This window comes from Siminovitchia terrae (genome assembly GCF_003605405.2).
GTDB classification, from domain to species: domain Bacteria; phylum Bacillota; class Bacilli; order Bacillales; family Bacillaceae_C; genus Siminovitchia; species Siminovitchia terrae.
This window is the reverse complement of record NZ_QYTW02000008.1, coordinates 1-57,671: the sequence shown is the minus strand read 5'-3', so window position 1 is coordinate 57,671 and position 57,671 is coordinate 1. Positions and strand designations below refer to the sequence as shown.

Here is a 57,671-nt window from a genome sequence, read left to right as displayed (position 1 = left end):
TTATTGATGCTGATCGGTATCGTTGTGACGAATGCCATCGTTTTGGTCGACCGGATTGTCCGTATGGAACGAGCTGGATTGACGATGCGTCAGGCGGTATTGGAAGCCGGGGCAACACGTCTCCGTCCAATCCTGATGACCGCAATTGCCACAATTGGTGCGTTAATACCATTGGCACTTGGCAATGGTGGAGGAGGCCTGATTTCAAAAGGTCTTGGAATCACGGTCATAGGCGGTTTGGCAAGCTCTACATTACTCACTTTAATTGTTGTACCAATTGTATATGAAGTATTATCTAAGCTATTCAAGAAAAACCGCAGAAAAATAGAAGAGAATTAATGAAATGGGCCCTGCAAGTGAATGTCACTTGTGGGGCTTATTTTTAAGAGAACATAAATGAGGATATCCTATGCAAAAAGGAGCGTGAAAAATATGACCTCATTTTGCCCAGAAATCTGGCGGAGGATCCAACGCTTGAATCTCAATTGGACTGTAGGAAATGTGGATTGTATCAACAAGGGTCCCGGATGATATGGGAGAGGGGAATCCAAAGGCACCTATACTATACTGGACAATCCTGTATGCGGGGAAGCTGGTATGAGGTGGACGGTGTTATCAAACCACCGTCGCTTACTGTCCGCTGGCAGCCAGGCGCCGCCCCGATTTATACCCATATACCAGTACTTTAATTATTGCTTATTTGTTTCTTGCTTGAGTTATTTTAACACCCTCCACTCGTCTTATTTCTTCGTTCAATAGAGGTATTTCTGTCTCCCTCTCCTATATCCTTAATATTTTTTCCATTCTCTCGTTCAAAACTATTTCCCCGAGGTGGTTTAACTCCATTATAAATTGCAATAAGGCCTGAATACATATATAGTTAAATCGTAATGATTACGATTTGGGTGCGTTCATAATGAAAAGGCAGTTTAGAGCTTGTTTGGCATAAAAATACCTTCGTAGGAAAAAAGGAGAGAGGAATCAATGGGAATGATCCTTTCAGGAAAAACGATAGAAGCCAAAATCATGAAAGGGGATCTGATCATAGATCCGTTTAATAAAATCAGTGTTCAGCCGGCTTCGATTGATTTGAGAATCGGAAACCATTTTCTGACTATCGACGAAAATCAAAATCCTTTTCTATCTTTGGATAAACAAGCAGCATATCGGGATATTCATGTTGAAAAGGAGGGCTCCATCATTATTCAGCCTCAGTCCTTTTTACTTGCGACAACAGTGGAGTACATAGAGCTTCCTCCATCCTTGACAGCTTTTGTAGAGGGGAGAAGCTCTATTGGCAGGCTTGGTTTATTCATTCAGAATGCAGGTTGGGTAGATCCTGGGTTCAAAGGCCATATAACGCTTGAGCTTTTCAATGCAAACCAGGCCCCTATCGAATTACCGGTCGGGAGAAGGGTCTGCCAGCTCGTGATAGCAGAGGTTGATCAGGAGGCAAAACCGTATATAGGAAAGTATAACAGGCAGAGGCAGGCAACGGCGAGCAGAGTATATTTGGATAGTGATATCCTCTCTTGATACGATGTTTTTATAAAATCCGACAGAGGCAGTCAATCATTTTAAGGGTGCATATTTGCGTGGAAAGGGTATAATACATTGACACACGCAGACATTAAAAAAGTGCTATTAGTTTAGCTTTTTGACAATTCGGAGAAAGGAGATACTATGAGCAAAGAAACAGGATGGAACTTTGACAACAGTTATGCACGCTTGCCGAAAGTGTTTTTTTCTAGCATTAATCCGACTCCTGTAAAATCGCCGGAATTAGTAATATTGAACAATCCATTGGCTGAATCACTGGGGCTGAATCCGGAAGCGCTAAAAAGTGAAGACGGCACAGCGGCGTTTTCTGGGAATGAAATTTTGGAAGGAGCGGAGCCGCTGGCTCAAGCTTATGCAGGACATCAATTTGGGCATTTTACCATGTTGGGTGACGGCCGTGCGGTGCTGTTGGGAGAGCAGATCACACCTCAAGGAGAAAGGTTTGATATTCAGTTGAAGGGGTCAGGCCGGACGCCATATTCCCGCGGTGGCGACGGTCGCGCGGCACTCGGGCCGATGCTTCGCGAATATATCATCAGTGAAGCTATGTACGCATTGGGGATCCCCACAACCCGAAGCCTGGCAGTTGTGACAACAGGTGAGCCGGTATTTCGGGAAACCAAGCTTGAAGGGGCTATTTTGACACGCGTGGCTGCCAGTCATCTGCGCGTCGGTACTTTTGAATATGTTGTCAGATGGGGCGGCGTTGAAAATCTTCAAATATTAGCTGATTATGCTATCAATCGCCATTATCCAGAGATTAAAGATGACGAAAGCAGGTATCTTTCTTTTCTTCAAGAAGTGATTAAACGGCAGGCCGCGCTTATCGCCAAATGGCAGCTTGTCGGTTTTATTCACGGAGTCATGAATACCGATAACGTAGCCATTAGCGGAGAAACAATTGATTATGGTCCTTGCGCTTTCATGGATACCTACGACCCAGAAACAGTATTTAGTTCGATTGACCATCAAGGCCGCTATGCCTATGAAAATCAGCCTTTGATTGGCGGTTGGAATCTGGCGCGGTTTGCTGAAACTTTGCTGCCGCTATTGCATGATGACAAGGAAGAGGCAGTCAAATTAGCACAGGAAAAGGTTTCCGGTTTTAATGAGATATTTCAATCTCACTGGCTTGCAGGAATGAGAATGAAGCTGGGTCTATTCAAGGAAAAGGAAAAAGACGAGGAACTGATCAAGGATTTACTCAGCCTGATGAAAAAGCATCGTGCTGACTATACGAATACTTTTATGGCTTTAACCCGTGATCAATTGGATGACACAGCAGACCTTTTTAAATCCGCAGGTTTCATTCAATGGAAACAGCGCTGGAAAGAAAGGTTGGAACATCAAGAGGAATCGAAAGCTGATTCATATGAATTGATGAGAAAAAGCAATCCTGCGCTCATCCCTCGCAACCATCGGGTGGAAGAGGCGTTGGAAGCGGCGGTCGAGGAAGGAGATCTAAGCGTAACGGCTCGTCTGTTAGAGGTGCTGTCCAATCCTTATGAGTATTCACCGGAAAAGGACGAATATACGGGCGTGCCAGAAACAAACGTCCCTTACCAAACCTTTTGTGGAACATAGAGGGGTCTGAACATAGAGGGGTCAGACCCCCAGGGCGTTAACGCGTCACCGCAAGCAAGGGGGTCTGACCCCCTTATTCTTTTCTCATTACGAAGCTCATATGCCTTCCGCTCTTTTTATCTTGCCGATAAGAAAAACCTTCCGGGCTTAAATAGGTGCAGGTGCGGTCCACGGAAATCTGTTTTCCTGGTACTCCTGCCAGCTCACATTGCTTTTTCACCGTTAATTGATTATCGATATGGTATTTTCGGGTTTGCTCATTATAGTAAATAAAGTCATCAGCATAGCCTAGGTTCTTGAATCTCACATATACATCCTCATCGACTTCAAATTTTTCCTGACTCAATGCTGCCCCAATTTGGATATGAAAATCTTCCGGCTTACATTGCTCCGTTTCTACCAAGTGCTGAAATAATGTTAAAGTGATTTCTTTGACGGTGCCTTGCCAACCTGTGTGGATTACACCAATGAGTCCCTTCGCTTCATTATAAAAAATTACTGGCACGCAATCCGCTGTAAAGCTGCACAATACCAAATTCGGTTCATATGTGTACAGTGCATCTGTATTGACGATGGCTGTGTCCAACCGTTTAGCGCCACGTCCTTTTTCAGCAAGCATTACCTTGTAAAAATTTGAGGAATGGGTTTGATTGGCACAAACGAAATCACCCAGTTCGCAATCTAGCAATCTAGCTAGCTTTTTTCGGTTTTCCACCACATTAGCAGTGTTGTCACAGACGTGTAGAGCCATGTTATTTTCTTCAAGTTCCCCGAGATCTTTCATGGTCATCCCCGTTATGAACTTCCCGGTATCCATATATAGTTTGGTTTTCATATCATCACCTAATTTTAATATATGTGAATGGCCAATTTTTGTATAGGGGGCCATAATGATTGGTGTTTATTTTTTCCAAATGTGCTTATCAACATCGTGAAATCCATGTAAAATATAGGTAACGCTACCAGACTTTTGTATGATTGATAGAATTGTTTTTAACTTTATGATTGGAGACTGGAAAAATGGTAAGGGAACAGATGAGTTATTCTCGCCTTGCACATATAACAAAAATCATCAATACCACATCGAATCTGCCGGAAGTGCTAGAGCATGTTATTAAGGCTATATCCGAAGAAATTGTTCAATGCAACGCGGTGGGGATATTTTTGCCTCAGGAAGACGGAACGTTCAAGGGATTTGCAGGAAAGCCTGAAACAATCAATGGAGTAACGATCGATACCCTGGTCATTGATCCCAAAAAGGATTTGCTGGTCAAAGAGTTGATTGAATCGAAAAAAGCGATTTATATTCCTGATACATCAAAGGACGACAGGCCCAATCCAAAAGCGGTCAACGCCTTTAAAATTAAATCTTTGCTAGCGCTGCCCATATCTTTTGAACAGGAGCTATTTGGATTCATATTTTTATTTGATTATGGAGTCCCTATGAGCTTAACAGGTTTGGCTATTAAAAGTGTCGAAGCTTATGTTAACATTGCTGCAATCGCCATTCAAAATGCAAAACATCTCAAACAGAAGGAGGATCTGCTTGCCGAAAATCAACTGATGCTAGGTATGTTAAGTGATTTAACAAAGTGTTCTTCTATGGGAGAATGTCTTGGTATCTGTTATTCATATTTGGAAAAGATTTTAGGCAGCCATACGATTGTTAATGCTTGTCTTTTTGATTCACAGGACAGAAAAATAAATCCTGTGATACTGAGCAATAAGGAAACTGAAGCTGATTGCTGCTGGATGAAACAAAGCTTCAAAGGAATTATTCAAGATGCGGTTCATACGAATAAAACCGTCTATATTCCAGATATTATCAAAGATGAAAGAGTCAATCCTGAAGATTGCCAAGGATTTGGTATCAAGTCATTGTTGGTGATTCCTTTTGTTTCACTGGGTGAAGTGCTGGGGGCTGTTATTGTGGCTGATCAAGAGCAAAAGAATCCAGAGAACATTGACCGGCTTATCCAGTTGGCACAATCTATCGTTGATGCAACTGCCCCAGTCTTTTCGAACCTTCAACACGTAGGACGGCTTGAAGAGATGGTTGAAGAAAGAACGAGGGAATTGGCTAAGGCCAATGAAAAAGTAGTCAGCGTAATCGAAGGGATTACGGGCGGTTTTTTTGCATTGGGGCAGGATTGGAAATTTACCTACATCAATCAACATCAATTTTTACCACGAAATAAAACGGCAAAGGATGTGCTTGGAAAAAACATATGGGAGGTCTTTCCGGAAATAGTCGGGACCGTTATGTATAAGGAGCTCCACCGGGCGATGTCCGAGCGGCTCGCTGTACAATTTGAACTTTGCTCCGTTTTTGAAGACCGTTGGTACGAAATAGTTGCATATCCTTATGAGGATGGAATCTGTTGCCTCTTTAAAAATATTACAGAAAAAAAGAAGTTTGAAAGCGAATTTAAACGCTTATCGAGCTTGGATTTAATCGGACAAATGGCCGCAGGGATCAGTCATGAAATCAGAAATCCGATGGCAACTGTGCGAGGCTTTCTGCAATTGTTAATGTTGGATAATGATCTTGAAAAACAAGAACATTACTTTGAAATCATGATCGAAGAACTTGACCGTGCCAATTCGATCATTACGGAATTTCTGTCAATGGGAAATACAAAGACTTCTGATATGGAAATACGTGATTTAAATACCATCATTTTTGATATGACCCCTCTGATGGAGGTTGATGCAGTTACTCAAAATAAAATGATTGAAGTGCAAACGGAAGATGTTCCGAAGCTGCTTTTAAATCATAATGAGATACGGCAATTAGTGATGAATATTTACCGAAATGGTCTCGAAGCGATGGAAGAGGGGGAAACCCTCTTGATCAGAACATACAAAGAAAACGATTCTGTTGTCCTTGCTGTTCAGGATCAAGGGAAGGGAATTAGTTCTGAAGTCATGGAAAAATTAGGAACTCCATTCTTCACGACCAAAGATAATGGGACGGGTTTGGGACTGGGTGTGTGCTATGCCATCGCTGCCCGCCACAGTGCAAAGATCGAAATTGAGACAGGGGAGAATGGCACGACGTTTTTTGTTAAATTTAATTTGGGACAAATTCTTGATGAAAGCGGCCATGTTTCGGAGTAAAATAGAGAAAAAAAGAGGGATTCGAAAGGAAGTGAAAAAAATGATTAACAAAGTTGGCCAGATTATGTTGTATGTAAATGATCAGGACGCGGCATTGCGATTTTGGACGGAAAAAGTTGGTTTCACTATAGTTTCTGAAGAAGATAATGGCCAGGGGATGAGATGGATCGAAATGGCTCCTGTAAAGAATGCAGAAACAAGTCTTATTCTGCATAATAAGGAATTCATTGCAAAAATGCAGCCGGAGTTAAATCTCGGTACCCCTTCGTTAATGTTTTTCTCTGAGGACCTTGAACAACTATACAAGGACTTTACGGATAAAAATATTACAGTTGGTGAAATGGTTGAAATGCCTTCCGGAAAAGTGTTTAATTTTGCTGATAATGAAGGAAATTACTTTGCGGTAATGGAAAAAAGTGAATAATACAGCGTCATCCCTAGGCATTTCCTGAAAGTCACCAATTGACTTCAGAGAAATGCTTTTTTGATGGATTGGACAATTGTCTCGTCATCACAAGTCTTCCCGTGCTTGCTGAGGCTGAAATAGGCATTTCTATTATTCTTGGCATATAAATTGCATAATAATTTCTTATGAGAAACAAAAAAGGGAGGAATATGTGTGATTTATCTACAAAATTTTATTAATGGAAAATGGATTGACGCTGAAAGCAAGGAGAGCAGAGAGATTTTAAATCCAGCCACTGGTGAAGTGATCGCACATGCCGCAGATGGAGATGTTGCGGACGCCCAAGCAGCCATTGGAGCTGCCAGAAAAGCCTTTGATAGCGGGGATTGGTCTGAACTGGCTGCAACAGACAGAGCGGCCTATCTGTATAAAATTGCCGATAAGCTTGAAGAGAATGCAGAAGAGATCAGCCGTTTGGAAACATTAGATAACGGGAAACCACTTCGTGAAACCCAATTCGATGTTGCCGACGCGGTCGCTTGTTTTCGCTATTACGCGGGAATGGTCAGCAAACCGGATGGTATCACGTATCAAGTGTCTGATCCCATGCAGGCCATGGTTGTACGTGAACCGGTTGGAGTTTGCGGACTCATCGTTCCTTGGAATTACCCTCTTTTGATGGCTGTATGGAAAATAGCTCCTGCTTTGGCGGCGGGCAATACCATTGTTTTTAAGCCTTCAGAGATTACTCCGGTAACCGCCAAGTGGCTGTTTGAAATTATTGAACAGGTTGGAGTTCCAGCAGGGGTAGCAAACATGGTGATGGGACCTGGAAAAACAGTAGGTAATGAAATTGCCGAAAGCCATGACGTAGACAAGGTTTCCTTTACCGGAGGGACAGCTACTGGCAGGAACATTATGAAAGCGGCCGCAGGAAATATAAAGAAGATTTCTTTGGAGCTTGGTGGAAAGTCACCAAATATTATTTTTGCTGATGCCGATTTTGAAGCTGCCGTAGACTATGCTTTGTTCGGAATCTATGCCGGAGCAGGTCAGGTTTGTTCAGCTGGATCAAGGTTATTAGTCGAAGATAGTATTTATGACCGATTTGTTGAGGAGCTGGCGGACCGGGCGCAAAAGATCAGGGTTGGCCCGGGCAATGATCCGGAGACAGAAATGGGGCCGCTTGTCAGCCGTGAGCATATGGAAAAAGTGCTTGGCTATATCGAAATTGGCAAGGAAGAAGGCGCCAAACTGTTATGCGGCGGCCGCCAGCTTAAAGAAAATGGATTGGAAAAAGGGTACTTTGTTGAGCCGACCATCTTTGTCGATACCAAACCTGATATGAGAATTGTCCGTGAAGAAATCTTCGGTCCTGTCCTTGTAATACAGAGGTTCAAGGATGAAGCTGATGCTGTTCGCCTTGCCAATGATACGGACTATGGACTGGCCGCAGGCGTCTTTACGAATGACGGAGCAAAGGCTATGCGTGTGATTAAGAAAATCAGGGCAGGGATTACATGGATTAATTGTTATCATCCGACGTATAACGAAGCGCCTTGGGGTGGATATAAGCAAAGCGGCATCGGTCGGGGGCTTGGTACGTACGGGTATGAAGAATTCACAGAGGTAAAACAGATCAATATCAATCTCGAAGTAGAGCCAACGGGATGGTTTTCCAATTAACGGATAAAAAGGGGACATATTTTGTCTCCTTTTTGCTTTCCAACCATTCAAATGATGATAAAAGCTAAAGTATAATAAGAGAAAAGTAAAGGATGGTTCAAAGCAGAATGTCTCATTTACGATTGATACAAAGCACAGTCCAAGAAATCGCAGAAGCCATTACAGCGGCCATTGGCATCGAAGTCGAAATTATCGATGAACGATTGAGAATTGTGGCAGGAACAGGCAGATACCGAGAAAAAGTAGGACAGATGGAGGAGGATGGCGATTTAGATTCTGGATATATATATAGCCAAATCTTAAAAAAAGGAACAGAGTATATTGTGGAGGATGCACAAAGCAATCCATTTTACCATGCTGTTGAAAATGAGCTGGCCGAAGTATGCTGCCCGATAAAACTAGACACGCAGATTATCGGTTTGATTGGAATGGTCGCTTTTACGAAGGAGCAGCAGATGGTGATGCTGCACAATAAAAATAATCTGCTTATCTTTTTAAGAAGAATGGCCGATTTGCTTTCCAGTAAAATAGCAGAAACAAAAATATCCGATGAGCTTAAAATTATTGTTGAGACAAGCCGTGACGGAATTGTTGTAGTAAATAAGCAGGGATTGATCACCCTCTGCAACCATTCGGCAGAACAGCTCATTAATATGGGAAGAGACAATCTCATTGGACGGCATTTGAGCACCATCTGGCCTGAATCTCCCGTTTTAACTGCGATGGAAACAGGAAAAGGATACGCTGACCGGGAGGAGTTTTACAAAGGAAAGTCGGGCAGAGCCAAGGCCATGCATTTTTTTACAACTGTTAACCTTATTTTTAACAGGACAGAGGATAATGGCAAACAAGTGACTGGAGCTGTTGTGTATTTCCGCGACATCGCTGATGTTCGTAAGATGGTTTATGAAATAACCGAAAACAATGAACATTCGTCCTTCCAGGAAATTTTGGGAACGAGTAGTAAAGTCAAAGAGCTGAAGCGTCAGGCTGAAAAAATTGCCCCTAGTAATTCCACTGTGCTGATTACGGGCGCAAGTGGAACTGGAAAAGGCCTTTTAGCGAAGGCCATTCATTATGCAAGCCCAAGGAAGAATAAATCACTGATCATGGTAAACTGTGCAGCAATCCCAGATACGCTGCTAGAAAGCGAGCTTTTTGGGTATGAGGGCGGTGCATTTACCGGGGCAAGCAAATCCGGGAAAGTTGGAAAGTTTGAGCTGGCTCATGAAGGAACAATATTCTTGGACGAAATTGGGGACATGTCCCTTCATTTGCAGGTCAAACTTCTTCATGTGCTGCAGCATCGGGAGATTGAGAGAGTGGGAGGAACAAGGGTCATCCCCGTTGATGTACGGGTAATTGCAGCGACGAATAGGGATTTAGAGCAGATGATGCAAGATGGGGAGTTTCGGGAAGACCTTTATTTCCGTTTGAATGTCATTCCCATTAAAATCCCGTCTTTGTTTGAGCGCAAGGAGGACATTCCGTTATTACTTCATCATGCTCTCCAAAAGTACAATGATTTGATCGGCAAGCAAATTAGAGGATTCGAACAGGAAGCGATGGAGCTGCTAGTTTCGTATCAGTGGCCGGGGAATATAAGAGAATTGGAGAATGCTGTGGAATATGCGGTGAATATTGAAACGGATCGCTTGATCTCTAAACAAAGCTTGCCTGGAAGGATTTTGCGCTCCTACAGTGGAATGGGGAGCACTTCGTTAAGGGAACAGCTTGATGTTTATGAGAAACAGATCATAACAAAGCATTTGCAAGAGAACGGCTACTCAGTCCAAGACAAAAGAAAGGTCGCTGCTATACTAGGCATCAGTGAGTCTACTTTATATAGGAGAATAAGAGAATTGGGGATCGTTAAATAGTTGTCAAAACTAACAATTAATTTGTCAAAATTGACAAGTTAAGCGTTTACGGGCTTAGCGCCCGTTTTTTTATTTTTTATTTTAGTAAAATTAGAACCTAGCTTGTCAAAATTGACAAATTACAGATGAGATTTCAAGAATAGCTTTCGTGGCTAAGGAAAGTTAAAAAATAATTTTTAACTTCATTCAGCAGAAGTCTCCCACTTCTGTAAGTGGTGGGATAAATGCATATTGGTAATCCATTCAGCGGGGGTTCAAACCCCGGCTGAATAAAGTTAAGGCCTCCGGCGGATGCCACAGATTTGCGAAGCTCGATAAAATCTGGGCGCAAATACGCCAAGGCGCATTTGATAAAAAGAAAGGGATTTATATCTTCATGCTTGATGACTATCCGGCTTTGACGAATGGGAGGTTCTAATGCCGGAGGCGTTATCGGCGCCTCTATAATAAGTCACCAGCCAGGAAGGCCAGTCGGTAGCTTGCAGCGCTGTATTGGCCGACTGTAAGTATCGGCTCGAGGTCATAAGTCAAACATGCTGAAGGCAACGTATTATTCAGCGTTCGCCTAGATTTGCGCCGAAAAGCAGGCACCCCCAACGAAGTCATTCCAGTCTGCCTCCCAATGAGCGGGAGCTTCCGTACTTTTAGTTGGCATGCAAATTGCTTTATAGATAATGACATCAAAAATTCAGGAGGATGAAATACATGGAGATCAACAGAGAGAAACTAGCGCAGCTACTGGAAAAGGAATTGGAATTATTCGAGAAGAAGCATACGAAATCCAAGGAATTATTTGAGCAGGCGAAATCGAACTATATTGATGGTGTGCCGATGAATTGGATGGTGAAGTGGGCCGGAAGTTATCCGATTTTTGTAAAAGAGGCATCTGGGGCGTATTTTACTGATGTGGACGGAAATAAATTTATCGACTTCTGTCTTGGAGACACAGGTTCCATGACTGGTCATGCACCGGAAGGGGCGGTGCCTGCCATTACAGATCGTATCCAAAACGGCGTTACGTTTATGCTTCCGACAGAGGATGCCATTTGGGTTGGGAAAGAGCTGAAAAAGCGATTTGGCCTTCCTTATTGGCAGGTGGCGATTTCTGCGACGGATGCCAACCGCTTCTCGCTTAGATTGGCGCGTCATATCACGAAGCGCAAGTATGTTTTAGTATTCAATTATTGCTATCACGGCACGGTCGATGAGTCATTCATTACTCTGGAAGATGGCAAGCTTTCCAGCCGCACCGGTAATATTGGCCCGCAGGTGGACCCGACAGAAACGACAAAAGTAGTGGAATTCAATGACATTGAAGCTTTGGAAAAAGCGCTTGAACCGGGGGATGTAGCTTGTGTCCTGGCTGAGCCAGTCATGACCAATATTGGAATCATTCACCCTGAACCAGGCTTTTTGGAAGCCTTGAGGGATATTACAAGACGCACTGGAACATTGCTTATTTATGATGAAACTCACACAATGAGTGCTGGACCTGGCGGCTATACAGGGGCACACGCTTTGGAGCCGGACATGCTGACAGTCGGAAAAGCAATTGGTTCAGGAATTCCGACAGCTGTTTATGGATTCAGCGAAGAAGTTGCACAGCGCATGAAAGGCTTGATTAGCCTGGAAGATTCCGATACAGGCGGTATTGGCGGTACACTTGCAGGAAACGCACTATCGATGGCAGCGATGAGAGCCACAATGGAAAATGTGCTTACGGACGAATTTTACGAGCGGAATATTGCACTAGCTGAGCGATTCTCTGATGGAGTCGAATCGGTAATTAAGGAGAAGAATCTGCCTTGGATCGTTAAGCGTCTTGGCTGCCGAACAGAGTACTGGTTCCGTGAAACTGCACCGAAAAATGGCGGAGAAGCCGCTGCGGCAGTGGATTTTGAACTTGATCGGTATATGCATCTTTACGCATTAAACCGTGGAATCCTTATGACTCCATTTCATAATATGGCTCTTATTTCTTCTCAAACGAAGGAAGTGGATGTTGATTACCATACGCAAATCTTCCGTGAAAGTGTAGAATCATTACTCGAAAGTTCTGTCGTGCAGGCTTAGTCGTTTGCGAATCGTTTGTATCAAATGCGCCTTGGCCTATTTGCGCCCAGATTTTATCGAGCTTCGCAAATCTGTGGCATCCGCCGGAGGCCTTAACTTCATTCAGCCGGGGTTTGAACCCCTGCTGAATGGAATACCAATACGCATTCATCTCACCACTTCCAGAAGTGGGAGACTTCTACTGAATAAAGTTAAATAAAGATGAAAAGAGGAGAGATAATGAAAACAAAGGAACCAAGAAAGCCAACCTTGTTAGTTGCGCTGATCCCAATTGTGTTTATGATGTTATCTCTGTTGGTTGGTATCTTTTTTCTTGGGCTTGACCCGCAAATTCCTCTCTTGGCCAGTGCGATTGTAGCTACGGTCCTCGGCTTAAGCTTGGGTCACTCTTGGAAAGATATTGAAAAGGGAATGCTAAAAACAGTCGTACTGCCTATTCAGGCGATTTTAATCTTGATGGTCATCGGAGCCTTGATTGGCTCCTGGACGTCAGGAGGGGTCGTGGCTTCCATGATTTATTATGGTCTAAAATTATTGTCACCGACTTTTTTTCTAGTGGCCGCCTGTCTTATTTGCATGGTTGTTTCGGTTTCATCCGGAAATGCTTGGACATCTGCAGGGACAATTGGAATCGCTATCATGGGTATGGCGGAAGGATTTGGAATCAGTTCGGCAATGGCGGCGGGCGCTGTCATATCGGGTTGTTACTTTGGAGATAAAATTTCTCCGATGTCTGAAATGACCAATCTGGCTGCAGGAATTACCGGATTGAACCTCTTTGAACATATCCGACATCTACTGTATACAACAGTTCCGGCCATTACGATTGCCCTTATTATCTACACCATTATGGGCTTTACATTGACACCAAAAGGGTCGCCGGACCAAGTAGCGGTTTTGCAGTCCCAACTTGATGGAATATTTATCATTTCACCTTGGCTGCTCCTCGTCCCCCTGATTGTCATAGTGCTGCTTACGCTAAAAATACCCGCTATACCGGGCCTGGTAATTGGAAGTCTCATGGGAACGATATGTACAGTATTCGTACAGGGAGCATCATGGACTGACGCTTTGAATACATTATATTATGGACATGCCGCAGAAACTGGTGTAGAAATTTTGGACAGCCTGCTGAACAATGGTGGCATTGAATCCATGTTTTGGACGATCTCCTTGATCATGATCGCTATGGCGTATGGCGGCATCCTTGAAGTGACCGGAACGCTAGAGACAATAGTTGAATCTTTAATCAAGATGGTAAAATCTACAGGTAATCTTATTGCAACCACAGTGGGTACCAGTGTGATGACAAACATACTGGCCTGCGATGCATATCTTGCGATGATTTTCCCGGCACGGATGTACGCATCGGAGTATAAGAGACGGGGGCTGCATATAAAAAATCTATCTCGAACCATTGAAGATGGAGGTGCAGTCACATCACCGTTGGTTCCGTGGAATACGTGCGGTGCCTTTATGTTTGCCACATTGGGTGTGCATTCTTTTTCCTACGCACCGTTTGCCTTTTTCTGTTTTCTTAGCCCAATCATCGCTATTATCTACGGCTTTTTGAATCTGAAAATTGAATATCTTCCAAAGGACGGGGCAGAGGAAGTGGAAATGCCTTACGCAAAATGATAATGGAAGGAGTTGCTTGGAGAGTGAGCTTTGCTGTTTTTTCCCGGCAGCTCCTTTTTTAACCAATCGAAAGGGTGGGCATATATTGAAATCACCAGGATTTACTACTCCACAAATAGGGGAGACCGATTATGTTCCAATTACCATTTTTAAAAGGCATACTGCCAAAATGGCTAGGCGAGAATCATTTTAACAATGATATCCAAAAATATGTTCAGGATATGATGGAGCAATCCATTACTTCTTCCATCAAAGATTTTAATATGATGGGATCCATGCACACAGAGAATGAAGATAGGCCAGAAAGTGAAGTCGGACAGGAGGTACAGGTATCGGCTGCAGAACCATTGCAAGCGATTACTTTTGAGAGCCTTGATCATGTCTATGTGAAAATCTTGATTACAGATGAAAGCCAGCTATCCCAGTTAAAGGTCTACCATAATTCTAATCAGATGTTCATTGAGGGGATTCCTGATTCAGCCCACCGCTCTGTCATCACCCTTCCCACTGCAGTAAAAATGAAAGACTCCGTCTCAGAATACCGCGATTCGTATTTCCAAATAAAAATGAAAAAACGGGATGATCCCCAATACACGGAGATTGCTGTCCCGCCACTGGAGTCATGATGCGTTATGCTTGAAGATCACAAGTATTTCAAGGATGCTATTTTTAACGGAAAATTGGCATCCATATTTTTAATACGGAAAAAGGGGTGGTGCAATTGAAAATTGTAGTGACATCGGATACACATATTCCTGGCAGAGCAAAGAGGCTACCGACACCTCTTTTAAAAGAATGCGAAACTGCGGACTTGATTATCCATGCAGGAGATTGGGTTTCGATGGAGGTTTATAGAGAATTGTCAGGCTATGCCAAGGTTGTGGGTGTGCACGGGAATGTAGATGGTGACGAGGTCCGGGAACATTTTAACGCGAAGGAAATGATCGAAGTGAACGGTTTTAACATTGGAATTGTCCATGGACATGGAGAAAAACAAACCACCGAAAAACGCGCTTTGGAAGCTTTTGAAGAGGCAGATATCATCATTTTCGGACATTCCCATATTCCTATGGTTCGCTATTTTAAAAAGGTTATGCTGATGAACCCCGGATCTCCGACTGATAAGCGGAGGATGCCTTATTACTCATATGGCATTTTACATATTGATGAGGATTTTCGGGCCGAGATTGTGTTGTTTGACTGAATGATGATGATTTCAAAGGAATTTACGATTGAGCATTGGAGGAGACGCAAAACATCGGTTAGGGCGTCAAGTCCATAGATGTATGTGGAAGATGTCGCCAGAAAAACCTTTATCTTGAGCTGAGCAGGAACCGTCCTTTATAAATTGACGGCTCCTGTTTATATAGCGGAAAAATAGACGGCGTTCGCTAAAAGGTTTTGTCAGGATGGTAGGGTTTACATAGTTTGCTCTTTTTAAAATAGCTTAAATTCCTATTTTCAAGATATTTCATGGACAAACTTTCACGTGTCTTGTACACAAGTGATAGGTCGATACTTTCAATAATAACCTTCTCTTGGTTATCTATTTTATTTAAATAATCACCATAAGGTGAAATAATGGCACTTTCACCAAAATAAACGGATTGCTCTTCCAACCCGACTTTATTAACGACAGCTAAAAACACTTGATTTTCCAATGCTCGCGCGCTCATCATAATTTTATGATAGATTTGGTAGGGGACAACATGTGCCGATAGGACAATAATCATTTCGGCACCATTAAGAGCATATATTCTAGACATTTCGGGGAAGCCAGCATCGAATGTCATCATTAAAGAAATTTTTCCGTCCTCTATAGTAAACAGAGGGCCATCATTTCCTGCTGTAAAAATATTTTTTTCCCACTCAAATAAATGAACTTTTCGATAAACGCCTTGTATTGTTCCATCTTTTTGAATAAAGACTGCCGAATTAAAATACTGGTTCTCTTTTCTTTCAGGAAAACCAATAACGACTCCTATTTGGTTTTCCCTTGCTGCTTTACATAATTGTTTCAGACTTGGCCCCTCCAACGGTTCAGCCAACTCATAGACATTTTCCTTAAGTGCGTATCCGGTTAAAAACATCTCCGGGAAAACGATCAAATCCACGGCTTTTTCCTTACATTCTCTCATGGTAGTTATAGCCGTCTTAATATTATCCTGCTTGTTCATGAATGTACTTTTCAATTGTGCCAAGCCGATTGTTAACAATCAAAGTTCTCCTCTCTCCCGTAACTCCTTAACCTTTCTGGCAATTGTAGATTGGTTCACTTGGAGCACCTCTGCTACTTTATAAGTGTTTCGATATACTTTATATGCATTTGATATTAAAGCATTTTCAGCCCTTTGCTTTGCTTCTTTTAAAGACAAGAAAGGCGGCGAGTAAGATTCCTGGTTGTTTTTGTTATTCGACAAATTGGAAATACTCTCGGGCAAATCATTTAATGTAATTACTTCCTCTTCGGAAGTAATGAAGAGACGTTCGATCATATTTTCAAGTTCTCTTACGTTGCCAGGCCAATCATACTGATAAAACGCATTCATTACCTCAGGGGTAAATACTTTTTGCATTTCATATTTATCTCCGAACGTATTTAAAAATTGGGTAATTAAGACCTGTAAGTCTTCTTTTCTTTCTGATAATGGCGGTATCTGAATGGGTACGACATTTAAACGATAGTATAGATCCTCTCGAAATAACTTCTTTTTAACCATATCCTCAAGATCTTGGTTAGTTGCTGCAATAATTCGGACATCTACTGGAATCGACTCCACTGAACCAATAGGCCTTATACTGTTTTCCTGGATTACCTCAAGTAGCTTTGATTGAAGGTGAAAAGGGACTTCTCCTATTTCGTCCAGGAAAATTGTTCCCCCCGAAACTGATTGAAAGATTCCAGGCTTTCCATCTTTATGGCCCCCAGTAAAGCTTCCTGCTGTATATCCAAATAATTCAGCCTCAATCAATGATTCAGGAATCGCACTGCAATTTACTATTGCCAATTGTTTATTTGACCGCTGGCTGTATTGATGGATGAGTTTGGCTATATGACTTTTTCCAACGCCTGTTTTTCCAAGAATGAGCACTGTTGAATCTACTAAAGACACTTTTCTGACAAGCTCCATGACAGCTTTCATTTTTTCAGACTGAAAAGAAAGCTGTTTGCTATTACCCTTTCTTAAGCGCTCGGTCAATACATTAGAGGAATTTATGGCTGAAATGCCCAAAAGTTTAAGGTTATTTTTCTTGATAAGAAGAAAGGGGATCTCTTGAATTCTTATAACTTGAGCTGTACTTTCCTTTAAATGTGAAAAATGTTGAGCTACTTCTTTAAGAAACTCGCCTTTTTTTAGCTTTTGGGATATATATTGATCAATTTTATCTTTGTTTTCTTCTTCAAATTTTAAAATTGACCACGAAGCCCTCTCATGAAATACCACAATGTTCCTCCTCTCTTTAAATGCAAAAAAACATTATAATGTTATGCTGCATTTGAAATTTGGCAGTTTTCACTGAAAAAACATTATTAAAATGCATATTTTCATTATTGTAATTTCAAAAGGTTAATAAATCAATACTTTTTAAATTGGCATACTTTTTGCAATATAATTACCAAAATAAATGAGGAGGAATTGAATTCATGAGAACAGCATTGATTTGGGATGAGAGGTATAAAGAACATGATATTGGCAAACAGAAATACATTTCTATCGATGAATTTGAGATGGATTCTGGCCTAGCTTTTGAAAACCCTTACAGATTAAGTCTTGCTCATGAACTTTTGGAAAAAACAGGGCTGTTAAACGAAATGGTTTCTTACAGGCCTGATTTCGCCACCGATGAAGATCTATTAAAGGTTCATACAACTGAAATGGTTGAAAAAGTTAAAAAGGCCAGCAAAAACAAGATCAATACAGAGGTGGGAGAAGCGGCAGTATCCTCGCCCGGCTCCTACGAAATTGCGCTTTTATCAGCAGGAGGAGCGAAAAAAGCTATCGATGTGGTATTTGAGGAACAAGATGTTAAACAATCGTACGCATTAATTAGGCCTCCAGGACACCATGCGACAAGGACTAGCCCAATGGGTTTTTGCTTATTTAATAATGTTGCTGTAGCAGTTGAATATGCAAAAGAAAAATTTGGTTTGGAGAGGATTTTAGTCCTTGATTGGGATGTGCATCACGGCAATGGGACACAGGATATATTTTATCAAGATCCCAGTGTTTTCTTTATCTCTATCCACCAAGATAAAAATTATCCCTTGGAGGGAGGAGAAATAACTGAAACGGGTGAGCTCTCAGGTAAGGGGTTCAATATGAATATTCCCCTTATTCCAGGCTGTGGAGATCAAGAATATATAGAGGTTATTGATCAAGTTGTCACACCTGCAGTTAATACGTATAAACCGCAGCTGATTATAGTATCCGCAGGGCAGGATGCTAATATATATGATCCATTATCCAGAATGATGGTTACCAGAGAAGGATTTAAAAAGATGACCGCAAAGGTAAAGGAACTGGCCGCAATTCATTGTGACAGTAGGTTGGTGGTTATACAGGAGGGCGGATACAGCTTGCCTTATTTTCCAATCGCTACGCTCGGAGTCGTCGAAGGTTTATTAGAAGAAAGTCTTTCATGGCAGGCTGAAATAGAGAAACTTCTCCCGTATTCCGATTTTAGGCCAGTCATTCATCCTATATTAGATGAAATTAGAAAGGTGTTCCCAACAATTTTTAAGGAGTTGAAAGTTTAGTGAGGAGAGGAACAGTAACACTTCTTTTTTTCTGTTCTATATGGGCCGTTTTAAGTACTATCGTTTTTCCGCCATTTTTTAGATTCTTTAACAGAATCGATCCATGGGTGATAGGTCTTCCTTTCGTTCAATTTTGGATTTTGTTCGTTGTTCTGGCAGTTTGTATCCTACTTACTATATGGTACAAAGTCGAAGAGAAGAGAGGAGAACTTGAATGAATGCATTAATCGCAATTGGAGTCATTATCGGGTTCTTCATTCTTAATGCAGTCATCATCAAGCTTGCTCATAGAAAACAAGACTCTCTTGAAGAATTCGCTGTTGGCGGAAGGTCGTTTCCATGGTATTTGAGTATGTTCGGCTTTATTGGGGCTTGGTACGTTGGGGCCATGTATACTGGATGGTTTGCAGACTCGGCTAATTTAGGTTTATTCGCACAATATTTGGCACTTTACTCTTTGGGTTCAATGGTTATGATGTATACAATTGTTCGTCCAGTTTGGATTTGGGGAAAAGAGTATCAGCTTGAAACAAATGCGGACCTTGCAGAGCTTAGATATGGAAGTAAAAAATTCGGTACTTTTATTGCCATTACAACATTTTTATTTTGGAGCCCATGGTTGATCGTAGAAATCAAGACTATTGGTTATCTCATCTCTGCTGCCACATATGGAACGGTTTCATTTAATCTGGGACTCGTGTTAGTAAGCTTATTTGTTATAGTGTATTGCTGGCTAGGTGGAGCGCGGGCAAGTGCTGTTGGGGCCCTCGTTCAAGGGGTATTCTTCACAATTGTAGGAACAGCCCTCGTTTTATATTTAATGTTTCAGGCTTACGGTGGTATTACACCAATGTTTAAGCAAATAGCCGATGCTGCTCCAGAGTTATTGGTTATTTCAGATAGTGTCGGTTATGGAACATGGAGTTCGGCAATTATAATTGGAGCGTTAGGCGGTATGATGATGCCAGGTGTATTCATCCGTATGTATATGACAAAAAACGTAACGGAGTCTAAAAAAGCAGTTTTAATCGTTCCTTTCATCGGAGCGGTATTTACAATTTTCCTTTTATGGCTAGGTCTTGGTTCAGGGTTGCTTACCGGTTTTCCGGAAGATGCACAAGGCGGTGCATTCTGGATTGCAGATCAGTTTGGAGGGCCTGTAGCATTAGGGCTTATGGGAGTATTTGCATTGGCCGCTAGTATGTCAACGATAAGTGCAGCAACCCTTACAGCGGCAGTAATGATAGGGAAAAATATACTTGCTCCTTTGAACCTTTCTAGGGAACAAACATTAAGAGTTTCAAAAATGGCCACATTAGTTGTAGGGTTAATTGCTATAGGGATAGCCACACTGGAAATAGGCCGTTTAGTTTCTATCATTCTTTATGTTTATGATTGTATTGTTCAAGTTGCGGTACCAATGGTTCTCGGTCTTTTTTGGAGACGAGGAAATGTATATGGTGCATTCATTGGAACAGTTGTAGGTATGTTAGTTGTTTTAACTGCCGGCATATTCCCTTGGCTAACTAGTTGGGCTGGCAGCTGGTCTGCCGGAAGTGTCGGATTATTGTACAATCTAATCTTATATGTTGTCGTTTCTTTATTAACGAAAAAGCAAGAGCATGTAGAAGGCTTATTTGACACCTTGGAAGCCTATTCTCGACAAGAAGTTGAGACAGAGGAGAAATCAAGTCTCAAAGCGCTGTAGGCTTAACTAACGGTAGAAAATACTTTTGGCTTTAGTTATACTTGCTCGAGAAACAGCGAGTATGGACTAGCCTGATGTAATTCCTAAGAAATGGTTACTTCTAGAGGTGTGTCAATTTTCTCAAAGGAAGTTTTTTTAACAGCTTAAATGAATAAAGCCTAGGATTCTTTAGCAAAAATAAAATAGGATTGAATGTCCCTAAGGATAGTGTTAGAAAAGTTAAAAACTAACCTTAAGACAAAGAATGAAATCTGTTGCCTCATTTCGTCGAGAATTGGGCAAAGTATTAGACATTGAGCATCCCTTTCTTTGGTTCTAGTTGTATGACTTAACCAAAAAGGGATGCTCTTTTTGTGCACTTGTGAATTTCCTTTGAGTAAACACGATGATACCCGCGGAAAAGAGAGTCATTAACTTTTACCCCCATATAACCAATGAAGCGCTTCAATAAAGTATCTAGAGAAAAAAAGATCATCATGAGTCCCGTCAGGGTTTAACTTCATTCAGCAGAAGTCTCCCACTTCTGTAAGTGGTGAGATGAATGCCTATTGGTATTCCATTCAGTGGGAGTACAAACCCCGGCTGAATAAAGTTAAAGCCTCCAACGGATGCCTCAGATTTTCAGAGGAAATTTATCGAGCGGAGCTCGATAAAATCTGGGCGCAAATACGCCAAGGCGCATTTGATCTCAAATAATAGATTAGGTTCTAGATAGCCTTCCTTGATAAATTCATGATGCGCCTTCATCGTATAGTCGACCATGTGAACTTGAACCGTATCTTTATAAATTCCTTCTAATTCACCAACGTATAAGCACAGTTGATGATTTTCACGATTCACAGTTGGTTTGACATAGGTACTTTCTTGCCGCTTAACTTGTTCCCCTTGAATAAATCGTAATACATCTTCATACCAAAACGAGGCAGATAGTGAAATATATTGATGAAACACATCTGGATAATAATAAGAAGCGAAAATAGAAACCAGTCCGCCAAATGAGCATCCAGAAATTGCTGTATGTGAAGGTGCTGGATTTGTAGCATAATGAGCGTCTATATATGGTTTTATTCTGGTAACAACGGTATGTAAATAGGCTTCGGCTTGTCCGCCGAACATAGGAGTGTGTGGTGAAAGAGATGGTGCTGCCCAAGGAGTATAGTCATCGTGCCGATCATTGGGTTCAATTCCAATAATAATAAGCGGTTCAATTTGGCCCGAAATGATTAAATGATCAATATAGTTCACACATTGAATGGCAGTGTCCCCTCCGTCATGCATATAAATGGTCCGATATTGCTTGGTACTGTCGTATCCCGAAGGTAATATCACACAAATCTCGTAATGGGCGATCTTCTCAGAATGAAATAGAATCATGTACATTCCTCACATTCAGTGGTTTATTCGTTTTCCCAATGTAGATAAGGATAATATAAAATTGCGAACTTAGTTGAAAATGATTATCAATATCAATATAATCATAATATACGATTCTTTATTTGGGAAGAGGCAATCATATGATCTAGTTGAAAATGGCGTGTTAAATCAAGCCATACACGAATGACCAATCCAATTTATGAAAAGAGGTTTATACAATGGATGAGCAAATGTATGATGTAACCATTATTGGAGGGGGGCCAGCAGGACTTTTTTCTGCTTTCTATAGTGGCTTGAGGGAAATGAGAACCAAAATTATCGAATTTCAACCGTATTTGGGCGGCAAGGTACACGTCTATCCCGAGAAAATGATTTGGGATGTAGGAGGACTTACCCCTATATCGGGCGAGCAGTTGATTAATCAAACAGTTCAACAGGGGCTAACGTTTGATCCGGAGGTTGTTTTGGGTGAAAAAGTAGTATCTATTGATAAAGATAGCAGTGGTCATTTTGTTATCCAAACAGCCTCAAATCAAAAACATTATTCTAAGACGGTTATTGTAGCTGTAGGCGGCGGGATATTAAAGCCTATAAAGTTAGAAATCGAGGGTGCAGAACGTTTTGAAGTGAGTAATTTGCACTATACTGTAAAATCTCTGGAACGCTTTAAAAACAAGACAGTATTAATTTCGGGTGGTGGAAATGCCGCAATTGACTGGGCAAATGAATTAGAGCCGATTGCCAAGAAGGTTTTTTTGACGTACCGGAAGGATCATTTAAAAGGACATGAAGCTGAAGTAACTCGATTATTAAATAGTTCAGTTGAATGTTTATTAAATACAACGATTGAAAAGCTAATCGCGGGAACGAACCATGAAAGTATTGAGAAAGTGGTATTGGTAAATTCCGAAGAAGGAAACAAGATTGAACTCGATGTTGATGAAGTGATCATCAATCATGGTTTTGAACGGGATAAAGAATTAATGTCCAATAACAGTCTCAATGTTAAATTGAAAGACGATTACTTTATCTCGGGTACTCCAATGAGTGAAACGGCTGTTCCAGGGCTTTTTGCTGCAGGAGATATTTTATATCATGAAGGAAAGCTTCATTTAATTGCAGGGGCATTTCAGGACGCAGCAAACGCAGTGAATAAAGCAAAGCAATTTATTATGCCGGATTCAGATGAGACCGGTAGAGTATCCTCACATAATGAGCTGTTTAGGGAGAAAAACCGGGAGCTAGTGAAGCAAGCTATGCGATGAAAAACTGAACGGCTGATGAACAAAAGCGAATCAAGGAGCCTTCAATTTGTTAATGGGATGCAGCCCTAGGCAAATTGAAGCTTCTTTTGTTTTAACACAAGAACTATGTACAGTTTCTTCATTTGGTAGTAACATCAAGGAAAGGCGGTCGACTTCTCATTTAAACAGACGTTAGTGAATAACATAAAAGAAAATCTGTTCCGAATAAAAAGGAAAAAGGTGATGTTGATGAATGTGGTCAAAAGCTTGAGGGAAAAGCTGATGGGTCTGATAGAGGCCATCAACCGTTATCCATTGACGATGTTTTTTCTACTGGCTACCGCTACAGTAAATATGAATATGATTAACAATGAGGTTGAAAATTATTCGAAATATCTGTTTACTTTCGTAATTGGTGCACTTTTGAGCATAGTGGCTCAACAAACGTTTGAACGCTTTTTTACGAGAATAAGTGAACGGATCATGCTAATGGGGGCATCAGTAGCTTTAACAGCTGGATATTTCTTTGCCATTCGGTCTGCATCCACCTTTAACATGGAAATGGGAACAAAAACGGGCGTTACCATATTTGCACTGATGATGGTATTTATATTGGTTCCGTCCATCAAAAGCGTGATTACGTTTAATCAAAGTTTTATGTCCGTGTTTAAGGCTTTTTTTATTACGGCTCTTTTTACAGCTGTGATTTCAATCGGTCTTAGCTCCATTTTACTGGCTGTTGACCAACTTTTATTTTCATTGGATTATAAAGCTTACGAGCATGTTCTGAATATTGTTTTCTCTTTGTTTGCCCCTATTTTCTTTCTGTCTTTTACCCCTTCTTATCCTGGTAAAAGGGATGCCAGCGGGATAAAAGGGGAGCAGGGCCTGCAAATGGATCAGGTGGCAAAAGCAGTTGATACACCGAAATTGTTGGGGATTCTGATTTCATATATTATCATTCCGTTGACCGCCATATATACAGTGATTCTCCTAGCGTATGTCGTATTGAATATTAGTGGCGATTTCTGGACGAACAATCTGCTGGAACCGATGCTTGTTTCATATGCTATCACGGTTATTTTGGTGTATATCTTGGCAAGCAACTTGGAGAATCAATTTGCAGTTCTGTTTAGAAAAATTTTTCCGAAAGTGTTAATTCCGATTGTATTGTTCCAGACTATTGCTTCCATTTTGAGAATTGGGGAAATGGGTATCACATATGGACGATACTATGTCATCTTGTTTGGAATTTTCGCTGTTATCGCTGGGGTGATATTCAGCTTTTTCCCTATCCGAAAAAACGGATTGATAGCGGCTGTCTTAATTGTTTTCTCCGCGATTTCCATTATTCCGCCCATAGATGCCTTTACAATAAGTCGTGAAAATCAGATGAATCTGTTGAAAAGTACACTGTCGGAAAACGGAATGCTTGAAAACGGGGAGATTGTTCCAAATGCGGACATTTCCACTAAAGATAAGAAAACTATTACAAGAACGGTTAGTTATTTGGACAGTATGGATTATATAGATGGCATTGACTGGCTGCCGGATAAGGTTTTTCACTACGGAAATTTTAAAAACACCTTCGGGTTTGAAGAAACGTATGATGAAACGGATGTAGGAAAGAATGACAACCAATCCGCATACTTGGATTGGGAGCGAAGTCCATCTTTGAACATTGAGAATTACGACCGGATGGTCAATCTCTATGTTAACGGCTATCAAAAGACAAAGGATGTTGGGACTGTTATTCCGTTAAAAATAGATAATAAAAATTACAAGCTCAAGAACCTGGTTGATGAAGAAAATATCTTCCTGATTCTGGTTGACGAAAGTGATCAGGAGCTTATTCGATTCGATGCGAAGAAGGCTTTTGAACGCATTTTTGATAATCAGAAGGAGTTGAAAGGGGAGAATTTATCCGTAAAGGAAGCTACTGTGACTGAAGAGAATGATGCGGTTAGGATGAGCATTGTTACTAATAATGTTGATTACTATAATTCTAGGTATGATGCTGATTTATATGTATTCATTCAGATAAAATAGGAAGTTCAAGAAGCGTCTCCTGTTGCTGAATAATTGGGAGGCGCTTTTAGCCAACTTTTTCGAAACGCGATGATAAGTCATCATCCACCTTTATAGGCAAAGTCATAGCGCTCCTTGTCAATGGCTAAAAACTGTGACAGTATATGGATGTTAGGAAAATGGTACTATATAAATGAAAATGGGGGAAAATGTAATGTCTAATTTGCCAAACTGCCCAAAATGCCACTCGGAATATACATATGAGGATAGGGATTTTCTGGTGTGCCCGGAATGTGGGAATGAGTGGAAGGTAGGAGCGGAAGCCGAAAGCGGCAATGGACAACAAGTGGTGAAGGATGCTCATGGAAACGTCCTTCAGGACGGTGATACCGTAACAGTCATCAAAGATTTAAAAGTGAAGGGAAGTTCTTCGGTTGTAAAAATAGGCACAAAGGTAAAGAACATTCGTCTCGTTGATGGGGATCACGATATCGACTGTAAAATTGACGGATTTGGAGCTATGCAGCTCAAATCCGAGTTTGTTAAGAAGGCGTGATGGGAGTCCAAGTCTCTCCCCCGGTCAAATAACTTGTATTATTAAAGTTAACACTTCAAAATAAGTATATTACTTTTAGTAACCTTGATTTGGAGGAATGTCCAATGGAAATAGGTATTACAACGTTTGTAGAAACAACTCCTGATCCGGAAACTGGAAAAATAATCAGCCATGCAGAGAGATTACGTGAAGTGGTCGAAGAAATTGTTTTGGCTGACGAAGTGGGACTGGATGTATTCGGCGTAGGGGAGCATCATCGGAAAGATTTTGCAGCGTCGTCGCCAGCCATTTTGCTGGCCGCTGCTGCTCCTCAGACGAAAAGGATCAGGTTGACTAGTGCTGTTACCGTGCTTTCTTCCGATGATCCTGTACGTGTATTCCAAGACTTTTCTATGCTTGATGGGATTTCAAATGGGCGCGCGGAGATTATGGCTGGGCGGGGATCGTTCATCGAATCTTTTCCTTTATTCGGCTATGATTTAAAGGATTATGACGAGCTGTATGAGGAGAATCTTGAGCTGTTGTTGAAGATACGTGAATCCGAAAGGGTGACATGGAGAGGCGGACACCGTCCGGCTATCGACAATCTTGGAGTATATCCGCGGCCAGTACAAGATCCGCTGCCTATATGGATCGGAAGCGGGGGAAATACTCAATCCGTCATCAGGGCTGGCCTTTTAGGGTTACCGCTTGCTCTTGCCATTATCGGAGGCAGACCGGTGCAGTTTGCGCCCCTTGTGGAAATTTATAAAAGAGCAGCAGCCCAGTCAGGGCACGATGTTACAAAGCTTCCGGTAGCTTCGCATTCACACGGATTTGTAGCTGACACGACAGAAGAGGCAGTCGAGAAGTTTTTCCCATCAACCCAGCAGGTAATGAATGTACTCGGACGAGAAAGAGGATGGGGCCATTATAGCCGGGCAAGCTTCGATGCAGCGAGAAGCCCGGAGGGAGCATTGTATGTAGGTGATCCGGAAACTGTTGCCCAAAAAATTATCCATCTTCGTAAAGAAGTTGGGATTACCCGCTTCATGATGCATGTTCCACTGGGTACAATGCCTCATGATCAGGTGATGAGGGCTATTGAACTTCTTGGAACAGAAGTGGCACCGCGTGTGCGCGAGGAAGTAAAGAAGTGGGAGATGGAGTAGTGAAAACGCAGTTCCTTTTTTAAGGAGCTGTTTTTTACACTGGTTTCGACATTGCCAAGATGAACATTGACTCAAACGAAAAAAGCGTGAAGCAAGTAGTCTCATAAACTAGTAAAAGTCCTGAACCCGCATAGGGCATCAGGACTTTTCATTCACTATATTACTTAAGCTATCCCCCAACTCTTTAACAACAGTTTGATTGCGGGTTCCAGTTCATTCTCTGGTATTCCCGCAAATCCCAGTATGATTTTCGGAGGAAATTCAACTTTTTTCTCTAAGGTGTAATTGGAAAGCGGGTGGATCTTCACCTGATTCTCTAAAGCTTTAAGAACAAGCTCATCCTCATTCATGCCATTTTTTATGGCGAGTAACATGTGCAAGCCGGAATGCTCTCCAATTACCTCCACCTTTTTCTGGTAAGGTTTTAACACTTCCAGGGTTTTTTCTAGTTTTTTGCGGTAGATTTTCCGCATCCTGTTGAGATGCCTCTCAAAGTCTCCTTCTTTCATAAACTGGGTTAATATTCGCTGGTCGATCCTTGAGACAGAACAATGATAGAAAGATAGCGCCTCTTCTTTATATTTTTTCAATAAAGATTTAGGAACAACCATATAACTGATCCGAAGTGATGGGATCAGGGATTTTGAAAAGCTTCCTAAAAAAATGACTTTTTCGCTGTGGTCCATGCTTTGTAATGAAGGGATAGATTTACCGCTGTAACGGAATTCACTGTCGTAATCATCTTCGATGATGTAGCGGTGATCACTCCCTGCTGCCCAATTCAACAGCTTGACACGGCGGTTGACTGAAAGTACAGACCCGTATGGAAAGTGGTGTGATGGTGTGACGTAAATGACGTTGATGTTTGTATTCTCGACGGAATCTGTTTTTACACCTTCATCATCCACTTCCAGCGGATGTATTTTATGCTGGGAGCTTTTCAATATATGCGATATGACGTGATAACCGGGGTCTTCCACCCCGTATATCGTTTCTTTGTTAAACAGAAGAATGAGCTGTTGCAGTAGATTATCACTTCCAGCCCCGATGATAATTTGCTCAGGGATGCATTGGACACCCCTTGCATGATATAAATAATGGGCTATTTCTCTCCTAAGCTCTAATTCTCCTTGTTTATCACCAAGTAGGAGTAATGAGTGATTGTGTTGATCAATCGTGTCTCTGGCGTATTTCCGCCATTTGTGAAAAGGGAAATTTTCTGTATCAATCCACCCGGGATGAAAATGATACTTCACCCATTCTTTTTCTTCGACTAACTCATCTGTTACGGCAGCTTCATTTTGGACATATTCCAAATCCTCATAAGCCAGAACAAAATAACCCTTTCTGGGCAGGCCTTCAATGTATCCTTCTGCCATCAGTTGATCATAGGCTGTTTCCACCGTATTCTGGCTGACCTTCAGAAATTCGGAAAGCTTCCGCTTGGATGGGAGCTTGGAGCCGTATTTCAGGCGGCCTTCTGTTATCTCTTTTTTTATATATAAATAGAGCTGTTCATACAACGGAACATCGATTGAACGGTTTAAATTGCATGACAACATTTCCATTCTTCTAACCTCCAAGAAAACTGACCCTTTCATTTTAGTTAAAACTGGTACTTTTAACAGAGTCAACTTATTTCTATAATAATGGCAAATGAAAGAAAAAACAATATCCAATGGAGGGGTAATGATGACACAAACAGTAAGTGAAGCAGCAAAAAGTGTTTTGGAAAAAATAAATGGCGGCGTTATCATGGACGTTGTTAACGCAGAACAGGCAAGGGTTGCGGAGGCTTCCGGGGCTGTGGCAGTTATGGCTTTGGAAAGGGTGCCATCTGATATTCGTGCGGCTGGCGGAGTGGCCAGAATGGCTGATCCGAGAATTGTTGAAGAAGTCGTAAGTGCGGTTTCCATTCCTGTCATGGCGAAAGCCCGTATCGGTCATATCGTTGAAGCCAGAGTACTTGAGGCTATGGGTGTTGACTTTATCGATGAAAGTGAAGTCCTGACTCCGGCAGATGAAGAGTATCACCTACTAAAAAGCGATTTTACCGTGCCATTTGTATGCGGATGCCGTGATTTAGGTGAGGCAGCTCGTCGGATCGGAGAAGGTACTGCGATGCTTCGGACAAAAGGCGAGCCTGGAACAGGGAACATTGTAGAGGCTGTTCGTCATATTCGTAAAGTGAATGCTCAAGTGCGCAGCATCACAAGAATGAATGACGATGAGTTGATGACAGAAGCCAAAAATCTTGGTGCACCGTATGAAGTCCTGAAGCAAATCAAAGAAAAGGGAAGACTTCCGGTTGTCAACTTTGCAGCTGGCGGCGTAGCAACACCTGCTGACGCAGCATTGATGATGGAACTAGGCGCCGACGGTGTATTTGTTGGATCCGGAATCTTTAAATCCGAAAGCCCGGAAAAGTTTGCAAAAGCGATCGTTCAAGCGACGGCTCATTATAAAGATTACGATTTAATTGGCAAGCTTTCAAAGGAATTGGGAGCAGCGATGAAAGGGATTGACGTAAATCAGCTTAGTTTGGAAGAAAGAATGGCAGAGCGCGGTTGGTAAGCGAAGGAGAAAGCGTGTATGGTTTCCTGGGAATAGAGGAATCCAACCTATGTTGCCCGAAACGGCTCTGATGGGCTGAGTCTCATACTCAATAAAACCTGGCTGCGACGAGGTATGCAAAGCCTCTAATCTAGTCACAATCAAAAAAACATACAAAACAAAACCCGAAAGCGACCAACTGTGAGGTTTTCGCCTTCGGGTTTTCAATCAAATGCGCCTTGGCGTATTTGCGCCCAGATTTTATCGAGCTCCGCTCGATAAATTTCCTCTAAAAATCTGTGGCATCCGCCGGAGGCTTTTACTTTATTCAGCGGGGTTTGAACCCCCACTGAATGGAATACCAATAGGCATTCATCTCACCACTTACAGAAGTGGTAGACTTCTGCTGAATGAAGTTAAATCTATTATGATTTGAATCTTACTTTCAGCTCTTCCATTTCGGTGCGGATGCGTTCCTTGTATGCTTGTACTTTTGCTTTACGTTCAGCCGAACGCTCTTCGCGTATTTTTTCACGCGCCTGCTCCTGTAGTGCTTTTTCCACTTCGCGTGCATGGTCCACTTCTTCTTGAATCACGCTTGCTTCGTATCGCCGAGTTTCCGTAGCAAACTTTCCGATCAATTCATCATAAACAGCATCATATTCGTCAGATATAACAGAGACGATAGCTACATCATTTTCTTGTAGGCGTGAGGCAACAGCTGCTATCAGACTGGATTCCTCTTCAAGATCATCTATATCAGTTATGGCTCCGATGGAAGTCCCGACACCAAAGCCTAAAAGAACTCCCAGCGGTCCACCTAAAATGCCGATAAGCGAACCGACTAGGCCGCCAATTAACGTATCATTTCGTGTCTTAATGCCTGTATCGAAACCATCTTTAAAGACAAGCTTTCCATTTTCTTTTTTTATAATCGCCACCTGCGATAACACAAAATCGTTACGCTGAAATTGCTTTTGCTTCAACTCCGCCAGTGCCTGAAAAGCTTCACTCTCCACATCAAAAAAAGTTACAATCACATTCTCCATAAAGCAAACTCCCTTTCAGAAATTAGTCGTTTCTGTTCTAATTCCCGTTATTAACAGATTAAAACATGAAAAGAGAATCTATCTGTTAACCATTAATAAAGTAAGCAAAGAAGATCGTGATGATTGCTGCCGGAGCGGCATATCGGACAATAGCCTTCCATATGGAATGGATGGTAGGGTTCATTCTCAGTTCATCAGCAGTGTCTGCCTTAGTCAGCACATGACCTGCGAACAGTGATACGAGCAGAGCATTGATGGGCATGCCTATTCTGCTTGTCAAAATGTCAGCGAAATCAAAGACGGTACCGCCGGGAAGATGCAGATCCGATAATGTTCCAAAAGATAATGCACTTGGTATGCCGACGAGGAAAATGAGCAAGCCGAATACCCAAGCCATTTTCTTTCGACGGTCATATCTGCTTTGGATACCCGTTGATACGACAATTTCCAACATCGCGATAGCGGATGTTAATGTAGCAAATAACAATAAAATAAAGAAAATGATCATAAATAGTCCGCCAAGCGGAATTTCATTAAAAATGGCGGGCAGGATGACAAAGATTAAGCCGGGGCCTTCTTCGGGCGAATGTCCGAGCGCAAAGACCGCGGGAAAAATGACAATCCCAGCCAGTAAGGAAATGAATATATTTAATAACGATACGTTTAATGCAGATTGACCAAGGCGTTCCTCTTTTGGCAGGTAGGACGCGTAAGTCATCATCGCCGTAACACCGACACTCAGAGAGAAGAAAGCCTGACCAAGCGCCAACAGAAAAGTTTTTCCTGTTAAAAAAGACCAATCCGGAACAAACAGGAAGCGGACTCCTTCCATTGCTCCTTCCAATGTCAGGGAGCGGATGGCCAGAGCGATGAAAAAGATGAATAATAATGGCATCATCCATCGGCTTGTGCGTTCGATTCCTCCCTTGATACCGCCTTGGACAATCCAAATTGTCAAAAGCATGAAGGCTGCCTGCGCGGTTAGAACTTCAACAGGATTGGAAATGACCGACCCGAACAGTTCTCCGTAATCAGTATTATTAAGCTGGAAGGCCAACGCTCTTGCCAAGTAGGAAAGAATCCATCCTCCGACTACACTGTAAAAAGATAAAAGGATAAAGGATGTAACTAAGCCCATCCAGCCAATCCAATGCCATTTCCGCCCAGGGGCAAGTAGCTTTAGAGATGTGACGGCATCACGCTGTCCTCTCCGTCCAATAACAAATTCTGCCAACAGAATAGGAAGTCCTATTGTCAATGTCGACAAAATAAATAAAAATAAGAAAACACTGCCGCCATTTGTACCCGCCATGTATGGAAACTTCCAAATTGCTCCCAACCCAATTGCGCTTCCGGCAGCAGCCAGTATAAAACCAATCTTCGATGTCCATTGCTCTCGTTGTTTCAAGAAAATCACTCGCTTCGTTAACAATGTCCTTATTATAGCTTTATCCAGCAGAAAAACAAACAACCAATATTGGAGATTTTGCAGGAGATAAGACGAAGAGGATACGAATGTATGGGAATTGAGGTGATTGGAAATAAACTCATATCCCGGTCTCATTAGATCAAACCATGGGACCGGGATATGATAGGAAACTTCTCAATTCTTTTTAAAAAGCAGGTACATAAAATAGGGAGCGCCGATCAAAGCGACGACAATTCCAGCCGGAAGACCATCAGTGCTTCCTATATTTCGGCCGATCGTGTCTGCCACTAATAAAAGCCAGCCCCCCACTAGAATGGCAATCGGAATGAATAATTGATTCCTTGTTCCTACGAGTGCTTTTGCAATATGAGGGGCCATGAGCCCAATAAAAGATATCCCTCCGGTGACAGAGACAGAGGCAGCCGCTAATGCAACTGCGGTGAACATGAGCATGATACGTTCTTTCTCGATAGAGACTCCGACGCCAATAGCCACCGGCTCGCTCAGTCCCAAGAGATTTAACTGGTTCGCCTTAAACAGTGTAAAGGGAATAAGAATGGCCAACCATGGGAGGATGGCCAAAATAAAAGGCCAATCCGTACCCCATATATTCCCGGCCAACCATTTTGCAATGAAGTCCACTTTTGAACGTTCTGCTGATGAGATGAGAACGATCATGGCTCCGGATAGAGCCATCGAAAAACCGATCCCCACTAGAACCAGTTTTATAGGCTGGACCCCAAGAACTTTCTTATAGGAGAAAATATAAATGAGGACAGCAGTTAAGAGTGCCCCAATAAAAGCAACTACAGGCAATAAGTAAATAAAAGAGCCGGCTTTTATAGGGAAGTATAAAAAGAATACAGCGATTGCAACTCCTGCCCCAGAATTGATTCCTATTATACCTGGATCAGCCAGGTCATTTCGTGTAATTCCTTGTAAAATAGCCCCGGATAAAGCCAATCCCATGCCGGCTAAAAGAACAATGACGATCCTAGGCAGTCGAATAGAGAACAGAACAAACTCTTCTTTAAACGTCCCTTGACCAAGGAAGGTTGGAATCAGTCTGTCAAAAGATAAGGCAGAGTAGCCGGTGCCAAGCCCAATGATAATCGTAATTGGAATGAGTAACAGCAACAATAAGAGAATGAATCTTTGTTTTTTGAGTAATGCTGGATGAATCATGAAAATGCGCTGCCTCCTTTATGAACAATTAATAAAAAGAAAGGCAGGCCTATGATCGCAATAATGGCTGCTACCGGTGTTTCGTACGGAGCATTAATCGTACGACCCACTGTGTCCGCTAAAAGCATGAAAGTGGCTCCAAGAATAGCAGACATCGGGATGATTAGGCGATAGTCGGTTCCAACAATGAAACGCACTATATGGGGTACCATGAGTCCGATGAACACCAGATTACCGACAAGTGCAACAGAAGCCCCAGAAAGCAGAATGACAACAATGAACAAAATGGTCTTTACCTGTGTTGTCTTTTGGCCTAAGCTAATGGCTACTTCCTCATTTAAACTGAGAATCGTGAGCTGCTTTGAAAGAAGAAGAGCGATGAGCATTCCGATTAAAATAAAAGGAATGATCACTTGAAGCTGTTTCCACGAAGTGCCGATAAGGCCTCCAGCTGTCCACATGGATACATCCTTAGAAATTTTGAAATAAATGCTTACACCTTCAGCAATGGCGTACAGAAAAGCAGAAACAGCTGCGCCGGCTAGAACAAGGCGAAGGGGGGAGAAACCGCCTTTTTTCATTGCGCTAATTCCAAAGACCATAATGGTTCCAATTGCTGCTCCAATAAAGCAAGCAATCGTAATACCGAGATAATTGGTTGCCGGTATAAAAGCCAGTACGATTGCCAATGCGGCATTTGCTCCGGCAGTTAATCCGAGTAAGCCCGGATCTGCAAGAGGGTTTTTCGTCATGCCTTGGATAATGGCACCAGAAACAGAAAGAGCAGCTCCAACGAAAATAGCTGCCACTTCACGAGGGAACCGAATTTCGCGGATCATTGACAGTTTTTCACCGGCGGTTTCTGTTGTCAATGCGAGCCACACATCATGAACGGTTGTGTCAGCTGCACCAAGCACCATCGAAACAAGGAATATACCTACAAAGGTTAAAATTCCTGCAACAAGCTTGTATAAAAATGGGATTTTATGTTGATCTTTTGTCATTTTTTCTCACTTTTCTTTTTAAAAAATCAAGGGAAAGGAATGATTGAAAAAAATCCTTTCCCGAAGAATCAGTTGCCAAGAAAGCTTTTTTTGAAAAAGTCCAACTGCAGCTCCAGAGTGAGGGGGTCATTGAAATAAAATTCTTTTGCATTTACCTCAAATACACGATCCTTCTCTACAGCTGGTATGTTTTTATATGTGTCAGTTTCTTGGAATGAATTATCCGTATCAAGGTTCTTGCTGAGGATCACATAGTCACCGGAAAATTCTGGAAGCACCTCTAAAGAGAGTGCATAATATCCGTCTTTGAGTGCCATTTCCTTTACTTTTTCAGGCATGGCCAATTTCATTTCTTGGTATAAAATTTCAGTTCCGCGGCCCCAGTTGTCGCCATATACATAGAGCTGTTTGTCCCAGTTCTCAATAACGGAAACGGTTGTATCCTCACCTATTTTTGATTTGATTTCTTGACCGGTCTCTTGGGCGCGTTTTTTAAAATCATCCACCCATTCTTTTGCCTCTTTTTCTTTATTCAATAGCTTGCCAATCTCTAAGTGTTGTGTCAGGTAGTCTACTTTGCCATACGTATATGTGACAGTAGGAGCAATTTCACTTAATTTATCAACATTTTTAATAGTGGATAAACCGATGATCAGGTCCGGGTCTAGTTCAATAATTTTTTCCAAATTCTCGTCAGAAACTTCCTCGACATCTTTCAAATCTTTTTCAAAACGGGGGTTCATTTTCGACCAGGAATCCGTACCTACTAAATTGGCACCCAAAGACATGACGTTTCCTGTAAAACTAGATAGTACGACTACTCGCTTGGGATTAGCGGGAACTTCTATAGGGCCATTTTCAGATTCATATGTAATCGTCTCTGGTTTTTTTCCCGTGGAAGTGGATCCATTCTTCTGTTCGTCTGAGCCGCAGCCGCTAATGAACAGCATGAGCAACAGTAGAAATGGAATCAAAATCTTTTTCATTCTTTTGCTCTCCTTTGATTAAGTTATACGTGATGCACATGGGTTTGTTTGTACGGGGATCCCGCCCGATTTCCGCATCGATATGAAATACTTTCTTAAGGACATGCTGGTTGATGACTTCTTCGCAGTGTCCGGCTTTGACAACTTCACCATCTTTTAAGGCTACGATATAATCTGCAAAGCGGGCAGCTTGATTTAGATCATGGAGAACCATGATAATCGTGCGATTCTCCTCTTTATTGAGCCTTTGTAAAAGCTCCAATACCTCTAACTGATGTGCCAGATCCAAATAGGTGGTAGGTTCATCAAGAAATATAATCTCTGTTTCTTGAGCTAGGGCCATAGCAATCCAAACACGCTGACGCTGGCCGCCTGATAATGCGTCTACGGAGCGGTGTTTAAATTCGCTTGTTCCAGTCACATCAAGAGCCCAGTCAATCACTTCAATATCTTTGGACGTTAAGCGGCCAAATCCTTTCTGATAGGGAAAGCGACCATAGGACACGAGTTCTCCGGCGGTTAACCCATTGACACTTTCAGGGGTCTGCGGGAGGATCGCTATCTTTCGGGCAAGAACTTTTGTTTTTTCCTTTGCGATATTTTTGCCGTCTAAAACAATTGTCCCTGATTGAGGGGGAATAATTCTGGTGATCGCTTTTAATAAAGTCGACTTGCCGCAGCCATTTGGGCCGATGATTGTAGTAATCTTTTTATCAGGAATGTCCACTCTCAAATTTTTAACAATGAGACGTTCACCGTAGCTTATATTTAAATTATCTGTATAAAGGCGAATCAATGTTACACCTCCTAATTAAATTCAGTTGATAATGATTATCAGTTTCATTATGATATAACTATATTAGTTTGTTTTAGCGAAGTCAATACAAAATTAAGATGGTAATCGCTCGTGTTTAACTTTATTCAGCAGAAGTCTCCCACTTCTATAAGTGGTGAGATGAATGCCTATTGGTATTCCATTCAGTGGGGTTCAAACCCCGCTGAATAAAGTTAAAGCCTCCGGCGGATGCCACAGATTTTCAGAGAAAATTTATCGAGCGAAGCTTGATAAAATCTGGGCGCAAATACGCCAAGGCGGCGGAAGTGTTTGACGTGACAGTAGCAGCTTAATATAGGAAAGAAGAAGGAATAGGCTGCCGTACACATCTAAACAGCTCTGTTGTTTGCCTTTTTATTTTTAATACAAAGCTGGATGCCTGAAACAAGTAATATTATTGAAGAGGTTATATTGAACATATGAAGACAGGGGAAATTTCTTACTAGTATGTTGATTTGTTGGATAACAGCGAGGTGAGGGTGAGGAAGGTAAATTAATATTGTTTGAGTGAATGACCAAGGTCTTTATACGCTGGTGATATTCTCTTATATAAAGGAAGAGCCAGTTTGGGGTTTTCAAGAAGCGGTAAATACAGTAGGCGAAACGAAGCAGTATTTGATCCGGGTGTGATAATGCGGGTCTTTCATAATGAGATGTTTAACTTCATTCAGCAGAAGTCTCCCACTACTGTAAGTGGTGAGATGAATGCTATTGGTATTCTATTCAGTGGGGGTTCAAACCCCTGCTGAATAAAGTCAAAGCCTCCGGCGGATGCCACAGATTTTCAGAGGAAATTTATCGAGCTTAAGCTCGATAAAATCTGTGCGCAAATACGCCAAGGCGCATTTGATAGGCCCAAATGATGGCTCAGTTTTAGGACTTGTTTGTATCTAATTATCAAAGGCAGTCTATGTTTTTCCAGGTATAACGAAAGAAAGGGCAGCCCTATCACCGTTGCTTACGGTAAGAGAGACAGCCCTACTTTTTAATTTTCTCCATTTACAATCGCAATAATCCCTTCCTCATCATCGAGGACAAGCTCTATTCCTGCGTATGGATTTTCACCTAAAATTTCATCGATCCATAAACGGAGGGCTTCAATTAAATGAATGGTTTGAAGCTCATATTTCATTCCGCTAATATAAGCCTCCGCAGTAAAACCATTATCATCGTCATACATTAATTCAACTTCCACGTCTTCCGGCTGAACAGGCTTCTTCCTAGACTGATCAATACAGATAGCATTGATTATATCCTGCTCAGAGATGATCATCTGCCCCACGGACCTGTATCCTCTCTTCTTCTTTGTCGGGTCAAGGCTGTGAATACTTTACGAATGACGACAAAAAGAATATAGATGGCAGCAAGGTTGACTATTAACCCCAATAGTGACCCAAAAGCGCCCATATTTGCGAAAAGACTTCCGAACAGCAATCCGGCCAATCCACCAAACATCAAGCCTTTCATCAGGCCGCCTGAAAAGAATCCACCTTTGGGATTGGTTTGCTGCTTGTTTGAATTCGTTTTTGGGGATTCTTGCTTTTGTTTCTGTTGGAAGTTCGACTGGTTATTTTTCATGTTGAAGCTTCTTTTACCAGATTTATAACCTTTTGCTTCGACTGTTGTTACATGATCTTGAAATACCAAGTTGCCGACTGGAGATAATAGAAGTGTTGCCGTGAGCAATGCTGTTATTATTTTTTTCATTTTCATCCTCCGTTGATTTAGTGCAACATTATTATACCTTATTTACATTAGTATCTTAAAATTTTTGATCCGGAAGTAGCTTAAATATAATGATATAGTGGGGCGGTCAATATATAATTATCTAATAATAGCTATAGATCACTCTATTACTCGGTTTTGAGTCAATTGTATTTAAAGAAACTCTATTATGGTTAAAAAGAGAGGAACCTTACAATGAAAAAAACGAATAAAGAGTATCAAAAATTTATTGAAGAAAAGTATGGGAAGCCATTGAAAGAAGTAATGTACGAGCTTTGTGTAGTAAGGGATGTTGTTCCTGTACAGGGATCCTATGAGTTAAATGTTCCAAAAAGTACTTTTATTTACTGGAGAAGCAAGTTTCGCTTTGGCCCAAAACAAAGAATGATAGACTTCGCAGAAGAGGAACGCGAAAGAATTCAAGATGAGTACAAGGAAGAATTAGGTGAAGTAAATTTACATCGAGAATTTACTTATAGTAAACACAACCAATCAATTGAAGGATTCAAAGAGATCATTGAGAGACTAATCGAACTTGAAAAATATAGAAAGATTAAAATAAGCCAAAAGGAGCACATTTCTGATTTTTCTAGTATGATAAAAATAAATGTGCTTGAGGAAACATTAAACTATTTGGATAAATATATTAATAATGAACTCCAAGAAGAGTATAAACGAGAGTTGCAGATTACAGAATGGCTATCCGATGATAATTAATAGGCTGGCTTAGGGAGATAATAAAAAGAGTTAATATATTTTATTGGGTTTGAAAATACCGCGTTTTCAGAGGAAGGTACTTATGTCAGAAGAAAATATTACAAGAATTGAACTTAATGGCAAGGAATTTATATTGATTGGGACAGCTCATGTTTCCAAACAGAGTGCGGAACAGGTAAAAGAGGTTATCGAAGCTGAGCAGCCTGACTCAGTTTGTGTGGAGCTGGATGAGCAAAGATATGAAGCGATCCAAAATAAAAACCAGTGGAAAGAAATGGATATTTTTAAGGTTATCAAGGAAAAGAAAGCAACGCTGTTATTAATGAATCTGGCGATTTCTTCCTTTCAAAAGCGGATGGCCAAGCAGTTTGGCATCCAGGCGGGGCAGGAGATGATTCAAGGCATTGAATCAGCCAAGGAAATTGGTGCTGACCTTGTTTTGGCTGACAGGAATATTCAAATCACGTTTGCACGTATTTGGAACAATGTAGGGTTTTGGGGGAAGGCGCAGCTGCTTTCGCAGGTTGTATTCAGTATCTTTAGCAATGAGGAGATCTCAGAAGAAGAACTTGAAAAGATGAAAAATCAGGATACGATCAACGTCATTTTAAAGGAATTTACTGAAGGTTTTCCTAAGTTGAAGGTTCCATTGATTGATGAGCGTGATCAGTATTTATCGCAGAAAATTAAAGAAGCTCCAGGAAAGAAAATCGTAGCGGTTCTGGGGGCTGCTCATGTTCCTGGTATTACGGAGGAAATAAAAAAGGAACACGATCTCAAGCGTTTGTCCGAACGCCCTCCAAAGTCAAAAGTCCCTAAAATAATTGGTTGGTCCATTCCCATCCTCATTTTTGCTTTGATTGCTTATACGTTTTATGCTAATCCATCTGCGGGCTGGCAGCAAATGATCAGCTGGATACTATGGCATGGTTCATTATCGGCCCTTGGAACAGCACTTGCCTTTGGGCATCCTTTGGCCATTCTAACAGCGCTTGTTGCCGCCCCGATTACTTCTTTAAACCCGCTTCTAGCCGCCGGGTGGTTTGCGGGCGCCGTTCAGGCCTATATGCGCAGACCACATGTAAGAGATTTTGAAAACCTTTCGCAAGATGTTTTCAGTTTCAAGGGTTTTTGGCATAATAAGGTAACCCGTATACTGCTGGTTGTCGTCCTGGCTAATTTGGGAAGTTCCATCGGTACTTTTGTTGGCGGAGCTGATGTCATCCGTCTATTTTTCGAAAATATGTAATGAATGCTAAGACTCCAGAAGATCTGGAGTTTTTTTCTTCTTTTTATGTACAGGTTATTGTTATAATACGGTATACATATTTCCGACTAAATTGATGTGAATAAAAAAGCGCGAGGAGAGGTTATTTTTGTACGCACATGTTAATGGAGTAAAATTATTCTTCGATATCGATGGCTCAGGCTATATACCTGACGGCCCCAAAATGAAACACCGTTCGGCCTGTATTGTTTTGCATGGAGGGCCGGGAAGTGATCATTCCGATTTCAAGCCGTGGTTTGATCCGCTAACCGAGCATATGCAGCTTATTTACCTGGATCACCGGGCCAACGGACAGTCAGAGCGGGTTGATCCAGCGACTTGCACGCTGGAACAATTAGCGGATGATATTGACGCTTTCCGGAAATACCTCGGTTTAGATAAAGTGCATGTGCTGGGCCACTCCTTTGGCGGCATGGTAGCACAAACGTATGCCATTAAATATCCGTCATCTGTTGAAAAGCTGCTGCTCATCTGTACGGCTCCAAGTAAGGATTTTTATGAAGATGCCAAAAGCTTTGCAAAGAAGATTGCAACACCCCGGCAATTAGAGCTGATTCCAAGGCTTTTTGAGGGGAAAATCCAGGGTGATGAAGAATTGGAAGCCTGGTGGGATGAATGTTTTGCCCTGTATTTTTATAAAAAGGATGAACAGCTGATGTATGAGACGGGGAATCGCCCGATTGGTTCGCTGGAAGTGTGTAATTATACATTTAAACATTTCATGCCACATTATGATGTCCGGGCACAATTACCGAAATTAACTATGCCAGTACTGATAGTAGCGGGCCGACATGATTGGATTACGCCCGTTTCACAAGCGGAAGAAATGAAGGGACTCCTGCCAGATGCCATTCTAAGCATTTTTGAAAAAAGCGGTCATATGCCGTTCATAGAAGAACAGGAATCATTTATTCGTACTGTCGTTGATTTTGTAGACAAGGGGAACAAGTGATGAACGGAGAGAGCATTGTCATTTTAACAGTCGGCGCCATCTACCTGCTGGGAATGTTATATATAGGGTATAAGGTTTCAAAACAATTGCGTTCATTAGATGATTATATTCTTGGAGGAAGAAATTTACCCTGGTATGTACTGACTTTGACATTCGCCGCAACTGTGGCTAATACAGCAACTGTCATGGGGCAGCCGGGCTTCGCCTATTCCACTGGATTTACTTATGTGTTCTGGGCAGCCTTGTCCTCCTCAACAATTGGAACCATCCTATTAAGCAGGTTCGGTTCTCGTCTGCGCCTTATGAATTTATCGACGGTAGGGGATCTGGCTGATGCCCGTTTTGGAAAAAGCAGGCGCCTAGAGATTTTATTATCCGTTATCCAGGTGTCTTGGAGTATTTTTTTAATAGGAATGTCTCTTTTTGGGGTCGCTTTGATCATTGAGGTTATCACAGGCGTATCCTGGGCATGGAGCATCGGCCCAATCGCTGTAGTAACAATTCTTTATACAATGACAGGTGGATTAAAAGCGGTCGTTCTTACAGATGCCGTCCAAATGGTCATCATTTTACTGGGTGTTAGTGCTTTGTTTTATATGCTAAGTATAAAATACGGGTTTTTCACCGGTTTTATCACTGAATATGTGGGAAAATCCGGTTTTGATCTGCAGGCAGGAGCGGAGGGGACAACGCTGTTTGCCGGGTTTACTGACTTGTTTACTCTTCCTCCGGAAGTGACAGTGTTCAGTCTGATTGCGTTTATATTAGCGACTTCTTTTTGGATTCCGGTAGACCTTGGCTTTATCCAACGTGCCCTCGCTGCCAAAAGTTTCAGAGAGAGCCGGAAAGGAGTTTACAGTTTTTTTATATTGGATTGGCTGAATGCCTGGATTCTTGTGATTATTGGCGCTTATGGGGTAGTCTTGCTGCCTGGCTTGGTGAATACAGACGAGGTTGTTATCCGACTTGTGAGAGAAACATTGCCGTTATTTGGAGCAGCTTTGGTAGTAACTGCTGTGGCCGCTGCTGCTATGTCCACGATTTCGACTTACTTGAATGCGGGCAGTGGTATCATTGTTAAAAATATTATTTTAAAGATAAAGTCTGATCTCAATAATCAAATGCAAATTCGGTTAACTAGGATGTTTACGGTCATTATTGGGTTAACAGCCATTGTTTTTGCTCCGTTTATTTCAGCCAATGGTATCGTCATTGCTGCTGTAGGTATTCAGATCATCCTTATTTCAGCTTTAACACCGCTTGTCTTGCTTTCACTATATTGGAGAAAGATGACTGAGAAAGCGGCGTTTTGGGGCTGTATCCTTACAGTGGCCGCTACTCTTTTTATGATGATTCAAGTAGGAGGACCATACGCTGCATTTGGCGGTGAAGGTTATCTGGGTATCCCTGTCATTATTTGGGGTGTTGCCTTGGCTATCATCCTTTATGTATCCATTAGTCTAGTTGATGCTAGCAGGGGAGAAGACCAAATGTCGCCGGACTGCATCAATATGTTTAATAATAGCAAAACGATTTCAAATAATAAGGACTTGATTGTACTGTCAGTGATTTGGGGAACTTTGATTATCTTGGGACTCTATCGCCATTTCAGCGGTAATTTGTTTGCCTTCCCGTTTCTGTCAGGGTTTGGCGGCACAGTAACTAATATTGTTTTTTCACTGATCGCCCTTTTGACATCCGGTTTTGGGATTTACATCATTATCCGTGTATTCAAATATGTAAAAGAGGACTTTATGCAGAAGAAAGAGTTATAAAGCATTAGCAAGCCCCCCGCTGGATTGGCGGGGGGCTTGAGTGATGTATTACAAAGCCTCTCTGATCACCTTTTTATAATAAAAGACAGACAGCAGGCCGAAGACGGAATACAGTGCAGTGTAAAGGAGCATCACAATAAACATTGGTGTCCACAGCTCCGACCCGAAAAGGAACCATCCGGATTTGACGGCGAAATAACCATGGAGCAATCCGATGCCGAGCGGGATACCGAAATTGAATAATTGTTTCGCTTGGATACCACGCAACAGGTCATTCTGTGTGTATCCGAGCTTTCTCAAAATGGTGTAGTTCGGTTTTTCGTCTTCACCTTCATCCATCTGTTTAAAATAAAGGATACAGCCTGATGTAATCAAGAAGGTGAGCCCCAAGAAGCCGACGATAAACATGGTGAGGCCGAATAATTGTTTTTGTGTGCTGATCATTTCATAAAGAGAATGGTAAGTCCCAATCTCATCAAAGCCAAGTGTTTTAAAGATGTCATTCGCTTTTTCAATATCCTTGTCATCCTTAAGGTCAATTCCGATGTAAACCGGCTCTTTCTGAATCTTAGGATTCAAATCCTTCTTTAGTCGGTTAAACACGGTATCGTCTACAATTGCAACTGGAAGTCCACCGCTTGTAAAAGTCCAAGAAATGATCCGTTCCTTCCGCATGCCTTTATAATTTTGCATAATTGTTTCGTTTTGTGTTTTCCACTTGATTGTCCCTTGATCTTTAAAAGAAATAAACTTCTTCATCAGATCGGAATATCCGGTAAATATCGTATCGTTAGGAGATACATCGATGCCATCAATGTCTTTGTCACTGACGACAGCCATCTCTATGACATTGGGATCAAAATTTATTCCTTCCAGATCACTGTCCAGAATGTCTTTTACATTGGCTTCCACTTGGATAACGTTGATTTTTGTTTCACTGAAGGCAATTTGATTTCTTTTAAAAGAGTCTTCTAGCTCATTTGCATCTTTTATGTCCGTTAAGGTGAAGTCCGCTGGAACATTGTCCCGAGCTGATTTTTCCGCCGAATAGTACGAAATATAGCTGAGAGATAAAAGTCCAACTGCCAAAGCCGATACTGTTGTAATAACGGTGAGCAGCAACGCATTCGATTTCATCCGGAACATGATGGAAGAAAGCGAAAGGACTTCGTTAATATTTAAATATCCCTTCTTCCTTTTCCGGATGAGGTGGAAAAGGAAACTGACAGACCCTTTATAGAAAAGGTACGTTCCAATTATGACGGTAGCCAGAATAAACAGCATCGCCCCGAATAATTGCGGCATCGTTGTAAAATCACCGCTAAACAGCTTTGAAGATACATAGTAGCCTGTAATAATCAAGATGATTCCAAGGATTCCGATGACCACTTGAAACTTGGATAGCTTTTTCACTTTTGATTCAGTGGAAGAAAGAACCCGGAATAATGACAAGATGCTTTGTCGCTTGATAAACAGGTAATTCATCATTAGGATGAACAGATAGATGACAGAAAAAACGATCACTGTCTGGATCAGCGCCTTGGATGAAAACGTTAAAGTGGCAATTGCATCCACGCCTGTTATTTTAAACAGGATCATGATGATTAACTTAGAGACGGAGAAACCTATAAAGATTCCCGCAATCATAGAGCTGTAATAAAGAATAAAATTTTCAGCACTTAAAAGCCGAAAAATCTTATTTTTAGTCATTCCTATGAGCTGAAACAAGCCTATTTCTTTGCTCCTTCTTTTAATAAAAAGCTGATTGGCATATAAAAGAAAGACGGAAACAATAGCCACAAGCATAACGGATGCAGCTCTGATAGCGGCCCCGCCTTTGATGGAGCCTTTTACTTCGTCCATCGAAGGATCATATTGCAAAGTGACAAAAGCGAAATAAAGGGCAACACTGAAAATCAACGCAAAAACATAGAGATAGTAATTCTTGATGTTCTTTTTCAAGTTGCGGAAAATGATCTGATTAACGTTCATCGTGGACACCGCCCAGTACGCCTTGGGTTTTCATGATATCCTTCAGAAACGTCTGCCTCGTCTCTTCGCCTTTGTTCAACTGTGTATACATTTGTCCGTCTTTGATGAATATCACACTTTTTGAAAAGCTTGCGGCCACCGGATCATGTGTGACCATAATAATCGTCGCACCCAGCTTTTCGTTTAAGCCGCTCAGTTTATTTAAAAGATCCGAAGCGGATTTGGAATCCAACGCGCCTGTCGGCTCGTCTGCAAAAATGATGCTTGGATTGTGGATGAAGGCCCTTGCTGCTGAAGTTCGCTGTTTCTGCCCACCGGAAATTTCATTCGGGTATTTATCTTTTATTTCGGCGATGCCAAGCTCAGTTGCCAACTGATGAAATTTTTGTTCAGCTTCCTTTTTAGGCGTCTTTGTAATGGACAATGGAAGAAGGATATTTTCTTTCACCGTCAAGGTATCGAGCAAATTATAGTCCTGGAAAATGAAGCCAAGATGATTTTTCCGGAATTCGGCAAGTTGCTTTTCCTTCATGCCGACAATGTCCTTTCCATTAATTTTGATGATGCCCTGGCTGACCCTGTCGATGGAGGAAAGGACATTCAACAATGTAGTTTTTCCAGATCCGGAAGCACCCATGATACTGACAAAATCACCTTTTTCCACTTCGAGGTCTATCCCTTTTAAAACTTCCTGTTTATTGAATTTATTCCCGTAGCTTTTATAAATTTTTTGTGCTGCAAGAATGCTCATTTTGTTCGCTCCTTTACTGATGTCCAGCTTCAGCGCCTAGCCCTTGAGGTCCCAAGACAATTTCCTATAGTGACTTAGAGTTTGTTTGTCATACTGACCAAGGCGCTTTTGCTTTTTTTCGTTATTTTTATCATAAAAGGATTGAATGGTTTTTTCCTTCGATTGGCCGAACAAATGATAAAAGCATGTGACAATCATGTCACATGCGTGTGAGATTTACAAAATCGTTTGATTTGGGGAAGGTAAGTATGAACGTGGTACCCGTTCCAGGCCTTGAACTCACCTGGATTTGGATCATCAAGGAAGTGGCAGCTTTTTTCGCCAAATAGAGTCCCATGCCTGTGGCGGCCTGATCTGGATGGGTTGTCGAAGTGAAGCCTTTATCAAAGATGCGAGGGAGATCCTTTGCATCAATGCCTCTTCCAAAGTCCTTGACTTCCAGAACTGTATGATCGTTTTCCGCTGTACTCCGAATGATAATATCGGAAGAAACACTGTATTTAACCGCGTTCGTCAGGAGCTGCCTCAGGATAAAAGCAAGCCACTTCTCATCGCTGAGGATCTCATCCGCATTCAAATCGACTTCAAATCCGATGCCTTTCTGTATGCACCATGATTGGAGATTCTTAATCTCTTTAAAAACCAACGGCTGCAAGTCGATTTTTTCAATATGCAAGTCGTTTTCAATGAATGAAATCCTCTTTTCATGAAGCTGCTGGTCAAGTAAAAGGTGTATCCGTAGCCATTCATATGTCAATTGTGCTTTCATCTTTTCGTCTTCCAATCGTTCAATCATCAAATGCATGGCCGTTAAAGGAGTCTTCACTTCGTGGATCCAGGATAACAAATCGTCTCTTTCCTGTTCGAGAATTAAGCGATTTCTGGCGGCTGTCCGCTTCAGTTTTTTTGTTTGCTCTATGATGCTCTCATCCACTATTCTCTCAAATGGGGAATTAGCATCCATGATTCCCGATAAATCAAGGCCGCTTTCCCATTCCTCCAGAGCTTTGTAAAAGGGTGCTTCTTTGTTGTAGCGAACCGCCAGAAAAACGATGAAGATGATAAGCGATAAAAACACAATATAGGCAACCGGCGTGAAAGGAATAGACAAATCTATATAGGCGATAAAAAGGAAGAGGAACTGGATAAATAAAAACAGCAAGATCCAACTGCGTCTTTCAATCAAAAATTTTTTAAACATCTATTGTTCCTCTTCTTTCGCCATATAGCCCTGGCCTACTTTTGTTTCGATAAATTTGCCGATCCCTATTTTATCGAGGCTCTTTCTTAAACGATTTACATTGACTGTCAACGTGTTGTCACTGACAAACCTTTCGTCATCCCACAAGCTTTTAATCAGATCCGAACGGCTGACAATACTGTTTTTCCTCTCAATGAGAACCTTCAAGATAAACATTTCATTTTTCGTCAATTCGACTGTTCCGTTCTCATTTGCAACTGTATTTTTTGCATAATCAACGGTTGCTCCGCACCAGCTTTTCAAATCCAAAGACTCCGTATTGTAGTTATAGACGCGCCGGAGAATGGCCTGGATTTTTGCAATTAACACGTCAAAATGGAAAGGCTTTTGGATAAAATCGTCGGCTCCGAGCTGCATGGACATTACCATATCCGTGGGGTGGTCTCTAGATGATAAAAATATGATCGGTACGTTGGAATGGGAGCGGATCATCCGGCACCAATGGAATCCATCAAATTTCGGAAGCTGGATATCAATCACAACCAAATCGGGATTGATGGTGGTAAATTCTTGAAGTACCTGTTCAAAGTTTGTTACACCATATACATCATAGGACCACTGCGAAAGCCGCTCTTTGATTTCATTAAATAAAGTCGTATCGTCTTCTATGAGAAAGATTTTAAACATAGGATCACCGTTCTTTTTGCATATTCTATAGTTATTGTATATGAAAAGAAGGTTAATTGAAAAAAATTCCTGTGATTTTGTGTTGACTCCCTTAATTTTTTTTGAAATAATATATCCAGTTTAATACTGGTACCTTTAATTCAGTCCCGTGAGGCTGACAAGGACAACGGATCAATGAACAGTAGCGAGGGGGTCAAGCTTCGCTCATTGTTCTGCTTGGAGACAGGCTTCTTGTCAGAAAATGGCAGGAAGCCTGTTTTCTTATCCTAAGAATCCTTCTTAGTACCAGTTCAATTTTAATTTAGGAGGAATTGGTATGGAAAAAATAGATAAGGATTTTTCACTCGAGGCAGTACCTCAATCACACCGCAATAACTTTTGGCAGATTCTAGTCGTCATGTTAGGGCTTACGTTTTTCTCCGCCAGTATGTGGTCGGGAGGCACTCTGGGCAAAGGCCTGACCTTCATGCAATTTATCGGGATTACTCTTGCTGGAAACATGATCCTTGGCGCTTATACTGGAGCGCTCGCATATATCGCGGGAAAGACTGGTCTATCCACCCACTTACTTGCCCGCTATGCGTTCGGTGAAAAAGGCTCTTACTTATCTTCATTCCTCCTTGCCGCAACACAGGTCGGCTGGTTCGGCGTAGGGGTAGCGATGTTTGCTGTCCCGGTTCAAAAAGTGACAGGCTTGGATACGTACCTTTTGATTGGAATTGCAGGAATATTAATGACAGTCACAGCGTTTTTCGGGATGAAAGCTTTGACCATCCTCGGTTTTATTGCCGTTCCGCTTATCACAGTCCTTGGCAGCTTTTCCGTGTTTAAAGCGACCGAATCAGTCGGGGGCATGCAGGCGCTGTTCGAATACCAGCCGACAGAAGCGATTGGGCTGGCGGCCGCTTTGACTATATGTGTAGGTTCGTTTATTAGCGCAGGGACATTAACACCCGATTTTACCCGATTTGCGAGAACGAAGCGTTCGGCTGTCGTTTCAACTGTTGTTGCCTTTTTCATCGGGAATTCACTTATGTTCCTGTTCGGAGCTGTTGGAGCAATTGCAACAGGGCAATCGGATATTTCAGAGGTTATGTTCTTGCAAAATCTGATTGTTCCAGCCATTATTGTGTTGGGATTGAATATCTGGACAACGAACGACAATGCTTTGTATGCATCAGGTTTGGGATTTTCAAATATCACAAAAATACCTAGAAGCAAAGTGGTTATTTTTAACGGAATTGTCGGTACAGTTCTGGCAATGTGGCTTTACAATCATTTTGTAAACTGGTTGACCATTTTAGGGTCGACATTGCCTTCAATTGGTGCCATCATATTGGCAGACTTTTTCATCGTGAACCGCGGCAAGTACAAAAGTTTTGACAAAATGACTTTTAAAGCGGTCAATTGGGTAGCCATTGTTGCATGGGCGGCAGGGGTGGCCATTGCAGAATTCGTTCCGGGTATCCCGCCGATCAATTCGCTGCTGGGTTCAGTCATTACGTTTGTTATCCTTTCCAAGCTGTTTGGCAGAAAACAGAGTGAAGAAAAAATCGTTACAGAAAAGGTGGGCTGATCAATGATCATTCAAAATGCAAAACTCCGGGGCAAAGACGGTTTGTGGAACATCGTCATTCATGACAATAAAATTGAAGAGATTTCACAAGGTGCTGTTGAACAAACGGATCAAGAGATACTAGACGTGGATGGATCTCTTGTCCTTCCGCCTTTTATTGAGCCCCATATCCATTTAGACACAACGTTGACGGCCGGAGAGCCGGAATGGAATCAAAGCGGTACATTATTTGAAGGTATTCAAAGATGGGCGCAAAGAAAAGAAAGTCTTACTTTGGATGATGTCAAAACAAGGGCTAAAACGGCATTGAAGTGGCAGATTGCCCAAGGGATACAATATGTTCGTACTCATGTGGATGTAACAGACCCTGACTTAACTGCAATGAAGGCAATGCTGGAAGTGAAAGAAGAAATGTCTCCATATGTGGATTTGCAGCTCGTCGCTTTTCCACAGGAAGGAATCCTCTCCTATCCCAGCGGTGTGGAGTTGTTGGAAGAGTCCTTGAAAATGGGTGCTGATGTTGTCGGCGGAATTCCCCATTTTGAATTCACAAGAGAGTATGGAGTCGATTCATTAAAATCAGCATTTGACTTGGCGGAAAAATATGACCGCCTTGTTGATATCCACTGTGATGAAATTGATGATGAGCAGTCTCGCTTTGTTGAAGTGGTGGCCGCAGAAACATATGAAAGAGGACTTGGCAGCCGAGTCACCGCAAGTCATACAACAGCAATGGGGTCTTATAATGATGCCTATACGTACAAGCTGTTCAGGCTTTTAAAGCTATCCGGAATCAACTTTGTGTCCAATCCGCTTGTCAATATCCATCTGCAAGGGAGATTCGACACATATCCGAAAAGGCGGGGGCTGACACGCGTAAAAGAGCTGTTGGAAGCAGGAATGAATGTCTGCTTCGGACATGATGACATTTTCGACCCATGGTATCCGCTTGGTACAGGAAATATGCTACAAGTGCTTCATATGGGTATCCACGCTTCGCAGTTAATGGGCTATGAACAGATCGTCAATTCTATCGATCTGATTACTGAAAACAGCGCTAAGACACTAAATATAGAAGACAGCTACGGAATCGAAAAAGGTAAGCCTGCCAACTTGATCGTTCTTTCCGCTGAAAATGAATATGAAGCGATTCGAAGACAGGCGATTGTTAAATACTCTATTCGAAACGGCCGCATCATATCTAAAACGAAGCCAAGTGAAACAATCGTCAACCTAGAGGCGGAAGAAAAAGTTGACTTTGTAAGGCCATAAGAACTTAATCTCAAAGGGCAGTGCTCTTTGGGGTTTTTTGGAAGAGTAAGACAGTATAAAATCAGATGAAATATGTTATTTGAATAAAGATTTAACTTCATTCAGCAGAAGTCTCCCGCTTCTGTAAGTGGTGAGATGAATGCCTATTGGTATTTCATTCAGTGGGGGTTCAAACCCCGACTGAATAAAGTTAAAGCCTCCGGCGGATGCCTCAGATTTTCAGAGGAACTTTATCGAGCGGAGCTCGATAAAATCTGGGCGCAAATACGCCGAGGCGCATTTGATTATGTTTAGCTCCGACGTACAGGAAGTACTAGTGCAGGCGAGGCGACAGGACGTCGCTGCTTGAGCGGGCCGACGTATAGGAAGTACTAGTGCCACCGAAGTCACAGGATGTGGCGGTCGAAGGAACTCCCTCATCAAAATTCGCCTTGCGCTTTTCTTAACAATGAATACTTGAATCATTAAAATGAAAGAAAAGTATGGTACATTGGAGGTCTTTTATGCGTTTATTAGCCGTTCAGTCGTATGTAAAAGTCCAGAGGCAAATCATTGATGCCGAAATTGTGTATAAAGAAGAAGACCGTCAAATTTATCTTTATTATGACCGTCTGGTTACAAAGCACCGCGAGTTTCCAACAAGGGACATATCTGATTTGTCATTCCGAAAAATGGGTGATGAAGGCGGGTTGCTATATGTACATACGAGTAGAGGTATATTTTCGTATACCGTGCCTTCATCACCAGAGTCCTTTATAAAAGCTTTCAGGATTCATATAAAGAAAGAATACTTTTAAGCTAGTGGGAGCGCCGATAATCTGAAAGTGGATGTCTACCTACTGAACAGCTCAAGCTAGATTTTGAAGGATCCCTAGAGAATGGGGAGGTCGAAATAAAGCGATTAGTTTTTGAAATGAAAAAAGTGGGAAGGGGAATTTTTTTGAAAAAGCTCATCATGTTGATAACACTTGCGTTGTTATTAATGGTTACTGCATGTGGCAAGGACATGTCATCGAATGAAAACGTAGAAAAAGAAGAGAAAGAGCAGGGAGTAGAAGTTGATAAAGGATTGTTGAATGTTGAAGTGACGCTTCCAAAGGGTTTTTTTGAAGAGGCAAACGTGGACGAAATGATTGCTCAAGCAAAAGAAGGTGGAGTAAAAGAAGTAATAAAGAATGAGGATGGGTCAATCACCTACAAAATGTCCAAGTCGGATTACAAAGAGATGATGAAGGAAATAGATAAGACTGCTCTTGAATATATAGATGAAATAAAAAGTGGCGAAGATTTTCCATCTATCAAAGAAGTGATCCATAACAAATCCTTTTCTGAATTTACACTTTCAGTGGACCAGGAAGCTTTTGAGAATGGCTTCGACGGTTTTGCAGCATTAGGGTTGGGTATGACCGGTCTTTATCACCAAGTATTTGCCGGGACCCCAGGAGAGAAAGCCAAAGTGACAATCACGCTAAAAAATGTCGATAACGGTGAAGTTTTTAATACACTTGTATACCCGGATGATTTGGAGGAAGAGGAAGGCCAAGAACAGAACTGATGAAACAATAAGAGGGAGCAGCCGCGGCTGCTCCTTTTCGTCATTGATCTGGGTATGTTTTTCGCAGAAATGTTACCGACTGTCCAATTAACTTTTTTAAAACAGACACATCAATATCCGCCAATTTATTAATGTAGACGCAGGATTTCCCGGCAGTATGTTTGCCTAATTCATTCAATAAGCTTTCCTTTGCCGGGTCACATGCTGAAAGGTAAAGGCTGAACTTGGCTTTTCGGGGTGAAAAGCCAACAAGCGGTGCATCCCCTTCATGACCGGACTCGTATTTGTAATGATAGGAACCGAACCCGATAATGCTAGGTCCCCACATCTTTGCTTCGTATCCAGTCGTTTCCGTAAAAATATCAAGCAATTGATAAGCGTCTTCCCGTTTCTTGAGGCTATCTACCTTTTCTATGAATTCAATCACACTGTTGTCATTTTGCTTTGTTTTTAACTCATACATTTCTGCTGCCACCTTCTCTCGATATACTTAATTAAAGCTAGTCTATATTAGAAGAGTGTTGTTGGCTACAGCAATGCCGTGGGTTGGAGAAATTTCTCATAACTTGGGTCAAAAGAATCAAAGGAAAACCCGAGCCTCCCGGCGAAAGTTATTTTAAGAAAGAAATAACTTTGCTGAGGAGGAGCATGATGAAAAAGTTCTTTGCCGTCATTGCCAGCTTCATTCTTTTACTGAGTTTCCTGCCGTTGGTCAGTCATGCAAAAGCGAGCAGCTCGAAAGAGGGGCGCTATTCGGTTCTGTTTAACAAGAGTGCTATTCCTTCAACATTTGAACAGCAGATAAAAAGCCTGGGGGGAGAAGTTACCTATACAGTTCCAGAAATTGGATTTGCAGAGGTGAAGGTTCCGTCAAAGGCGTTTGGTAAATTGAAAGGGATTTCCGGTGTGAGTACAGCCAATCCTTCGATCAAATGGAATCTTCCTAAGGCTCACAAGATCAAGGCCAGCAATGTAAATCCAACCAATACTGCTCTTTGGGACAAGCAATGGGATATTCAGCGTATCACTCATAATGGGGAAAGCTACAAGCTTGGAACAGGTTCCCATGATGTTGTTGTGGGAATTGTTGATACAGGAATTGATCGAAATCATCCAGATTTGGTGAAAAACCTGATGCCTGGCTCCGAAAACTTTGTTCCTGCTGGTGGATACCAAGGTACGGAACCTTATGAAAATGGAGATCCAAATGCCTTCGATGACCTTCATGGGCATGGAAGTCATGTTGCGGGTTCTATCGCTGCAAATGGAGCCATGCTGGGGGTGGCGCCAGATGTAGGAATCCGGTCTTATCGTGTATTTGGCACCAGCTCTGCTGAAACTTCGTGGATTATTGCAGCCATGGTCGCTGCTGCCAACGATGGGGTAGATGTCATTTCCATGAGCTTAGGCGGATTTGATGTCAAAGGACAAATTTTTTATGTTGATCCGGAAACAGGAAAAAAGGAAAACCTCGGAAATGAGGTGGCGGATTTCAACGCATACAAACGTGCCGTGGATTATGCGACAAGTAAAGGGTCTCTTGTAGTTGTGGCCGCAGGAAATGAGAGTCTGAATGCAACGAATAAAAAATCAGTTATGGACTATATCAATTTAGAACTTGCCGAATATGGGCTTTATGCTGTTGGAGCTGGCTTTGAAGTGCCAGGTACAATTCCGGGTGTTGTGACTGTTTCTGCCACAGGACCGAAAGACGTTCTGGCAAACTACTCAAACTACGGACCTGGCTTTATAGACATTGCCGCAGTGGGCGGCGATGCCAGGATGTATGATCAATATGAAGCAGAAGGTAGACTTGATGAATATATAAGTGAGCGCCTGTTTGAACAAGAGTTCAATCTGAGCACAAGTCAGGATGGCGGGTATTATTGGTCCATCGGTACATCTATGGCGGCTCCGAAGGTATCGGCTGTTGCAGCATTGCTGATAGACAAGCATGGAAAAATGACGCCGAAAAAACTGGAGGGCTTGTTATACAAAACAGCGGTGGATCAGGTAAAGGGTACTGATAAAAAGAACTTTGGAAACGGGCATTTGAATGCTTATAGAGCTTTAAGGTAAAGAACTTCGGATCTGCAAAATCAACATATAAAGGGAGCTCTTATGGAACAAAATCAATCAAAAAAGTTATATGACTATCATGTCTGGGCGAATAAACAAGTGATTCAGCATTTAAAACAAATGCCCGAAAACATTTTAAACGACATGGTTCAAAGTGTGTTTCCGTCCATCCATGACGTTCTGGTCCATCTCTATACAGTAGACATTGTTTGGCTGGGGACGATGAAAGGAAACAACTTTCAAGATACCATAGCGGAAGTTGAACGGCGAAAGTCAGAAATTACGGGAGCATCCATAGATGAATTCGAGGTGTTTTATGAAGAACTCTCCAAAGAGTTTTATCATTTTTTAAGCGAACAGCACGATTTTGAACAAATCATTGTTGCGGAGCACCCCCAATATGGCCAATGTGAATTCAAACTTGCGGATCTTATCCAGCATGTAGTCAATCATGGGACGTATCATCGTGGAAATGTGACTGCGATGCTCCACCAGCAAGGTACACGAGGTGTTCCAACAGATTATGTGTTTTTTCTCCTGAAATGATGTTGTATATTGCACAACCCGCTTTCTATAAGTGGGTTTCTTTTTTTGAACTTTTTTTCCAGGAATACCTGTAATCCAATTGTAATAATTGATACATCAGTGTAAACTTAAGAGAGTAGCAGATTCATATTTTGTACGGGCAAATTTGATAAAAAGGAGAAATTTTTCAATTGGCTGGGCGGATTAAATTATCTGGGTGGATTCTTTTGTTTTTGGTGATTTTTCTTATAATCGGAGGAGTTGATAAATTAGTAAATGGCTCAATTAAGGCGAAGAGCCAGGAAGAAATCCAAGACGAGAAAGTGATCAGCAAGTATCCTAAAATCAACTTGAAAACTGTAACAAAACAAACGGATACATATACATATTCGGTCAATGAGCCTGATATAGATAGTGAGAAAGTCAATCAATCCATCAATAAATGGATCAAGGGACAAAAGAAGAAATTTATAGAAGAAGCTGAACAAAACAAAACCGGGGTGTCAGACGGCATGCGCGCCGACCTCAACATTCAGATGGAGACCCACCGGATTACGGAACATTATTACAGCCTTGTTTTCCGAACGTATATGATAAGTGGGGGAGCAAACGGACAGAATACGGTAAAAGTATTCAACATCGATATTGAACATGACCGCTTTCTGAAAATCAGTGATATTTTGGATTTGGATCAAGATCATCTGGAAGGCATTCAAAAGGTCATTTGGAAGGAGCTTCATAATAATAAGGATATCCAGCCCTATTTGCTGGTAGAAGAGTTTAATCAGTGGGTGAAGCATCCGGAAGACTGGGAATGGTCTATCGACCGGAAGAACTTTTCCTTATACATAGATGAATACCAAATTGCCGGGGGAGCGGCTGGCGCCATTGAAATTGATGTCCCTGTTGAAAAGATGTATATCTATCTGCAAGAAGACGTTGATTCATTTTTAAAAATGCCAAAAGAGCAGCGGCTTGAAAAAGAAAAAATCATCCAAAAGGAACAGCTGAAATTGGACCCGGATGGAAAATATGTGGCGTTGACTTTCGATGATGGGCCAAGCGCGGATGTAACACCAAGAATATTGAATACATTGAAGGAACACAATGCTAAAGCCACTTTCTTTATGCTTGGAAACCAAGTGGATTTCTATCCGGAACTTGCTCGAAAAGTGGCGGAAGAGGGCCATGAGATCGGGAATCATTCTAAGAGCCATCCAAACTTATCAAAATTAGGGTTGGAGAAAATAAAGGAAGAAATGAACTATACGAAGGAAAAAATTGTAGAAGCAACCGGGATCACTCCTCATCTACTTCGTCCTCCCTATGGAGCTTATAACGATCATTTTTTTACATACGCTAAAGAAAACGGAGACTCTATCATTCTTTGGTCTGTCGATTCCTTGGATTGGAAGAGCCGAAATGCTTTTTCGGTAAAAAAGAAAATTGAAAGCAGCGTCGCTCCGGGGGGAATTGTTCTGATGCACGATATCCATCCCTCAACAGCAGATGCACTGCCGTCTCTTTTGACTCAGTTGGAAAAGGAAGGTTACCAATTTGTCACGGTGTCTCAGCTTCTCAACTGGAAAGAAGAGAAGGGAGCAGGACCGCATTTTGGAAGTTTGAAATAATAGACTTGAAAGGAGCGGCATGAGCTGCTCCTTTGTGTTTTGTATTGACATGTCTTCCCCCTATATGTTATTAAATTAGTTATTAGCACTCGTGTGGATAGAGTGCCAAGGACAATAGAAAGGGGATTTTCAAATGGCAAAGCAAGCTTTCAAAGCAGAGTCCAAAAGACTGCTTGATATGATGATTAATTCCATTTACTCCAATCGCGAAATCTTTTTGAGGGAGTTGATTTCCAACGCGAGTGATGCGATTGACAAGATGTATTATAAGGCGCTTACGGATGATTCCTTGGTGTTTAATCGTGAGGACTATTACATAAGAGTCGAAGTTGACAAAGAGAGCCGAACCTTGAAAGTAATGGACACCGGAATTGGAATGACGGAAGAGGAGCTTGAAAACAATCTTGGTGTTATAGCAAAGAGCGGTTCGCTGGCATTTAAAAATGAAAATGAGATTAAAGACGGCCACGATATTATCGGCCAATTCGGTGTCGGCTTTTATTCAGCTTTCATGGTAGCAGATAAAGTGACGGTTCTAACCAAGGCATTTGGCACTGATCAAGCCTTTAAATGGGAATCCACTGGCGCCGAGGGTTATACAATCGAGCCTTATGAAAAAGAGAATGTGGGGACCGAAATCATCTTAAAGATCAAGGAAAACACTGAGGATGAAAATTATGATGAATATTTGGAAGAGTACCGTTTAAGATCGATCATCAAAAAATACTCCGACTTTATCCGCTATCCAATCAAGATGGAAGTAACGGAAAGCAGACTGAAAGAAGATAGCGAAAATGAATTTGAGGAATACAAAGAAGAACAGACGATCAACAGCATGGTTCCGATTTGGAGAAAGAACAAAAGTGAACTGACTGATGAAGACTACGTGAATTTTTATCAGGAAAAACATTACGGCTTTGACAAACCTCTCAAACATATCCATATAAAAGTCGACGGCACTGTGAGGTACAATTCCATCTTGTTTATACCAGAAAATATTCCTTTTGATTATTACTCGAAAGAATTTGAAAAAGGGCTCGAGCTGTATTCGAGCGGTGTGCTCATTATGGAAAAATGCGCAGACCTGCTTCCAGACTATTTCAGCTTTGTCAAAGGAATGGTCGACTCAGAGGATTTGTCTCTGAATATCTCTAGGGAAATTTTACAGCAGGACCGGCAGTTGAAATTTATCGCTAAAAATATCCAAAGTAAAATCAAACGGGAATTGGAGAACTTTTTAAAGAGCGATAGGGAGAAATATGAACTGTTTTACAATTCTTTCGGCCGCCAGCTTAAATTTGGCGTCTACAACAACTTCGGGCAGGATAAAGACGTACTGAAGGATCTATTATTGTTCCATTCTTCCAAAGAGGAGAAGCTTGTCACGCTTGATGAGTATGTATCCAGAATGCCAGAAGACCAGAAGTACATTTACTATGCAACCGGCGAAACAAATGAAAGAATCGCCCGGATGCCGCAGACTGAACTTGTAGCGGAAAAGGGATATGAGATTCTATACTTCACGGAAGATGTCGATGAATTTGCGATAAAAATACTGATGTCCTATAAGGATAAAGAATTTAAATCAGTTGCAAGCGGCGACTTGGGCATTGATGAAGAAAGCAAGGAGAAGACAGAGGCGGAAGAGAAGGCAAATAAAGATCTTCTGGATCATATGAAGGAGACACTTTCCGGCAAAGTGAAGGATGTCAAAATTTCAACACGCCTTAAAAATTATCCTGTATGCTTGACCACCGACGGGGAAGTTTCCATTGAAATGGAAAAAATCCTTAGTGCCATGCCGAATAATCAGGAAGTAAAAGCGGATAAAATCTTGGAGATAAACTCAGATCATGATGTATTTAAATCATTGAAATCTGCCTACGAACAAGACAAGGAAAAAGTCGGCCTTTACACGAATCTCTTGTATAATCAAGCCCTGTTAATTGAAGGGTTGCCTATCGAGGACCCAATAGAATTTACAAATGATATTTGCAAAGTGATGGTATAGTCCTTTGGCATAACGGGCTAGTAATTCGTGGAAGTGGATAGTAATTTGTCGAATCGGATAGTATCTCGCGAAAGTGGCAAGTAATTTGAAAAAGTGGGCAGTATCTCGCAAAAGTGGCAAGTAATT

General features: G+C 41.7%; 55 protein-coding genes (1 of these 55 running past the window's edge). 34 read left to right on the top strand and 21 right to left on the bottom strand.

All coding sequences use genetic code 11. The features are described 5' to 3' along the window. The 3 genes from D5F11_RS10225 to D5F11_RS10210 form a co-directional block, all read left to right on the top strand. A protein-coding gene (locus D5F11_RS10225) for an efflux RND transporter permease subunit (RefSeq protein WP_120115891.1) crosses the window boundary here: on the top strand, nucleotides 1–339 show its 3' end. Its footprint begins 2,748 nt before the window's first position; only the last 339 of its 3,087 coding nucleotides appear in the window; its start codon lies off the left edge, out of view; it ends in the stop codon at nucleotides 337–339. 651 nt (nucleotides 340–990) lie between these two features. Next, nucleotides 991–1,536: a dCTP deaminase gene (dcd, locus tag D5F11_RS10215; RefSeq protein ID WP_120115942.1), complete on the top strand. Its 546-nt coding sequence runs from the start codon at nucleotides 991–993 to the stop codon at nucleotides 1,534–1,536. Between the two features lie 147 nt (nucleotides 1,537–1,683). Then, nucleotides 1,684–3,144, top strand: a complete 1,461-nt coding sequence (locus tag D5F11_RS10210; protein ID WP_120115892.1) for a protein adenylyltransferase SelO — start codon at nucleotides 1,684–1,686, stop codon at nucleotides 3,142–3,144. A gap of 73 nt (nucleotides 3,145–3,217) precedes the next feature. On the opposite strand, the gene pgeF is transcribed toward D5F11_RS10210, so the two are convergent. Beyond that, nucleotides 3,218–3,979: a peptidoglycan editing factor PgeF gene (gene pgeF / locus D5F11_RS10205; protein WP_120115893.1), complete on the bottom strand. Its 762-nt coding sequence runs from the start codon at nucleotides 3,977–3,979 to the stop codon at nucleotides 3,218–3,220. Between the two features lie 185 nt (nucleotides 3,980–4,164). Between pgeF and D5F11_RS10200 the strand changes: the two genes are divergently transcribed. The 4 genes from D5F11_RS10200 (at nucleotide 4,165) to D5F11_RS10185 (ending at nucleotide 10,236) form a co-directional block, all read left to right on the top strand. Then, nucleotides 4,165–6,264 (top strand): GAF domain-containing sensor histidine kinase, encoded by a 2,100-nt coding sequence (locus tag D5F11_RS10200; protein WP_120115894.1) that lies wholly within the window; start codon nucleotides 4,165–4,167, stop codon nucleotides 6,262–6,264. Between the two features lie 40 nt (nucleotides 6,265–6,304). Continuing rightward, nucleotides 6,305–6,688: a VOC family protein gene (locus tag D5F11_RS10195; RefSeq protein ID WP_120115943.1), complete on the top strand. Its 384-nt coding sequence runs from the start codon at nucleotides 6,305–6,307 to the stop codon at nucleotides 6,686–6,688. 195 nt (nucleotides 6,689–6,883) lie between these two features. Then, nucleotides 6,884–8,356: an aldehyde dehydrogenase family protein gene (locus D5F11_RS10190; protein WP_120115895.1), complete on the top strand. Its 1,473-nt coding sequence runs from the start codon at nucleotides 6,884–6,886 to the stop codon at nucleotides 8,354–8,356. Nucleotides 8,357–8,463: 107 nt separating this feature from the next. Then, complete coding sequence (locus D5F11_RS10185) at nucleotides 8,464–10,236, top strand: sigma-54 interaction domain-containing protein (RefSeq protein WP_120115944.1); 1,773 nt, start codon at nucleotides 8,464–8,466, stop codon at nucleotides 10,234–10,236. Between the two features lie 441 nt (nucleotides 10,237–10,677). On the opposite strand, the gene D5F11_RS26305 is transcribed toward D5F11_RS10185, so the two are convergent. Then, nucleotides 10,678–10,842, bottom strand: coding sequence for a hypothetical protein (locus D5F11_RS26305; protein ID WP_185830622.1), 165 nt, complete (start codon nucleotides 10,840–10,842; stop codon nucleotides 10,678–10,680). Between the two features lie 99 nt (nucleotides 10,843–10,941). Between D5F11_RS26305 and D5F11_RS10180 the strand changes: the two genes are divergently transcribed. Continuing rightward, nucleotides 10,942–12,309 carry an aspartate aminotransferase family protein gene (locus D5F11_RS10180; protein WP_120115896.1) on the top strand — a complete coding sequence of 456 codons (1,368 nt, stop codon included), beginning with the start codon at nucleotides 10,942–10,944 and terminating at the stop codon, nucleotides 12,307–12,309. Here the strand turns inward: D5F11_RS10180 and D5F11_RS10175 are convergent. Beyond that, nucleotides 12,209–12,460: a hypothetical protein gene (locus tag D5F11_RS10175; RefSeq protein ID WP_126646551.1), complete on the bottom strand. Its 252-nt coding sequence runs from the start codon at nucleotides 12,458–12,460 to the stop codon at nucleotides 12,209–12,211. The genes D5F11_RS10180 and D5F11_RS10175 overlap by 101 nt on opposite strands. A 68-nt stretch (nucleotides 12,461–12,528) precedes the next feature. On the opposite strand from D5F11_RS10175, the gene nhaC reads away from it, so the two are divergent. The 3 genes from nhaC (at nucleotide 12,529) to D5F11_RS10160 (ending at nucleotide 15,151) form a co-directional block, all read left to right on the top strand. Continuing rightward, entirely contained in the window at nucleotides 12,529–13,947 is a 1,419-nt protein-coding gene (gene nhaC, locus D5F11_RS10170; RefSeq protein ID WP_120115897.1) for a Na+/H+ antiporter NhaC, read from the top strand. 131 nt (nucleotides 13,948–14,078) lie between these two features. Continuing rightward, nucleotides 14,079–14,573 (top strand): hypothetical protein, encoded by a 495-nt coding sequence (locus D5F11_RS10165; protein ID WP_120115898.1) that lies wholly within the window; start codon nucleotides 14,079–14,081, stop codon nucleotides 14,571–14,573. Nucleotides 14,574–14,662: 89 nt separating this feature from the next. Continuing rightward, on the top strand, nucleotides 14,663–15,151 hold the full coding sequence (locus D5F11_RS10160) for a metallophosphoesterase family protein (protein WP_306428776.1): 489 nt from the start codon (nucleotides 14,663–14,665) through the stop codon (nucleotides 15,149–15,151). Between the two features lie 187 nt (nucleotides 15,152–15,338). On the opposite strand, the gene D5F11_RS10155 is transcribed toward D5F11_RS10160, so the two are convergent. Both D5F11_RS10155 and D5F11_RS10150 read right to left on the bottom strand, forming a co-directional pair. Further along, complete coding sequence (locus tag D5F11_RS10155; protein WP_120115900.1) at nucleotides 15,339–16,163, bottom strand: carbon-nitrogen hydrolase family protein; 825 nt, start codon at nucleotides 16,161–16,163, stop codon at nucleotides 15,339–15,341. After that, the gene (locus tag D5F11_RS10150) at nucleotides 16,164–17,393 is read right to left on the bottom strand and encodes a sigma-54 interaction domain-containing protein (RefSeq protein WP_120115901.1); all 1,230 of its coding nucleotides are present in this window, start codon (nucleotides 17,391–17,393) and stop codon (nucleotides 16,164–16,166) included. It abuts the gene before it with no gap. Nucleotides 17,394–17,593: 200 nt separating this feature from the next. On the opposite strand from D5F11_RS10150, the gene D5F11_RS10145 reads away from it, so the two are divergent. The 3 genes from D5F11_RS10145 (at nucleotide 17,594) to D5F11_RS26300 (ending at nucleotide 21,110) form a co-directional block, all read left to right on the top strand. Further along, the gene (locus D5F11_RS10145) at nucleotides 17,594–18,706 is read left to right on the top strand and encodes a class II histone deacetylase (RefSeq protein ID WP_120115902.1); all 1,113 of its coding nucleotides are present in this window, start codon (nucleotides 17,594–17,596) and stop codon (nucleotides 18,704–18,706) included. Nucleotides 18,707–18,920: 214 nt separating this feature from the next. Next, entirely contained in the window at nucleotides 18,921–20,414 is a 1,494-nt protein-coding gene (locus D5F11_RS10135) for a sodium:solute symporter family protein (RefSeq protein WP_120115903.1), read from the top strand. A gap of 537 nt (nucleotides 20,415–20,951) precedes the next feature. Beyond that, the gene (locus D5F11_RS26300; protein ID WP_185830621.1) at nucleotides 20,952–21,110 is read left to right on the top strand and encodes a hypothetical protein; all 159 of its coding nucleotides are present in this window, start codon (nucleotides 20,952–20,954) and stop codon (nucleotides 21,108–21,110) included. Here the strand turns inward: D5F11_RS26300 and D5F11_RS10130 are convergent. Then, nucleotides 21,036–21,788, bottom strand: coding sequence for an alpha/beta hydrolase (locus D5F11_RS10130; RefSeq protein ID WP_120115904.1), 753 nt, complete (start codon nucleotides 21,786–21,788; stop codon nucleotides 21,036–21,038). The two genes, D5F11_RS26300 and D5F11_RS10130, sit on opposite strands and share 75 nt — an antisense overlap. 218 nt (nucleotides 21,789–22,006) lie before the next feature. Between D5F11_RS10130 and D5F11_RS10125 the strand changes: the two genes are divergently transcribed. From D5F11_RS10125 to D5F11_RS10110, 4 genes are all read left to right on the top strand, one after another. Beyond that, a complete protein-coding gene (locus D5F11_RS10125; RefSeq protein WP_120115905.1) occupies nucleotides 22,007–23,053 on the top strand; it encodes an NAD(P)/FAD-dependent oxidoreductase in 1,047 nt (348 codons plus the stop codon). Between the two features lie 228 nt (nucleotides 23,054–23,281). Continuing rightward, a complete protein-coding gene (locus D5F11_RS10120) occupies nucleotides 23,282–25,081 on the top strand; it encodes a DUF4153 domain-containing protein (RefSeq protein WP_245998176.1) in 1,800 nt (599 codons plus the stop codon). A 193-nt stretch (nucleotides 25,082–25,274) separates the two neighbouring features. Next, a complete protein-coding gene (locus D5F11_RS10115; protein ID WP_120115907.1) occupies nucleotides 25,275–25,616 on the top strand; it encodes a zinc ribbon domain-containing protein YjdM in 342 nt (113 codons plus the stop codon). A gap of 104 nt (nucleotides 25,617–25,720) precedes the next feature. After that, the gene (locus D5F11_RS10110; protein ID WP_120115908.1) at nucleotides 25,721–26,767 is read left to right on the top strand and encodes an LLM class flavin-dependent oxidoreductase; all 1,047 of its coding nucleotides are present in this window, start codon (nucleotides 25,721–25,723) and stop codon (nucleotides 26,765–26,767) included. A gap of 164 nt (nucleotides 26,768–26,931) precedes the next feature. Here D5F11_RS10110 and pdxR read toward each other — a convergent pair whose 3' ends face one another. After that, the gene (gene pdxR / locus D5F11_RS10105; RefSeq protein WP_120115909.1) at nucleotides 26,932–28,335 is read right to left on the bottom strand and encodes a MocR-like pyridoxine biosynthesis transcription factor PdxR; all 1,404 of its coding nucleotides are present in this window, start codon (nucleotides 28,333–28,335) and stop codon (nucleotides 26,932–26,934) included. A 121-nt stretch (nucleotides 28,336–28,456) separates the two neighbouring features. Between pdxR and pdxS the strand changes: the two genes are divergently transcribed. Then, nucleotides 28,457–29,341, top strand: a complete 885-nt coding sequence (gene pdxS / locus D5F11_RS10100) for a pyridoxal 5'-phosphate synthase lyase subunit PdxS (protein ID WP_120115910.1) — start codon at nucleotides 28,457–28,459, stop codon at nucleotides 29,339–29,341. Between the two features lie 203 nt (nucleotides 29,342–29,544). Here pdxS and D5F11_RS26295 read toward each other — a convergent pair whose 3' ends face one another. The 7 genes from D5F11_RS26295 to D5F11_RS10070 all read right to left on the bottom strand — a co-directional run bounded on the left by D5F11_RS26295 (nucleotide 29,545) and on the right by D5F11_RS10070 (nucleotide 35,769). Continuing rightward, nucleotides 29,545–29,685 carry a hypothetical protein gene (locus D5F11_RS26295; RefSeq protein ID WP_185830620.1) on the bottom strand — a complete coding sequence of 47 codons (141 nt, stop codon included), beginning with the start codon at nucleotides 29,683–29,685 and terminating at the stop codon, nucleotides 29,545–29,547. Between the two features lie 60 nt (nucleotides 29,686–29,745). Beyond that, nucleotides 29,746–30,369 (bottom strand): DUF1269 domain-containing protein, encoded by a 624-nt coding sequence (locus D5F11_RS10095; protein WP_120115911.1) that lies wholly within the window; start codon nucleotides 30,367–30,369, stop codon nucleotides 29,746–29,748. Between the two features lie 85 nt (nucleotides 30,370–30,454). Then, nucleotides 30,455–31,777 carry a sodium-dependent transporter gene (locus D5F11_RS10090; RefSeq protein ID WP_120115912.1) on the bottom strand — a complete coding sequence of 441 codons (1,323 nt, stop codon included), beginning with the start codon at nucleotides 31,775–31,777 and terminating at the stop codon, nucleotides 30,455–30,457. Nucleotides 31,778–31,972: 195 nt separating this feature from the next. Further along, nucleotides 31,973–32,983 carry a FecCD family ABC transporter permease gene (locus D5F11_RS10085; RefSeq protein ID WP_120115913.1) on the bottom strand — a complete coding sequence of 337 codons (1,011 nt, stop codon included), beginning with the start codon at nucleotides 32,981–32,983 and terminating at the stop codon, nucleotides 31,973–31,975. Beyond that, a complete protein-coding gene (locus tag D5F11_RS10080) occupies nucleotides 32,980–33,987 on the bottom strand; it encodes a FecCD family ABC transporter permease (RefSeq protein WP_120115914.1) in 1,008 nt (335 codons plus the stop codon). Before D5F11_RS10080 ends, D5F11_RS10085 begins: the two co-directional genes overlap by 4 nt. 68 nt (nucleotides 33,988–34,055) lie before the next feature. After that, nucleotides 34,056–34,937, bottom strand: coding sequence for an iron-hydroxamate ABC transporter substrate-binding protein (locus tag D5F11_RS10075; RefSeq protein ID WP_373316055.1), 882 nt, complete (start codon nucleotides 34,935–34,937; stop codon nucleotides 34,056–34,058). Further along, on the bottom strand, nucleotides 34,924–35,769 hold the full coding sequence (locus D5F11_RS10070) for an ABC transporter ATP-binding protein (protein WP_120115916.1): 846 nt from the start codon (nucleotides 35,767–35,769) through the stop codon (nucleotides 34,924–34,926). Before D5F11_RS10070 ends, D5F11_RS10075 begins: the two co-directional genes overlap by 14 nt. Before the next feature lie 163 nt (nucleotides 35,770–35,932). Here D5F11_RS10070 and D5F11_RS26290 point away from each other — a divergent pair, with 163 nt between their 5' ends. Together D5F11_RS26290 and D5F11_RS25695 are read left to right on the top strand one after the other, a co-directional pair. Continuing rightward, nucleotides 35,933–36,082, top strand: coding sequence for a hypothetical protein (locus tag D5F11_RS26290; RefSeq protein ID WP_185830619.1), 150 nt, complete (start codon nucleotides 35,933–35,935; stop codon nucleotides 36,080–36,082). A gap of 292 nt (nucleotides 36,083–36,374) precedes the next feature. Beyond that, nucleotides 36,375–36,557, top strand: coding sequence for a hypothetical protein (locus D5F11_RS25695; protein WP_120115917.1), 183 nt, complete (start codon nucleotides 36,375–36,377; stop codon nucleotides 36,555–36,557). Between the two features lie 236 nt (nucleotides 36,558–36,793). Here the strand turns inward: D5F11_RS25695 and D5F11_RS10065 are convergent, their stop codons facing one another. Next, entirely contained in the window at nucleotides 36,794–37,081 is a 288-nt protein-coding gene (locus D5F11_RS10065) for a DUF2653 family protein (RefSeq protein WP_425470786.1), read from the bottom strand. Then, entirely contained in the window at nucleotides 37,078–37,515 is a 438-nt protein-coding gene (locus D5F11_RS10060) for a hypothetical protein (RefSeq protein WP_120115919.1), read from the bottom strand. Before D5F11_RS10060 ends, D5F11_RS10065 begins: the two co-directional genes overlap by 4 nt. A 213-nt stretch (nucleotides 37,516–37,728) precedes the next feature. On the opposite strand from D5F11_RS10060, the gene D5F11_RS10055 reads away from it, so the two are divergent. The 4 genes from D5F11_RS10055 to D5F11_RS10040 all read left to right on the top strand — a co-directional run bounded on the left by D5F11_RS10055 (nucleotide 37,729) and on the right by D5F11_RS10040 (nucleotide 42,265). Continuing rightward, a complete protein-coding gene (locus D5F11_RS10055; RefSeq protein WP_120115920.1) occupies nucleotides 37,729–38,250 on the top strand; it encodes a hypothetical protein in 522 nt (173 codons plus the stop codon). 82 nt (nucleotides 38,251–38,332) lie between these two features. Beyond that, a complete protein-coding gene (locus D5F11_RS10050; protein WP_120115921.1) occupies nucleotides 38,333–39,499 on the top strand; it encodes a TraB/GumN family protein in 1,167 nt (388 codons plus the stop codon). Between the two features lie 127 nt (nucleotides 39,500–39,626). Next, nucleotides 39,627–40,490: an alpha/beta fold hydrolase gene (locus D5F11_RS10045; protein WP_120115922.1), complete on the top strand. Its 864-nt coding sequence runs from the start codon at nucleotides 39,627–39,629 to the stop codon at nucleotides 40,488–40,490. Further along, nucleotides 40,490–42,265 (top strand): sodium:solute symporter family protein, encoded by a 1,776-nt coding sequence (locus D5F11_RS10040; RefSeq protein WP_120115923.1) that lies wholly within the window; start codon nucleotides 40,490–40,492, stop codon nucleotides 42,263–42,265. Before D5F11_RS10045 ends, D5F11_RS10040 begins: the two co-directional genes overlap by 1 nt. 48 nt (nucleotides 42,266–42,313) lie before the next feature. On the opposite strand, the gene D5F11_RS10035 is transcribed toward D5F11_RS10040, so the two are convergent. The 4 genes from D5F11_RS10035 to D5F11_RS10020 all read right to left on the bottom strand — a co-directional run bounded on the left by D5F11_RS10035 (nucleotide 42,314) and on the right by D5F11_RS10020 (nucleotide 46,896). Next, nucleotides 42,314–44,257: an ABC transporter permease gene (locus D5F11_RS10035; protein ID WP_120115924.1), complete on the bottom strand. Its 1,944-nt coding sequence runs from the start codon at nucleotides 44,255–44,257 to the stop codon at nucleotides 42,314–42,316. Continuing rightward, nucleotides 44,247–45,008, bottom strand: a complete 762-nt coding sequence (locus tag D5F11_RS10030) for an ABC transporter ATP-binding protein (protein ID WP_120115925.1) — start codon at nucleotides 45,006–45,008, stop codon at nucleotides 44,247–44,249. Before D5F11_RS10030 ends, D5F11_RS10035 begins: the two co-directional genes overlap by 11 nt. A gap of 199 nt (nucleotides 45,009–45,207) precedes the next feature. Beyond that, nucleotides 45,208–46,209 carry a sensor histidine kinase gene (locus D5F11_RS10025; protein ID WP_120115926.1) on the bottom strand — a complete coding sequence of 334 codons (1,002 nt, stop codon included), beginning with the start codon at nucleotides 46,207–46,209 and terminating at the stop codon, nucleotides 45,208–45,210. After that, a complete protein-coding gene (locus tag D5F11_RS10020) occupies nucleotides 46,210–46,896 on the bottom strand; it encodes a response regulator transcription factor (protein ID WP_120115927.1) in 687 nt (228 codons plus the stop codon). It abuts the gene before it with no gap. 316 nt (nucleotides 46,897–47,212) lie between these two features. On the opposite strand from D5F11_RS10020, the gene codB reads away from it, so the two are divergent. From codB to D5F11_RS10000, 5 genes are all read left to right on the top strand, one after another. Continuing rightward, nucleotides 47,213–48,472 (top strand): cytosine permease, encoded by a 1,260-nt coding sequence (codB, locus tag D5F11_RS10015; RefSeq protein WP_120115928.1) that lies wholly within the window; start codon nucleotides 47,213–47,215, stop codon nucleotides 48,470–48,472. Nucleotides 48,473–48,475: 3 nt separating this feature from the next. After that, a complete protein-coding gene (locus D5F11_RS10010) occupies nucleotides 48,476–49,744 on the top strand; it encodes a cytosine deaminase (protein WP_120115929.1) in 1,269 nt (422 codons plus the stop codon). Between the two features lie 135 nt (nucleotides 49,745–49,879). Continuing rightward, nucleotides 49,880–50,038: a hypothetical protein gene (locus D5F11_RS26285; protein WP_185830618.1), complete on the top strand. Its 159-nt coding sequence runs from the start codon at nucleotides 49,880–49,882 to the stop codon at nucleotides 50,036–50,038. Nucleotides 50,039–50,247: 209 nt separating this feature from the next. Next, a complete protein-coding gene (locus D5F11_RS10005) occupies nucleotides 50,248–50,541 on the top strand; it encodes a hypothetical protein (RefSeq protein WP_120115930.1) in 294 nt (97 codons plus the stop codon). A 143-nt stretch (nucleotides 50,542–50,684) separates the two neighbouring features. Continuing rightward, nucleotides 50,685–51,299, top strand: a complete 615-nt coding sequence (locus tag D5F11_RS10000) for a hypothetical protein (RefSeq protein WP_126646550.1) — start codon at nucleotides 50,685–50,687, stop codon at nucleotides 51,297–51,299. A gap of 40 nt (nucleotides 51,300–51,339) precedes the next feature. Here the strand turns inward: D5F11_RS10000 and D5F11_RS09995 are convergent, their stop codons facing one another. Then, nucleotides 51,340–51,762 (bottom strand): DUF1801 domain-containing protein, encoded by a 423-nt coding sequence (locus D5F11_RS09995; RefSeq protein ID WP_120115932.1) that lies wholly within the window; start codon nucleotides 51,760–51,762, stop codon nucleotides 51,340–51,342. A gap of 188 nt (nucleotides 51,763–51,950) precedes the next feature. Between D5F11_RS09995 and D5F11_RS09990 the strand changes: the two genes are divergently transcribed. From D5F11_RS09990 to htpG, 4 genes are all read left to right on the top strand, one after another. After that, nucleotides 51,951–53,378 carry a S8 family peptidase gene (locus D5F11_RS09990; protein ID WP_120115933.1) on the top strand — a complete coding sequence of 476 codons (1,428 nt, stop codon included), beginning with the start codon at nucleotides 51,951–51,953 and terminating at the stop codon, nucleotides 53,376–53,378. A 42-nt stretch (nucleotides 53,379–53,420) separates the two neighbouring features. Continuing rightward, nucleotides 53,421–53,924 carry a DinB family protein gene (locus D5F11_RS09985; protein WP_120115934.1) on the top strand — a complete coding sequence of 168 codons (504 nt, stop codon included), beginning with the start codon at nucleotides 53,421–53,423 and terminating at the stop codon, nucleotides 53,922–53,924. A 170-nt stretch (nucleotides 53,925–54,094) separates the two neighbouring features. After that, entirely contained in the window at nucleotides 54,095–55,534 is a 1,440-nt protein-coding gene (locus tag D5F11_RS09980; RefSeq protein ID WP_120115935.1) for a polysaccharide deacetylase family protein, read from the top strand. 133 nt (nucleotides 55,535–55,667) lie between these two features. Continuing rightward, nucleotides 55,668–57,545 (top strand): molecular chaperone HtpG, encoded by a 1,878-nt coding sequence (htpG, locus tag D5F11_RS09975; RefSeq protein WP_120115936.1) that lies wholly within the window; start codon nucleotides 55,668–55,670, stop codon nucleotides 57,543–57,545. The last annotated feature ends 126 nt before the right edge of the window (nucleotides 57,546–57,671 follow it).

Bases quoted from the DNA above. Each gene is read 5' to 3' on its own strand.
- dcd (WP_120115942.1), top strand. From the start codon at position 991: ATGATCCTTTCAGGAAAAACGATAGAAGCCAAAATCATGAAAGGGGAT.
- D5F11_RS10210 (WP_120115892.1), top strand. From the start codon at position 1,684: ATGAGCAAAGAAACAGGATGGAACTTTGACAACAGTTATGCACGCTTG.
- pgeF (WP_120115893.1), bottom strand. From the start codon at position 3,979: ATGAAAACCAAACTATATATGGATACCGGGAAGTTCATAACGGGGATG.
- D5F11_RS10200 (WP_120115894.1), top strand. From the start codon at position 4,165: ATGGTAAGGGAACAGATGAGTTATTCTCGCCTTGCACATATAACAAAA.
- D5F11_RS10195 (WP_120115943.1), top strand. From the start codon at position 6,305: ATGATTAACAAAGTTGGCCAGATTATGTTGTATGTAAATGATCAGGAC.
- D5F11_RS10185 (WP_120115944.1), top strand. From the start codon at position 8,464: ATGTCTCATTTACGATTGATACAAAGCACAGTCCAAGAAATCGCAGAA.
- D5F11_RS26305 (WP_185830622.1), bottom strand. From the start codon at position 10,842: ATGACTTCGTTGGGGGTGCCTGCTTTTCGGCGCAAATCTAGGCGAACG.
- D5F11_RS10180 (WP_120115896.1), top strand. From the start codon at position 10,942: ATGGAGATCAACAGAGAGAAACTAGCGCAGCTACTGGAAAAGGAATTG.
- D5F11_RS10175 (WP_126646551.1), bottom strand. From the start codon at position 12,460: ATGAATGCGTATTGGTATTCCATTCAGCAGGGGTTCAAACCCCGGCTG.
- nhaC (WP_120115897.1), top strand. From the start codon at position 12,529: ATGAAAACAAAGGAACCAAGAAAGCCAACCTTGTTAGTTGCGCTGATC.
- D5F11_RS10165 (WP_120115898.1), top strand. From the start codon at position 14,079: ATGTTCCAATTACCATTTTTAAAAGGCATACTGCCAAAATGGCTAGGC.
- D5F11_RS10145 (WP_120115902.1), top strand. From the start codon at position 17,594: ATGAGAACAGCATTGATTTGGGATGAGAGGTATAAAGAACATGATATT.
- D5F11_RS10135 (WP_120115903.1), top strand. From the start codon at position 18,921: ATGAATGCATTAATCGCAATTGGAGTCATTATCGGGTTCTTCATTCTT.
- D5F11_RS26300 (WP_185830621.1), top strand. From the start codon at position 20,952: ATGAATGCCTATTGGTATTCCATTCAGTGGGAGTACAAACCCCGGCTG.
- D5F11_RS10130 (WP_120115904.1), bottom strand. From the start codon at position 21,788: ATGATTCTATTTCATTCTGAGAAGATCGCCCATTACGAGATTTGTGTG.
- D5F11_RS10125 (WP_120115905.1), top strand. From the start codon at position 22,007: ATGGATGAGCAAATGTATGATGTAACCATTATTGGAGGGGGGCCAGCA.
- D5F11_RS10120 (WP_245998176.1), top strand. From the start codon at position 23,282: ATGAATGTGGTCAAAAGCTTGAGGGAAAAGCTGATGGGTCTGATAGAG.
- D5F11_RS10115 (WP_120115907.1), top strand. From the start codon at position 25,275: ATGTCTAATTTGCCAAACTGCCCAAAATGCCACTCGGAATATACATAT.
- D5F11_RS10110 (WP_120115908.1), top strand. From the start codon at position 25,721: ATGGAAATAGGTATTACAACGTTTGTAGAAACAACTCCTGATCCGGAA.
- pdxR (WP_120115909.1), bottom strand. From the start codon at position 28,335: ATGGAAATGTTGTCATGCAATTTAAACCGTTCAATCGATGTTCCGTTG.
- pdxS (WP_120115910.1), top strand. From the start codon at position 28,457: ATGATGACACAAACAGTAAGTGAAGCAGCAAAAAGTGTTTTGGAAAAA.
- D5F11_RS10095 (WP_120115911.1), bottom strand. From the start codon at position 30,369: ATGGAGAATGTGATTGTAACTTTTTTTGATGTGGAGAGTGAAGCTTTT.
- D5F11_RS10085 (WP_120115913.1), bottom strand. From the start codon at position 32,983: ATGATTCATCCAGCATTACTCAAAAAACAAAGATTCATTCTCTTATTG.
- D5F11_RS10080 (WP_120115914.1), bottom strand. From the start codon at position 33,987: ATGACAAAAGATCAACATAAAATCCCATTTTTATACAAGCTTGTTGCA.
- D5F11_RS10075 (WP_373316055.1), bottom strand. From the start codon at position 34,937: ATGCTGTTCATTAGCGGCTGCGGCTCAGACGAACAGAAGAATGGATCC.
- D5F11_RS26290 (WP_185830619.1), top strand. From the start codon at position 35,933: ATGCCTATTGGTATTCCATTCAGTGGGGTTCAAACCCCGCTGAATAAA.
- D5F11_RS10065 (WP_425470786.1), bottom strand. From the start codon at position 37,081: ATGATCATCTCTGAGCAGGATATAATCAATGCTATCTGTATTGATCAG.
- D5F11_RS10060 (WP_120115919.1), bottom strand. From the start codon at position 37,515: ATGAAAAAAATAATAACAGCATTGCTCACGGCAACACTTCTATTATCT.
- D5F11_RS10055 (WP_120115920.1), top strand. From the start codon at position 37,729: ATGAAAAAAACGAATAAAGAGTATCAAAAATTTATTGAAGAAAAGTAT.
- D5F11_RS10050 (WP_120115921.1), top strand. From the start codon at position 38,333: ATGTCAGAAGAAAATATTACAAGAATTGAACTTAATGGCAAGGAATTT.
- D5F11_RS10040 (WP_120115923.1), top strand. From the start codon at position 40,490: ATGAACGGAGAGAGCATTGTCATTTTAACAGTCGGCGCCATCTACCTG.
- D5F11_RS10035 (WP_120115924.1), bottom strand. From the start codon at position 44,257: ATGAACGTTAATCAGATCATTTTCCGCAACTTGAAAAAGAACATCAAG.
- D5F11_RS10030 (WP_120115925.1), bottom strand. From the start codon at position 45,008: ATGAGCATTCTTGCAGCACAAAAAATTTATAAAAGCTACGGGAATAAA.
- D5F11_RS10025 (WP_120115926.1), bottom strand. From the start codon at position 46,209: ATGTTTAAAAAATTTTTGATTGAAAGACGCAGTTGGATCTTGCTGTTT.
- D5F11_RS10020 (WP_120115927.1), bottom strand. From the start codon at position 46,896: ATGTTTAAAATCTTTCTCATAGAAGACGATACGACTTTATTTAATGAA.
- codB (WP_120115928.1), top strand. From the start codon at position 47,213: ATGGAAAAAATAGATAAGGATTTTTCACTCGAGGCAGTACCTCAATCA.
- D5F11_RS10010 (WP_120115929.1), top strand. From the start codon at position 48,476: ATGATCATTCAAAATGCAAAACTCCGGGGCAAAGACGGTTTGTGGAAC.
- D5F11_RS26285 (WP_185830618.1), top strand. From the start codon at position 49,880: ATGAATGCCTATTGGTATTTCATTCAGTGGGGGTTCAAACCCCGACTG.
- D5F11_RS10005 (WP_120115930.1), top strand. From the start codon at position 50,248: ATGCGTTTATTAGCCGTTCAGTCGTATGTAAAAGTCCAGAGGCAAATC.
- D5F11_RS09995 (WP_120115932.1), bottom strand. From the start codon at position 51,762: ATGTATGAGTTAAAAACAAAGCAAAATGACAACAGTGTGATTGAATTC.
- D5F11_RS09990 (WP_120115933.1), top strand. From the start codon at position 51,951: ATGAAAAAGTTCTTTGCCGTCATTGCCAGCTTCATTCTTTTACTGAGT.
- D5F11_RS09985 (WP_120115934.1), top strand. From the start codon at position 53,421: ATGGAACAAAATCAATCAAAAAAGTTATATGACTATCATGTCTGGGCG.
- htpG (WP_120115936.1), top strand. From the start codon at position 55,668: ATGGCAAAGCAAGCTTTCAAAGCAGAGTCCAAAAGACTGCTTGATATG.